General features: G+C 41.2%; 49 protein-coding genes and 1 pseudogene (1 of these 50 running past the window's edge). 11 read left to right on the plus strand and 39 right to left on the minus strand.

Annotated elements, in window-relative coordinates:
• The 3 genes from KHB02_RS15030 to KHB02_RS15040 all read right to left on the minus strand — a co-directional run.
• The coding region (locus KHB02_RS15030) for a potassium transporter TrkG (protein ID WP_338088295.1) at nt 1-450 on the minus strand (450 nt) is incomplete at its 3' end.
• 125 nt (nt 451-575) lie between these two features.
• Nucleotides 576-1,235 (minus strand): response regulator transcription factor, encoded by a 660-nt coding sequence (locus tag KHB02_RS15035; protein WP_213140199.1) that lies wholly within the window; start codon nt 1,233-1,235, stop codon nt 576-578.
• A complete protein-coding gene (locus KHB02_RS15040) occupies nt 1,216-3,369 on the minus strand; it encodes an ATP-binding protein (protein WP_213140200.1) in 2,154 nt (717 codons plus the stop codon). The genes KHB02_RS15035 and KHB02_RS15040 overlap by 20 nt, the downstream gene beginning before the upstream one ends.
• Nucleotides 3,370-3,568: 199 nt before the next feature.
• Between KHB02_RS15040 and KHB02_RS15045 the strand changes: the two genes are divergently transcribed.
• Nucleotides 3,569-4,132, plus strand: coding sequence for a hypothetical protein (locus KHB02_RS15045; protein WP_213140201.1), 564 nt, complete (start codon nt 3,569-3,571; stop codon nt 4,130-4,132).
• A 211-nt stretch (nt 4,133-4,343) separates the two neighbouring features.
• Here the strand turns inward: KHB02_RS15045 and pepF are convergent, their stop codons facing one another.
• Nucleotides 4,344-6,134 (minus strand): oligoendopeptidase F, encoded by a 1,791-nt coding sequence (pepF, locus tag KHB02_RS15050; RefSeq protein ID WP_213140202.1) that lies wholly within the window; start codon nt 6,132-6,134, stop codon nt 4,344-4,346.
• Nucleotides 6,135-6,226: 92 nt separating this feature from the next.
• On the opposite strand from pepF, the gene KHB02_RS15055 reads away from it, so the two are divergent.
• Both KHB02_RS15055 and KHB02_RS15060 read left to right on the plus strand, forming a co-directional pair.
• Nucleotides 6,227-7,147 carry an MBL fold metallo-hydrolase gene (locus KHB02_RS15055; RefSeq protein WP_213140203.1) on the plus strand — a complete coding sequence of 307 codons (921 nt, stop codon included), beginning with the start codon at nt 6,227-6,229 and terminating at the stop codon, nt 7,145-7,147.
• A gap of 339 nt (nt 7,148-7,486) precedes the next feature.
• The gene (locus KHB02_RS15060; RefSeq protein WP_213140204.1) at nt 7,487-8,305 is read left to right on the plus strand and encodes a GDSL-type esterase/lipase family protein; all 819 of its coding nucleotides are present in this window, start codon (nt 7,487-7,489) and stop codon (nt 8,303-8,305) included.
• Between the two features lie 53 nt (nt 8,306-8,358).
• On the opposite strand, the gene KHB02_RS15065 is transcribed toward KHB02_RS15060, so the two are convergent.
• The 6 genes from KHB02_RS15065 to uraD all read right to left on the minus strand — a co-directional run bounded on the left by KHB02_RS15065 (nt 8,359) and on the right by uraD (nt 12,833).
• Nucleotides 8,359-8,535 (minus strand): Fur-regulated basic protein FbpA, encoded by a 177-nt coding sequence (locus KHB02_RS15065; protein WP_213140205.1) that lies wholly within the window; start codon nt 8,533-8,535, stop codon nt 8,359-8,361.
• 255 nt (nt 8,536-8,790) lie between these two features.
• Nucleotides 8,791-10,158, minus strand: coding sequence for an MFS transporter (locus KHB02_RS15070; protein WP_241113880.1), 1,368 nt, complete (start codon nt 10,156-10,158; stop codon nt 8,791-8,793).
• Nucleotides 10,159-10,333: 175 nt separating this feature from the next.
• Nucleotides 10,334-10,855 (minus strand): thiol peroxidase, encoded by a 522-nt coding sequence (gene tpx, locus KHB02_RS15075; protein WP_213140206.1) that lies wholly within the window; start codon nt 10,853-10,855, stop codon nt 10,334-10,336.
• A gap of 43 nt (nt 10,856-10,898) precedes the next feature.
• Nucleotides 10,899-11,252, minus strand: a complete 354-nt coding sequence (gene uraH / locus KHB02_RS15080; RefSeq protein ID WP_213140207.1) for a hydroxyisourate hydrolase — start codon at nt 11,250-11,252, stop codon at nt 10,899-10,901.
• Nucleotides 11,249-12,220 (minus strand): factor-independent urate hydroxylase, encoded by a 972-nt coding sequence (gene pucL / locus KHB02_RS15085; RefSeq protein ID WP_213140208.1) that lies wholly within the window; start codon nt 12,218-12,220, stop codon nt 11,249-11,251. Before pucL ends, uraH begins: the two co-directional genes overlap by 4 nt.
• A 112-nt stretch (nt 12,221-12,332) precedes the next feature.
• Complete coding sequence (gene uraD / locus KHB02_RS15090) at nt 12,333-12,833, minus strand: 2-oxo-4-hydroxy-4-carboxy-5-ureidoimidazoline decarboxylase (protein WP_213140209.1); 501 nt, start codon at nt 12,831-12,833, stop codon at nt 12,333-12,335.
• 266 nt (nt 12,834-13,099) lie between these two features.
• Between uraD and KHB02_RS15095 the strand changes: the two genes are divergently transcribed.
• Nucleotides 13,100-13,846 carry a PucR family transcriptional regulator gene (locus tag KHB02_RS15095; protein ID WP_213140210.1) on the plus strand — a complete coding sequence of 249 codons (747 nt, stop codon included), beginning with the start codon at nt 13,100-13,102 and terminating at the stop codon, nt 13,844-13,846.
• Between the two features lie 36 nt (nt 13,847-13,882).
• On the opposite strand, the gene KHB02_RS15100 is transcribed toward KHB02_RS15095, so the two are convergent.
• The 17 genes from KHB02_RS15100 to KHB02_RS15180 all read right to left on the minus strand — a co-directional run bounded on the left by KHB02_RS15100 (nt 13,883) and on the right by KHB02_RS15180 (nt 36,175).
• Nucleotides 13,883-15,106 (minus strand): PucR family transcriptional regulator, encoded by a 1,224-nt coding sequence (locus KHB02_RS15100; protein ID WP_213140211.1) that lies wholly within the window; start codon nt 15,104-15,106, stop codon nt 13,883-13,885.
• A 29-nt stretch (nt 15,107-15,135) separates the two neighbouring features.
• The gene (locus tag KHB02_RS15105; protein ID WP_213115805.1) at nt 15,136-16,467 is read right to left on the minus strand and encodes a nucleobase:cation symporter-2 family protein; all 1,332 of its coding nucleotides are present in this window, start codon (nt 16,465-16,467) and stop codon (nt 15,136-15,138) included.
• Between the two features lie 165 nt (nt 16,468-16,632).
• On the minus strand, nt 16,633-17,994 hold the full coding sequence (locus KHB02_RS15110; protein WP_213140212.1) for an allantoinase: 1,362 nt from the start codon (nt 17,992-17,994) through the stop codon (nt 16,633-16,635).
• A 204-nt stretch (nt 17,995-18,198) separates the two neighbouring features.
• Nucleotides 18,199-19,110: a sugar phosphate isomerase/epimerase family protein gene (locus KHB02_RS15115; RefSeq protein ID WP_213140213.1), complete on the minus strand. Its 912-nt coding sequence runs from the start codon at nt 19,108-19,110 to the stop codon at nt 18,199-18,201.
• Between the two features lie 87 nt (nt 19,111-19,197).
• Nucleotides 19,198-20,928: a thiamine pyrophosphate-binding protein gene (locus KHB02_RS15120; protein ID WP_213140214.1), complete on the minus strand. Its 1,731-nt coding sequence runs from the start codon at nt 20,926-20,928 to the stop codon at nt 19,198-19,200.
• Between the two features lies 1 nt (nt 20,929).
• Nucleotides 20,930-22,381, minus strand: coding sequence for a four-carbon acid sugar kinase family protein (locus KHB02_RS15125; RefSeq protein ID WP_213140215.1), 1,452 nt, complete (start codon nt 22,379-22,381; stop codon nt 20,930-20,932).
• Between the two features lie 21 nt (nt 22,382-22,402).
• Nucleotides 22,403-23,350 (minus strand): transketolase family protein, encoded by a 948-nt coding sequence (locus KHB02_RS15130; protein WP_213140216.1) that lies wholly within the window; start codon nt 23,348-23,350, stop codon nt 22,403-22,405.
• Nucleotides 23,351-24,175 carry a transketolase gene (locus KHB02_RS15135; RefSeq protein WP_213140217.1) on the minus strand — a complete coding sequence of 275 codons (825 nt, stop codon included), beginning with the start codon at nt 24,173-24,175 and terminating at the stop codon, nt 23,351-23,353.
• A gap of 371 nt (nt 24,176-24,546) precedes the next feature.
• On the minus strand, nt 24,547-25,302 hold the full coding sequence (locus KHB02_RS15140) for an IclR family transcriptional regulator (RefSeq protein WP_213140218.1): 756 nt from the start codon (nt 25,300-25,302) through the stop codon (nt 24,547-24,549).
• Nucleotides 25,303-25,452: 150 nt separating this feature from the next.
• Complete coding sequence (locus tag KHB02_RS15145; RefSeq protein ID WP_213140219.1) at nt 25,453-26,709, minus strand: ArgE/DapE family deacylase; 1,257 nt, start codon at nt 26,707-26,709, stop codon at nt 25,453-25,455.
• A complete protein-coding gene (locus KHB02_RS15150; protein ID WP_213140220.1) occupies nt 26,706-27,977 on the minus strand; it encodes an allantoate amidohydrolase in 1,272 nt (423 codons plus the stop codon). Before KHB02_RS15150 ends, KHB02_RS15145 begins: the two co-directional genes overlap by 4 nt.
• Nucleotides 27,978-28,253: 276 nt before the next feature.
• On the minus strand, nt 28,254-28,766 hold the full coding sequence (locus tag KHB02_RS15155) for an RNA polymerase sigma factor (RefSeq protein WP_241113881.1): 513 nt from the start codon (nt 28,764-28,766) through the stop codon (nt 28,254-28,256).
• A 37-nt stretch (nt 28,767-28,803) separates the two neighbouring features.
• Complete coding sequence (locus tag KHB02_RS15160) at nt 28,804-31,032, minus strand: sensor histidine kinase (protein ID WP_213140221.1); 2,229 nt, start codon at nt 31,030-31,032, stop codon at nt 28,804-28,806.
• Nucleotides 31,010-31,702: a response regulator transcription factor gene (locus KHB02_RS15165; protein WP_213140222.1), complete on the minus strand. Its 693-nt coding sequence runs from the start codon at nt 31,700-31,702 to the stop codon at nt 31,010-31,012. The genes KHB02_RS15160 and KHB02_RS15165 overlap by 23 nt, the downstream gene beginning before the upstream one ends.
• 901 nt (nt 31,703-32,603) lie before the next feature.
• On the minus strand, nt 32,604-33,560 hold the full coding sequence (gene msrA / locus KHB02_RS15170) for a peptide-methionine (S)-S-oxide reductase MsrA (protein WP_213141251.1): 957 nt from the start codon (nt 33,558-33,560) through the stop codon (nt 32,604-32,606).
• A gap of 249 nt (nt 33,561-33,809) precedes the next feature.
• Complete coding sequence (locus KHB02_RS15175) at nt 33,810-34,784, minus strand: bile acid:sodium symporter family protein (RefSeq protein WP_213140223.1); 975 nt, start codon at nt 34,782-34,784, stop codon at nt 33,810-33,812.
• Nucleotides 34,784-36,175 (minus strand): FAD-binding oxidoreductase, encoded by a 1,392-nt coding sequence (locus tag KHB02_RS15180; RefSeq protein WP_241113888.1) that lies wholly within the window; start codon nt 36,173-36,175, stop codon nt 34,784-34,786. Before KHB02_RS15180 ends, KHB02_RS15175 begins: the two co-directional genes overlap by 1 nt.
• 190 nt (nt 36,176-36,365) lie before the next feature.
• Here KHB02_RS15180 and KHB02_RS15185 point away from each other — a divergent pair, with 190 nt between their 5' ends.
• The gene (locus KHB02_RS15185; protein WP_241113883.1) at nt 36,366-37,097 is read left to right on the plus strand and encodes a FadR/GntR family transcriptional regulator; all 732 of its coding nucleotides are present in this window, start codon (nt 36,366-36,368) and stop codon (nt 37,095-37,097) included.
• A gap of 118 nt (nt 37,098-37,215) precedes the next feature.
• On the opposite strand, the gene KHB02_RS15190 is transcribed toward KHB02_RS15185, so the two are convergent.
• The 4 genes and pseudogenes from KHB02_RS15190 to nirB form a co-directional block, all read right to left on the minus strand.
• On the minus strand, nt 37,216-38,064 hold the full coding sequence (locus KHB02_RS15190; protein WP_213140225.1) for a VOC family protein: 849 nt from the start codon (nt 38,062-38,064) through the stop codon (nt 37,216-37,218).
• A 137-nt stretch (nt 38,065-38,201) separates the two neighbouring features.
• On the minus strand, nt 38,202-38,549 hold the full coding sequence (locus KHB02_RS15195) for a YrdB family protein (RefSeq protein ID WP_213140226.1): 348 nt from the start codon (nt 38,547-38,549) through the stop codon (nt 38,202-38,204).
• A gap of 430 nt (nt 38,550-38,979) precedes the next feature.
• On the minus strand, nt 38,980-39,258 hold the full coding sequence (gene nirD, locus KHB02_RS15200) for a nitrite reductase small subunit NirD (protein WP_378581643.1): 279 nt from the start codon (nt 39,256-39,258) through the stop codon (nt 38,980-38,982).
• 34 nt (nt 39,259-39,292) lie between these two features.
• Nucleotides 39,293-40,933, minus strand: a pseudogene (nirB, locus tag KHB02_RS15205) (nitrite reductase large subunit NirB); the annotation flags it as partial.
• A gap of 329 nt (nt 40,934-41,262) precedes the next feature.
• Here nirB and KHB02_RS15210 point away from each other — a divergent pair.
• Nucleotides 41,263-42,468: a nitrate/nitrite transporter gene (locus tag KHB02_RS15210; RefSeq protein ID WP_213140227.1), complete on the plus strand. Its 1,206-nt coding sequence runs from the start codon at nt 41,263-41,265 to the stop codon at nt 42,466-42,468.
• Between the two features lie 77 nt (nt 42,469-42,545).
• On the opposite strand, the gene KHB02_RS15215 is transcribed toward KHB02_RS15210, so the two are convergent.
• From KHB02_RS15215 to KHB02_RS15230, 4 genes are all read right to left on the minus strand, one after another.
• Nucleotides 42,546-43,859: an ammonium transporter gene (locus KHB02_RS15215; protein ID WP_213140228.1), complete on the minus strand. Its 1,314-nt coding sequence runs from the start codon at nt 43,857-43,859 to the stop codon at nt 42,546-42,548.
• Nucleotides 43,860-43,864: 5 nt separating this feature from the next.
• On the minus strand, nt 43,865-44,224 hold the full coding sequence (locus KHB02_RS15220) for a P-II family nitrogen regulator (RefSeq protein ID WP_213140229.1): 360 nt from the start codon (nt 44,222-44,224) through the stop codon (nt 43,865-43,867).
• A 288-nt stretch (nt 44,225-44,512) separates the two neighbouring features.
• Entirely contained in the window at nt 44,513-46,174 is a 1,662-nt protein-coding gene (locus tag KHB02_RS15225) for an AAA family ATPase (protein WP_213140230.1), read from the minus strand.
• Nucleotides 46,175-46,309: 135 nt separating this feature from the next.
• Entirely contained in the window at nt 46,310-46,600 is a 291-nt protein-coding gene (locus tag KHB02_RS15230) for a hypothetical protein (protein WP_213115825.1), read from the minus strand.
• Between the two features lie 166 nt (nt 46,601-46,766).
• Here KHB02_RS15230 and KHB02_RS15235 point away from each other — a divergent pair, with 166 nt between their 5' ends.
• Nucleotides 46,767-47,192 carry an HIT family protein gene (locus KHB02_RS15235; RefSeq protein ID WP_213140231.1) on the plus strand — a complete coding sequence of 142 codons (426 nt, stop codon included), beginning with the start codon at nt 46,767-46,769 and terminating at the stop codon, nt 47,190-47,192.
• Between the two features lie 48 nt (nt 47,193-47,240).
• Here the strand turns inward: KHB02_RS15235 and KHB02_RS15240 are convergent, their stop codons facing one another.
• Nucleotides 47,241-49,235, minus strand: a complete 1,995-nt coding sequence (locus KHB02_RS15240) for an acetoacetate--CoA ligase (RefSeq protein WP_213140232.1) — start codon at nt 49,233-49,235, stop codon at nt 47,241-47,243.
• Nucleotides 49,236-49,470: 235 nt separating this feature from the next.
• Between KHB02_RS15240 and pdxR the strand changes: the two genes are divergently transcribed.
• Together pdxR and KHB02_RS15250 are read left to right on the plus strand one after the other, a co-directional pair.
• Nucleotides 49,471-50,907: a MocR-like pyridoxine biosynthesis transcription factor PdxR gene (gene pdxR / locus KHB02_RS15245; protein WP_213140233.1), complete on the plus strand. Its 1,437-nt coding sequence runs from the start codon at nt 49,471-49,473 to the stop codon at nt 50,905-50,907.
• A gap of 495 nt (nt 50,908-51,402) precedes the next feature.
• Nucleotides 51,403-53,070: a ribonuclease J gene (locus KHB02_RS15250; RefSeq protein ID WP_213140234.1), complete on the plus strand. Its 1,668-nt coding sequence runs from the start codon at nt 51,403-51,405 to the stop codon at nt 53,068-53,070.
• A gap of 245 nt (nt 53,071-53,315) precedes the next feature.
• On the opposite strand, the gene KHB02_RS15255 is transcribed toward KHB02_RS15250, so the two are convergent.
• Entirely contained in the window at nt 53,316-54,164 is an 849-nt protein-coding gene (locus KHB02_RS15255) for a gamma-glutamylcyclotransferase family protein (protein ID WP_241113884.1), read from the minus strand.
• 180 nt (nt 54,165-54,344) lie between these two features.
• On the opposite strand from KHB02_RS15255, the gene KHB02_RS15260 reads away from it, so the two are divergent.
• Nucleotides 54,345-54,917 carry a phosphatase PAP2 family protein gene (locus KHB02_RS15260; protein ID WP_213140236.1) on the plus strand — a complete coding sequence of 191 codons (573 nt, stop codon included), beginning with the start codon at nt 54,345-54,347 and terminating at the stop codon, nt 54,915-54,917.
• Nucleotides 54,918-54,965: 48 nt separating this feature from the next.
• Here the strand turns inward: KHB02_RS15260 and KHB02_RS15265 are convergent, their stop codons facing one another.
• Nucleotides 54,966-55,733, minus strand: a complete 768-nt coding sequence (locus tag KHB02_RS15265) for an alpha/beta fold hydrolase (protein WP_213140237.1) — start codon at nt 55,731-55,733, stop codon at nt 54,966-54,968.
• 197 nt (nt 55,734-55,930) lie between these two features.
• On the opposite strand from KHB02_RS15265, the gene KHB02_RS15270 reads away from it, so the two are divergent.
• Nucleotides 55,931-57,037, plus strand: a complete 1,107-nt coding sequence (locus KHB02_RS15270; RefSeq protein ID WP_241113885.1) for an AbrB family transcriptional regulator — start codon at nt 55,931-55,933, stop codon at nt 57,035-57,037.
• A gap of 71 nt (nt 57,038-57,108) precedes the next feature.
• On the opposite strand, the gene KHB02_RS15275 is transcribed toward KHB02_RS15270, so the two are convergent.
• A protein-coding gene (locus tag KHB02_RS15275) for a response regulator (protein ID WP_213140238.1) crosses the window boundary here: on the minus strand, nt 57,109-57,671 show its 3' portion. The gene runs 175 nt beyond the window's last position; the window shows 563 of its 738 coding nt (coding positions 176-738); its start codon lies beyond the right edge, outside the window; it ends in the stop codon at nt 57,109-57,111.

Here is a 57,671-nt window from a genome sequence, read left to right on the forward strand (position 1 = left end):
TAAAATAAGCGCCCCTGTTATCTCTACAATTAAAGTTATCATGATGATTTTGGAGACAAGTTTTACCACACCTGAAAGTGTAAATAGGTTTAGCGAATCTTGAAGTAGCAATCTTTCTTTCAAGCCAATTTTCTTTCCGAGGATGATGAACATGAATATGCCGATCGTCATAAATCCCCAACCGCCAATCTGAACTAAGAAAAGCATTACCAGCTGGCCGAAAATGGTAAAGGTTGTTCCTGTATCCACAACTGCGAGACCTGTTACGCAGACGGCAGACGTTGCCTCGAATAAGGCATCGACAAAACGGAGGCCCCTTCCCTCCTCATAAGTCGAAATGGGCAGCATTAATAAAAGTGTACCTAATAAAATAAGTACCGCAAATCCGATAACCAAAATTTGCGCAGGATGCAGCTGGATAAACTTCCCTTTTTTCTTGATTAACTCCACAAATACTCCCCTTTGTTTGGTAAGATATCAAATGTGTAAATTTTGGATAAATTTATGAATCATATCTTACTCTCGGGAGTAGGATTTGTAAACAAAAAATTTCATTTGCCGCGTGTTGTTTCCTGTCATGATTCCATTTCAGATTCTTCCCAGCTTTGCGCGGTTTTAAATATTTTCTTAGCCTCATGCCGGTCGGAGGCCTGCAATTTATTAAGGATATTCGTAACATGATTTGCTACAGTTTTCACACTTAAATGGAGCTTTGCAGCAATTTGTGCATTTGTTTTTTCCCCGACAATCAACTCCAATATTTCCTTTTCACGGGCAGTTAGGTCGGACAATATAGGATTTACCGATTCTATCTCTTCTGTTTTTGAAAAATAATGTATCATCCGTGCGGCAATGTCAGCGCTGAAAACGGCGCCGCCATTTCCGACCATGCGAATAGAATGAAGAAGTTCCATTTCTCCGGCATCCTTTAACACATACCCGCTTGCACCCATTTTCATTGCCGTAAAAACAGATTTATCATTTTTTAGCATCGTAACAATTAGAATTTTTATTTTCGGAAATTTTTCCTTTATGATTTGAGTGGCTTCAATTCCATTTAGTCCTGGCATGCGTATATCCATGACAATGACATCCGGTTGGAGTGAGGACGCCATTTCTACAGCTTCCTCTCCTGTGGCAGCTTCGCCAATCACTTCTAAGTCATCCGTTGTTTGAATCAAATTTCGAACTCCTCCGCGAAACAACGGATGGTCATCAGCTAAAACTATTCTCATCCCTCTTCACTCCTGTCGAAAAAGGCAGAACTGCCCTTACTCGTGCTCCACCCGTTTCCAAAGATTCCATTTCACATTTCCCGCCAAGCTCCAATGCTCGCTCTCTTATCGATGTTAAACCAATTCCTCCGTTTTGGGACGGCCTCAGCTTATCAGGAAACCCAACGCCATTATCCGTAACCTCAAGTTCTAGTGTGTTTTCGACAATTGTTAAACGAACTGTGCATTTGGTCGCATTCGAGTGGCGGATTACATTGACGAGTGCTTCCGTTATAATCCGGTACGCTGCAACCTCAACTGCTGCGGGCAATACAGGCAAACTTTCCGGGGCTTCCAAGTAAATTTCAATAGAACTAACTTCCGATGTGACAGACACTTCTTCCGAGGTTTTCCTGATTTCGTCCACCCTCGCCTGGATTGAACCCAGCAGTCCAAATTCATCAAGAGTCGGTGGGCGTAATCCATGGACCATCGTACGAATTTCATCCACAGTTGAACGAATTACTTGACGCAGCCCCTCCATTAACTCCAAAGCTTTCGCTGGATTTCTTTCAATATATTGCTCGGCTGCCGCGACGTTAAAAGCTAATGACATGAGCCGGGGGGCAAGGTCATCATGAAGGTTGCGGCGAATATGGAGCCGTTCCTCTTCACGGGCCAGCACCAATCTTTCCCGTGACTGCTGCAGGTCATTTGCCAGTAATTTCATACCCAAAGTCATTTTCACATTTTGAAGAACAGGACCAGCTTGGCGGAGAATAACCTCAATAAGTTTATTGTCCTCACCAGTAAATACCTCATTTAAAGACCTGCTTGATAAATGAAGTGTCCCTAGTTCTTCCCCTCCATGAATAATCGGTAATGTGTGGATATCAAACTTTACTTTTCCCGATGCTGCAGCAAGTGTCTCTTTTCCGTTTATATTAATGAATATCCCGGCGTATGGCAGGCGAAGAGCATCCCGTATTGTTCCCGTCACAACGTTTAGCATCTCTTCAGGAGCAATCGGTCTGATCAAATGATCCCCAAGCTCCTTCAGTATGGTATACGGTTCATCATGTCTTCCCTTCATCAGCCTGTTCACAAGGCGCTGCAATCTTTCTTTTATTGGCGCAAAAAGAATTGCAACAATGGCGGTTGCCACTAAGGAAATGATGAAGTTGTTATCTGTCTTAAACAAGCTGCTAAAATAGAGAACTAAAAATGAGTATAGAAGAATAATAGCCAGCGATAAAATGCCATAAACAACCGTCCGGTTCACAAGAGGGTCAATGTCCCACAGGCGATGACGAAGAATCGCAAATGCCAATGTTAATGGTATGATGGCCACAACGCCATACAGTAATGCACTTAAATAAAGATAGGATACAGGGTTTTCGCCAAAAATCGGATAGACAAAAAAACCGCTTACGATGATTGACCCCAGAAATGAAAGCGATAATCCAAAGACCACCCATTTGGTTTGCTGCCGTTCGACCTGGGTGGATATTTTTTTATATTGATAGATTTGTGAATAAATCGTCACAATAATCATGATTCCATAATAAACCAGTCTCGCCGTGCTCGACCAATTTAATAAATCAACAACCGTGCCCGGAAAAATCAAACTAATGAACTGGATGATACAAAAAGGAGTAAACAGGACAAGCTGCCAGCGGTGAATAAAACGTCCGTTTGGAAATATTAAGAAGAATAAGAATAGAGCCATTCTACCTACAGCCCCGATGATTTCCGGAAACTGGTCTACCACTTCGCGGCCATCTGATGCAAGGTATACCAATGATGTGTAGGTTGCCCCATATGTGACCAATGCCAATACTGCCAGAAGCCCCATCATATCCCGCCTGCTTTTAATAAAAATGATAATAGCTGCTGTGAAAAATAGGAAGGCAAACGCGGATTCGATAATGACAAATAGCGCCGCATACGTGTTAGAGGTTAAATGGTATTTGCTTAACGCTTCAATCGTTGTTGGGGGCGCAGGTGCCAAGGAACTGCAGGACTTGAGGATACATTCGTTTCGTAGGGTGTCATAATATCCCGCAATGGATTGAATGAAAAATACTAAGGTCAATATAGAAAAAATAATCACAAAGACTTGAAACAGGAAAAGTTTCTTATTTACTCCATTCATCCAGGAACGATCCCCACCTTTTGCACCTAAGATATAGGAAAATTATAACAAGGTGACCAACTTCTGTATAGATTTGGTTTTTCCTATTTATACCCATAAAAACTTCCCGATTGAAATGGGAATCCCCCTCCCTTCAAAACAGGAATTTCCCTTTGATACGATTAATTCGTAAACAACAATACAAAGGGAGTTGGAAAACATGACGTTAGAAAAAATTGTTAAGGTTCTTGGGTTTATTGCTTTCTTAGGGGGAATCGCTAGAATGGGGATGACGCCGTCAGGTTTGATTTGGGGGTCAGACAGCACACCTGAACTAATCTTCGCTTTTGCCGCAAGCATATTAATGGCAATCTCGTCTATGGCTTTGTTTATGTCCCAGTCACGGCAGACAGGGGTTTTTGGTTTCATCTCTGGTCTCATTCTTTCTACAGGAAACTTAATGCTGTTGGCGACATTCTATGGTTTGTTCGCTTACGGCGATTATCCGAAAGACGGCTTGTTCGTTAATCTTGCGAATAGTCTCTCCTACGGAGGGCTGTTGCTTGCCACGGTCATCCTGATGATTGTTACCTTTCGCGCAAAAGTGTTCCCTCGCTGGTACGCAATTGTGTTCTTGCTCATGCTTGTCTGTCTTGGCCTTCCGTTCCTCGGTGATTTCTTCGCCTTCTTCTGGGGATTGACATATGTACTGATGGGTTACTCCATCTTCACTGGAAAAGGAATCAACGTTGTTACTGTTAAAAAAGAGGAAATTGCCTCATAAAATTATGATTTTTTCTTTAAAGTAATATATCAGCGGATTTTTTAAAGATATCAGCGAATTATTGGCACATATCAGCGAATTTTTTATTATATCGGCGAATTTTTTATTATATCGGCGAATTTTCGAAATATATCAGCGAATAGCAAATTATTATGATTAAAAAGATAAAAGCTCCAATGCCAATCTCGGGCATGGAGCTTTTTTCATTAACCTATAAAGCTGCAAATTCACGAATCAACTTCTCAAACCGTTTTAAAGCATTGTCAATCGGTTCCGGTTTAGATAAATCTACACCAGTTTTCTTTAACAACTCGAGCGGATAATCGGAGCTGCCGCTCTTCAAAAATTCAAGGTAAGCATTGACGGCCGATTCGTCCCCGTTTAATAGCTGTTCAGCAATATGAATCGCCGAAGCAAATCCGGTAGCGTATTTGTACACATAGAAAGGTCGGTAAAAATGCGGGATCCGTGACCAGCCGTATTTCACTTCCTCATCAAACACCACTTCGTCCCCGTTATATTGCCTAAATAAAGATTCGTAGATTTCACTAAATACATTTGCGTTTAAAGGTTTTCCGCTTTCCGCATATTCATGGGTGATTTTTTCAAATTCGGCGAACATGACCTGTGTAAAGAAAGTTCCTCTAAATTGATCAATAAAGTGATTGAGTAAGTACTTCCGTACCTCTTTATTTGTTTCTTTTTCTAACAAATAATGAATCAATAGTACTTCGTTCACCGTCGAAGCTACTTCGGCTACAAAAATGCTGTAGCCTGCGGAGATTCTAGGCTGATGCTTGCTGGAATAATAGGAATGCATGGCGTGACCGAATTCGTGAATCATGGTGAACATACTATCCAAATCATCATGTTGGTTTAACAGCACAAATGGATGAACCCCGTAGACACCCAGGTTGTAAGCGCCCGAACGCTTGCCTGGCGTTTCCCGGACGTCGATGTAGCGGGCATCTTTAAAGGTTTTCAGAGTATTAACGTAATCCTCGCCCAGGGGTACCAATGCTTTTAAAATCGTTTCATACGCTTCCTCATAGGAAATTTCTAATTTCACACCAGGAACCAGAGGAACGTTCAGATCGTACTGGCGCAACGCCTCTAAGCCAAGCAGTTTTTTTCGAATAGAGCCATATTGATGCAACGGTCCAATATTGGCTTTTGTCGCCATAATCAGATTTTCATAGACCTCTTTTGAAACCATATCCCCAAACAAACCTTTTTCCAAAGCGGATGGGTAGTTCCGCAAGCGGGCCAACGTCGCATTAGTTTTAACGTTCGCAGACAAAGTCGAGGCAATCGAATTTTTCAATTGCAAATATGGCTGATAATAAGCCTTGTACGCTTCCCTCCGCTTGTCTCGATCCTCATCTTCAATTAACTTTGAGTACATGCCGCGCGTCAGTTCGACTTTCATTCCTTCATCACTCGTCACCTCGCCGAATTTGATATCGGCGTTGTTAAGCATACTGTAGGTGTGGCTTGGCGCAGAAAGGGCCTCACCTAAGTTGGATAAGATCTCTTCTTTTTCCTTGGTCAGAACATGTGCTTTATATCGGAAAGCTTCAAAAAGGTCTTGTTCAAAGTATTTTAACCGGGGTTCTTGCTCGATATATTCTCTTAATGTGCTTTCCTCTAGACTCAATAAAAATGGCATAAAAAATGATGAAGCTGCGCTTATTTTTACGGAAAGCTGCTTGGCACGGTCAACGAGCGATTGCGCCAAGGCATCGCGGGTGTCTACATCGGCCTTGAGCATGCCATACACATAGACAAGATTTAATTTACTGGAAACTTCCTCTTTTTCCGATAGATAATCATAAAGTGACTTTCCATTGTGAATCGCACCATCAAATTTTTTCAATTCGACAGTCTTTTTTTCAATCCAGAGATAATCATTTTCCCAGTCCTCAAGATTTTTATAAAGGTCCTCGAAATTCCATTTTTCTTTTTCCGGCACCTCAACCCTTGACATATAGGTAATGGTCATGTGAATCCCCCTCGCAATTGTAAGTTACTTAATTTTACCATTTAATTGAATGCTGTTATAATCAAAACAAAAAAATTTCCACGGGTGAGCCTATGAGAAAAAGATACTCGAATCTCGATGATGTAAAAAACAACAAGTCATTTAAAGATATGATGAAGTGGAACAAAGAAAGACGAAGCAAGGTAAAGGATTTATCGATTAATATTCCACAATGCCAGGATAAACAGATTGAAAAAATTAAAGAAAACCGGAGCCGAACTTCTTATACCTGGATTGGCCACTCCACCTTTTTGATTCAAATGAATGGGATTAATATATTAACCGATCCAGTTTGGGCAAAGCGGATGGGCTTTCAAAAAAGATTAACGGAGCCCGGGATTCCACTCGAGGATCTTCCTGAGATTGATGTAATCGTTATTTCTCATGGCCATTACGACCATTTGGATTTCCCAACCATCAAAAAATTAAAGGGAAACCCTCAATTTTTTGTTCCAATTGGTTTAAAGCCGCTTTTTAACCGGAAAGGGTATCAAAAGGTCAGCGAAATGGGCTGGTGGGAAAGTGCTGAAATCAGAGGCATCCAGATTCATTTTGTCCCCGCCCAGCACTGGACAAGAAGAACCCTGACAGATATGAATACGTCTCATTGGGGAGGGTTTATTTTTCAATCTCAAGAAGAAACGCTGTATTTTGTCGGGGATACAGGATATTTTGCGGGATTTAAGCAAATCGCCGAGCGTTTTGACAACATTGATACTGTGTTTATGCCAATTGGTGCTTACGAGCCGGAATGGTTCATGAAGGATTCGCATATTTCGCCGGAGGATAGTGTGAAGGCATTCTTAGAGTTGAAAGCAAAAAAATTTGTTCCTATGCAATACGGGGCCTACCGATTGGCGGATGACACTGGACCGGAAGCCCTAGAAAGGCTTTATCGTGAATGGGAAAAGCAACAACTGCCAAACGAACTGTTAATGGTAATGACGATTGGTGAAACGGTGATGGAAAAATAGGAATAAAGGATTTCAAAGATTGCCAGATATGCATCTGCCTGGGAGATTGTTGCAGTTACCGCTGAAGGGTCGGCCCCATTAGCAATATTCAGTTTAGCAGCGAGCAACTGTGCATACAATCTATTGATACCATTAGATGCATCACCTAAAAAGTTAAGGTAATTATAACGATACTTGTAATTAATAAAATAGTTGCCTCATGAATGAAGTAGAATTTCAACAGTATCACATCAAACATAGCTTATTTACGATTATTTTATCCCACGTTCATTGGAAATCATCCACTAATTTCTTCTTGGAATTTGCCTGTTATAATAGGAGAATTAAGGAGTGGTACCAATGAAACTCATTAAATACATTGTTATTTTTGTCTTAGTCATTGGCCTTGGCTTATCTGCATGGATTTATTATCCAAAATATCAAATTCACAAAATAAAAAAGCAGTCTGTTGAAGTTAGTACAAATATCCATAAAATCTCTTATCTTGATTATTTTCGAAGCATGAAAAAAGATGAAATTAATCACCTGGCAATTGGCGACTCTGTCATTCGCGGTGTAGGTGCGGGACAAAATGAAGATCTTGTAAATCAATTTTCGAACAAGCTAGGCAGCCAGATTCAGAAGAACATTCAATTTCAAAATGAAGGTATTAACGGGATTACGAGCGGCGAGTTAAGGGAGTTGGTTCTCGAAGGCCGGTTTGATGAAGAAATGAAGAAAGCCGACATCATTACCATCAATGTCGGCGGAAATGATGTACTGAGGGCTGCTAAGGGTCAGAACCTGCAAAATGTATTTCAGTCGTTTGGTGAGCTACAAACCTCTTTTACAAAAAACTTAACTGACATTGCATCAAGGATAAAATCGGTGAATCCCGGTGCCACCATTGTATTTTTGGAATTATATAATCCCTTATCACCGTCCGACAAACTGTATCCTCTTGCTGATCAATTGCTTCCGAAATGGAATCTTAAGTTATATGAGACTGCCAATCAGTATTCACCATCCCTAGTTATCGAAACCACTAAGGTAATAAACGGGGAAAGACCGGAAAATTTATCACCTGATGGTGTGCATCCTAATTCGAACGGTTATTCTGCTATATCAGAGCTAATGATTTATCAATTTAAGCATCAATATCGAATCGATTCTGTATAAAACGAAGGAGCCTTGTGGGCCCCTTTGTTTTTTATATTTTTCTAACCGGCATACTATGTACCGGTTTTTCCCATGTATTCTTTTTCAATTTCCTCGAATTCCTTTTCTAATTCACTTAATGTCCATTCATATAGATGTTTATCATTGATTTTAAAGATACCCAAGTTAATTAGCTCTTCAATGAGAAATTGTCTTTTTTCCTGAACAGTTTCGTTAAGAAGATGTTCCATTAAAAGCTCCCCCAATCTCTAAGCTAATAACAAATTTGTCACCTTCCACTGCCATTATAAAATGTCCAATTCATGGAATTTGTCGAAAAGACAGTTTTTTACCGAATTGTTATCATTTTTTAATAAACTAGTGTGATAGTCACGAATATTTTTAATGAAATTGTAAAAAATTAGGTGATTTTAAAAAATGGGTTTTTACCATGTATATGAATACAATAAAGCCGGATTAAATAAATTTAGTCCGGCTCTTTAGAATTATTCATTTTTCCGCCTTTGCAGTTCAGCCAATATGGCCGGGTATTCTTTGTCAATTCTAAAAAACAGCATAAGGATAATCTGGATAACTGCTAATGCGAGCGGTATTTGAATATTAACTGCTTTGATCATTTCAATAGCCAAAGCTGGCTGCTCGACAGCCCCGCCTACATATCCGCCAATCCCAAGCAGCCATCCGACTACTGCAAGACCAAGCCCTGTACCAAACTTCATTCCAAAGCTAGCAGCACTATTGACCAGTCCTTCTGTCCGTAAACCGGTTTTGTACTCGCCGTATTCAACGGTGTCGTTGACCATCGCCAACAGCAACCCAAGCGTTGGCATGACTCCCAAGCCCGCTAACGCTGTCCCAACTAAAAAAACAGGTAAATTACTAGGGTCCGCCCATTTTATTATTTGTCCCACAATCGCTACCAATGAACCAATTATGGCCACGTTCCTTTTCCCGAACCTGGCCACTAAAGGGCCGATGAAAAATAACCCCAAAATCATTGGTGCCGTTAACGTAAGGCCAATGATAGGAAATTTATTGATATCACCTATAACCCACTGCGCGTAGTATAGCCCTGCGCCTTGTACCAGACAGATGGTAGTGTAAAAGGTGATGCAAAAAAGCGTAATGATAATCCAGTATTTATTTCGTAAGATGGCCTTAAAGCTAGCTGAAAAGGGAATTTTGTCTTGTTGTGATGTTGAAGATTCAACTCTTTCTTTGACAAATCGGAAGGTAATGTAAAGGGCAATAATTGATAACAATCCATAGAAACCAGCAAGTCCTGTCCATCCGATGGAAGCCGTCAACGGTTGGGTAAAGGTCATGACAATTAAGGTTCCAATCATGGTGAAAATCGTAGAGTAAATGTTTGATAAGGAACGGCTATGCTGATGCTGTGTCATGACGCCGAGCAATGTTTTGTACGGGATGGAAGCAGCGGTGTATAGGAGGATGAACAAAATGTATGTGATGTAGGCATAAATGATTTTGCCTGTATGATCGAGATCAGGGACTGAAAATAACAATACAATTGAGACACCGAGTGGAACTGACATCCAAAGCAACCATGGCCTGGCTTTTCCATGTTTAGATCTCGTCATATCAACTATGGAACCCATTCCGATATCGGTAATTCCATCAAACAATCTTGCAATCAGCATCAAGGTTCCGACAATCGCACCAGCAATACCGACTACATCCGTGTAATAAAAGGTTAAAAATGAACTAATCAGTGTATTGACAGAGAAAATCCCAAAACTTCCGACTCCATATGCCCACATTTCTTTTTTTCTTGGTTTCTCTAAATCGTGCTTTTGTTCAATCCATGGCCCCTCAATAATTGTTTGCCTCAACAAAATCCCTCACTTCAAATTGGAATTGTTTAATGAAATAAGTTATCGAATGTATGCGCTTCCATGATATGAGACAAACCAGGGGATTAGACTATGCTCATAGTAAAAACTTTTTAAATGGAGACCCCCAAAAAAAGCAACGGACTAATCCATTGCTTTTTTTGGTCCCATATTATTATTTCGCCGCTGCCTTTGCCGCTTCCAAAGCAGCTTCATAATTCGGATGGTTGGTCACTTCGGAAAGATACTCGACATACGTAACAATGTTTTCAGCATTTACCACAAAAACAGCGCGGCTGTTTAAACGAAGTTCCTTTATATACGTTCCATAAGCTGTACTGAATGACATTTCAAAATGGTCAGACAAAGTCTGGACGCCGCTGATACCGGCAGCCCCGCACCATCTGCTTTGGGCAAACGGAAGATCAGCGCTGATGGTCAGTACCACAACATTGTCACCCAATTCAGACGCTGCTTCATTAAAGCGCCTCGTCTGCTGGTCGCAAACTCCCGTATCAAGTGAAGGTACCACACTGATCAGCCGGATCTTTCCATTTGAATCAGCAAGAGTAACCGGCGAGCGGTCATTTGCCAAAACCGTAAAGTCAGGTGCTTGATCACCTACTTTAATTTCTGGGCCAAGCAAGGTTACAGGATTACCCGCTAATGTTGCCGTTCGAGTCTGTTCTTGAATCATATCTTGTTCTCCCCCTTTAACACACTACACATCTGTCTATAAATCAGCTGCCACGATAAGTGCTATAGCCGCCCGGTGCCACTAACAGTGGAACATGATAATGGGAATTCGTGTCAGCAATTCCAAACCTAATCGGAACTTTATCTAAAAAAGGCGTTTCACCAACTCCCACACTTTGTTCCCGAAAGTAATCCGCTACATAAAAGACTAATTCATATTCCCCTGATTCTACCTGTCCTTCAGCAAGCAACGGGGCATCCACCCTGCCATCGCTGTTTGTAGAAACTATCTTTATAAGTGACCGCTCAGGTCCTAACCGCCAAAGTTCTATTTTTAAATTTTTTGCTGGAAGGCCCTTGGATATATCAAGGACATGTGTGGTTAATTTTCCACTCATGCTTCTACACTTTCTGTCGGAGATTCTAAGCCTTCATTTACAAGATCTTGGCGGTTAACGACAAATCCCTGGAAGCCGTATGGAGGTCGTGGTTCTGTGAACACCGCACCCTCTGAATCCGGAATCTCCACAATTGTTTCCCACGTACGGTTATTTGATAAAAATTGAACTTCAGCAAGCTGTGGGAAACGCTGTAATACACGGCAGCCGACTCGATAAATTAAATCTTGGATTGATAATGTTTCAGCTTCATGGAAGACAGATGCTGCAATATCACGGACTTGTTCAGCAGGAACATAAACAGCAGGATTATCAGAAACAGCATCCTCTTTATCATTATAGCGGTAGAAAATATCAAGATAGATATAAAGCGGACGGTCCTTAGCTTCTGGAAGAGTTGTGTATTCATCTTGGATGAAGCCATAGAAGGAGCTGCCGGTTACCTTAATTAGGTGAAGATTTTTAATGCCGCTCTCTTGCTTCACAAGCTGATTACCTTGTTCAGTCCGTGCAACTTTGACAGTTGTTGTAATTAATTCATTTCTGGAGTGACGATAAACTAACGGGCTGGCCTCCAGTCCATTTTGTCCTGCCACTTGGACTGTTTCAAAAGGAACTTCATCTGCGGTGATTTCTACGGATGTTATGTGTGGATACGTATTAAGGAAGCGATTACAAACGAATTTTAAAAATCCTTCAAAGGTTGGTCCGTGATACTGCGCTGCTTGACGAAGAATGAAATTTTTCATTGAATCTGTAGCGACGACACAGCTGTTATCAGCTTTTGTGAAAGAGTGAAGGAAGTCTCCCTCAAGGGCAATTTTGGCATTCATTCCAAAAATAACATTGTTGCGGCCGGTAAAATTCGACTCTGGAATAGTCTTGATTCCTTCTAGCGGGGTTTGGTACGTCCGGAAAACAAAAACATCACCTTTACCATAATAGCAAACTCTCTCTTGTGAACTCATTTAAATTCCTCCCTAAAATTTTATTATTTTAACCCTGAATCGCCGAAGTGCTGCTCCTGCGTTTCAAGATATAGGAACCAAAAATGATACAAACTTTAAGTCGCCAGGTCTTTTACTTGATGATAAAATCCTCTAGGCGGAAGAAGGCGATTTTAAAAATCTGGGTAAGTGCTTCCTGCAGTTCCTCTGGCGGATCGTTATTCACCCGTTCCTTCATATTGCCTCGAATCGTTTCTTTCGTTTGTCCTTTTACTGCCATGATGAAGGGGAATTGAAATTTTGATGTGTATGCGTTGTTGAGGGATAAAAATTCTTCGTGTTCTTCTTTGGTAAGCTGATTTAGGCCGGCACTTGCCTGTTCCTTGACAGAGGCATCGGCCATTTGTACCCGTGCCGCCAGATCTGGATGCGCCCTTAACAAAGCGAGCTTTTCTTCCATTGTTGATTCCTTCACCGTGTCCACCAACGCTTGGTGAAGATCAGCGACAGACTGGAATGGACGGTTCACCCAGGTCCGTTCTGCCACCCATGGTGAATGTTCAAATACCCAGCCAAGAACTTCTGTGAACGCTGGCTGATCTAAACTATTAAGCGTTTCGAGCTTCATAGTCATTTTGATTCCTTCCTTTCTTTTCTATAACGCCTTCCAAAATGGCCGGTGCAAATTACTCTCTCACCTCTTGGATTAACTTTATTTTACCTTCATTAATGGGGGAAGGTCATTAGCCATAAGTGACAAATATCACACCAATAAAGTGTGCTCTGTGCACACTGGGTTAAAAACCATCCCCAAAAACAAGTAAAATAAACGAATTGTGCACTAAGCACATCATAAGGTAAACTACTATTAAACAACCAAAAAAGGAGGGAACGACACCATTGAAGCTGTCTTTAGAAGAAGCATTAACACTTCCACCACTTCACCAATGTAAAATGATAGCTGGTACACAAGGTCTAAGCCGGACCATTATATCAGTAAATAGTTTTGATGCACCTGATGTGATGAGATGGTTAAAGACTGGGGACTTAGTTTTAACGACTGGTTATATTTTTTTTAATAATGAACAAGCATTAACTAGTTTAGTGTATGATTTGGCTGAAAGAAATTGTGCCGGATTAGGGATAAAAACAGCTCACTTTCCAAACTCCCTGCCTCAAGATATGATCCTGGCAGCAAACAGGCTTGCATTTCCCATTTTCCTAATCCCTAACGAATTATCGATTGCCGACCTAATCCAAACCGTACTGCGTGAATTACTAACACCACAAACGAAGACGGAAACCAACCTTCAAAACATAGCTGTTAATGAAAGTCCTGATTTTTCAATCTATTCCGTTCTGAAGCATATTCCTAAAGAGATTCTAAAAGACTACTATTCTGCCTTTTTATCACCATTAATTTCTCACGATCAAGAAAACCATACGGAATTATTAAATACCTTAGAAGTCTATCTTAATTGCGGTGCAAAGACAACCGAGGCCGCACAAACAATCGGCGTTCATCGAAACACCATCCACCAGCGAATCAGCAAAATAAAAGAACTCCTCGGTACGGACCTGAACAACGGTAAAACAAATTTCAAATTACAATTAGCTATAAAAATGTTTCATCTAAATAAATATTAAAAAGGGCCCGATCAATCAGGGCCCTTTACTTTAAAATTAATATTGAGTTGACCTCAACTGCGACTCTGAATAACCGAGCAGCATTCCTAGCATTCTGGCTATTCGAATCGCCAGCAATAGGCGGAATTGAACCTGACTATCTGTTAAATCCAATCCCAGCAATTCCTCAATCCGCACAATCCTAAATTTTACGGTGTTTCTGTGGACAAAAAGGCGATTGGCCGTGTCTAACAGTTTCCCGCCGCATTCCAAATAGGCTTCTAAAGTAAACAGCATATTGGATCCGTTTTCCTGATCATACTCTAAAAGAGATTCCAGCATACTATGAAAATAATTTTTCAAGGCATGTTCCGGTAATTGCTGCAGTAATCCCTCTGGTGCATAGTTCCTATATTCAAAAACGGTATCCTTTACTTCCTTTGAAAGTTTTTTCCCTAACGAAATGGCCTCCACTGCCTCCTTATAGCTTCGTCCAACCGTCCCCAGCCCGGCACAAGGTAAACCAACCCCTATCTGGACCTGGTGTTTAGGAAATTTTATATGTATTTGATTTGCCAAGAAACTGGCTGTTTTTCTCGCAAGATTCGCTAACTCATGTGACTTATTCTCCGTTACCGATACCAGCACCGCAAATCCCTGTGGAAGAGGAATACTGATTAATCTAGCATTTGCCTTCTTCTCCGCCGCACTGACTAGTTGGGGAAAAACAGAGTGAATCATCTTCTGTTCCTCACCACTTAAATATAAAAGGACAAAGTGGTTATCATGCCTTATCTTAAGCTCATCAGCAATCGAACGGACCTTCTCTTCTTCCGTTTTTTCTCCCGTCAGCAATATTTTAAAAGCTTCATCCTTATCACATGATTGCCGTTGTTCATCTTGAAGAATCTCTCTTGTAATGGATAAAAGAGAATCAGACAAGACATTTTCATAGGGGAGCTCGATCAAAGGCAGACCTAAGCGATCTGCCTCCTCAAGCATACAAGCAGGAATTTCCGTCAAATAACGTTTTACTTTAATGGCCAAGCCCGCGCAGTTACGTTTGGCCAGGTCATTGAGCAATTTTATTTGAGTCGCTTGATGATCTTTAAAGACATAACCGGTTGTCAGGAGCAAATCACCCTGTTTTAACCAAGAGGTATCTGGCTCATCCATGATACTGACAGAACGAATGTTGCGGTTTAACCCACGGATCCCTGCCACTATACGACAGCCGGGAATCAGCCTTGTCTTTAAAATATCAGATACCGTAAACGCCATTGCTCAACGCCTCCATTCAAAGAATAGTTTTAATGGGACTCCTTCGCAGCAGCCATTTCTGCATTTTCAATCCCATGACCGGCATGACTTGCCTTCGATGATGTACCATTTAAAATCATGTTCAAGACAACCAGAACAAGTGAACCCATTACAACCCCGTTTCCTAACAGTAAGCGGGCAGTACTCGGTAAATCCACGAAAGCACCAGGGACCCCTTTAATCGCTAAGCCAATTCCCACGCCTACAGCAACAATGAGTTGATTAGCTGGAGAAGCCAAATCTTCCTTCGCAATAATTTTCAGGGCCGCGGAAATCAACATCCCAAACATTGGAACCATGGCCCCTCCAAGCACAGCTGGAGGAATCATCGTTGTTAAAGCACCAACCTTTGGCACAAGCCCCAGCACAATCAGGATACCGCCAGCGGCAGTCAATACCCTTAAATTGGTTACCTTTGTCAAAAGAACAAGACCGACGTTTTGCGAGAAGGTCGAATGGTTAAAGGAATTGAGGAATCCGCTGATAAATCCTCCAAGACCTTCAGCACGCAATCCCCGTTTAATATCATCTGATTTAATGTCTCTTCCTGTGATATCACCAAGGGCGAAAAATACACCAATACTTTCAATTGCAATAATAAAGGTGATAATAGTCATCGTAATGATGGAAGAAATATCGAATGTTGGTACACCGAAATAAAATGGCTGAGGCACATTAAACCATTTTGCTTCTAAAAAGACGTTAAAATTAACCATTCCGAAAAAGCTTGCTACAATCGTACCGATTACCATCGCTAAAAGAATGGAGATAACTTTAATAAATCCTTTAAACATGGTGTTGAATAATAAAAAGCATAATAACGTAAAAAGTGCTATCAGCAAGTGCTTCGGATCACCAAACGTTTTAGAGCCTGCCCCGCCGGCAGCATTGTTCATCGCTACTGGCATCAACGAAATACCGATGATTAGAATAACCGAACCAGATACGATTGGAGGGAAAAACCTTACCAGTCTCCCTATGAACGGGGCGCACAAGGCCACGAGCAGTCCTGCTACAATAACAGCACCAAAAACTCCCGTTATCCCATGAATTTTCCCTATCGCAATGGCCGGTTCAACATTAATGAAGGAAACTGCCATAAGAGCCGGCAATTTGATTCCGATATGCTTTCCGCCCATAACCTGGAGCAATGTTGCAATACCACATGCCAATAAGTCAAATGAAATTAGATATACAAGTTGTGCCTGCGTCAGACCTAATGCACCAGCCACAATAATTGGTACTGCCACTGCGCCGCCATACATAACGGCAATATGCTGGAATCCTAATGCCAGCGTTTTCCCTGTTCCTAATCTTTCCATCTATATTCCTCCCAAATTCCAAAAAGTTTATTGGTTGTGGAGCCGCTTCTGTTCATTCATGAAGAGTTTAAGTGGTTTCGGCAAAGTAACACCTATTCTGAATATGGTTAAAATTCAGATAATTTTCTCCATACAGGGATGAATGTGTCTATATAGAAGCTAGTTCTATTGTGGGATGGTTTCAGTGTTTTCTTGTGGCAATATTTCTCCATTTCGATAAACAATGGATCCTTTTACGATGGTGATTCTATTTTTCCCCCTAAACATTTTTCCAATATAGGGAGAATGGGCATGGCGGTAAAAAAGGTCATCTGCTTTCAACGTAAAAGATTCATTTAAACTAATCAATGCCAAATCGGCATCGCTTCCCTCGGCTACTGCCCCTTTTTGCGGGTAGAGGCCAAATCGTTTCGCAGGGTTGGTGGACATGGCGGCTGCAATCTTTTGCAAGGATATGTTTCTTTTCCAATATCCTTCTTCCAATAGAACAGATAAACTAGTCTGCGCACCGCTTATTCCCCCCCATGCTGCAAACATATTGCCGTCTTTCGAACTCTTCATTTCCGGCGGGGCAGGAGAATGGTCAGAGCCAATTACGTCAATCTCACCGTTCGCAAGCGCTTTCCATAATGCCTCTACTTCTTCCGAGCTCCTTAATGGCGGTGCGCATTTTGCGATTGGTCCCAGCCTCGAGAAATCATCACTAGTAAGTGATAAATAATGTGGGCATGTTTCAACGGTTACATCAATTCCCTTTTTCTTCGCTTCTGTTATTAATTCAACGACTTTACTGCTGCTTGCGTGAACAATGTGGACCTTGCATCCGGTCAATTCAGCATAGGATAACAGCCTTCTGACAGCCTCCATTTCCGATATAATCGGACGGGATTCGCAGTAATCCAGGGCCGAAAGCTTTCCTTCTTTAATCTTACCTGCAGCTAGTAACTCCGTCATAACAGTGCTTTCTGCATGGACAGCCAAGATCGATCCAAGTCTTGCGATTTCACCCATTCCTGCCATTAGCGTGGCATCATCCGAATGATGAAATTCGTCAATTCCGCTTGGTGACATAAAGGCTTTAAATCCAATTACACCGGATTGAATCAGTTCCTCGAGCAATTGTACATTTTCCGGAACGAGGCCTCCCCAGAGCCGGAAATCTGTGACAGATTTCTTAATCGCTTGCTCCTGCTTTAATCGGAAACCGTAAGCATCAATCGTTGGAGGGTTGCTGTTCAATGGCATATCAAAATATGTTGTCACTCCTCCCGCCGCAAGACTTTTACTTCCGGTCAAGATGCCCTCCCAGTCCGTTCTTCCAGGTTCATTAAAATGGACATGAGTGTCGATTAATCCAGGAAAAATGTGAAGGCCGATCGCATCTATTTCCTCTTTAGCTTTCCCTTCTATCGGAATATCTCTTGTTATTTTAATTATTTTTCCATTCTTGATCCCAATTTCACCTGTAAAACTTGCCTCAGGACCAACAACCATTCCATTACGGATAATTAGATCATATAATAGCATAATAGACTAATACTCTTCCTCTCTAAACCAAGGTCCGCATAGTGAAAACGCTGCCATTAATATTAATTCTTTGTTAACCCATTAATTCCTCCCGTCTTTTAATATAAATTTAGAAAAGTTCTTATTAAAGAACTTTTCTATTTCATCCTCTCCCGAAAATGTATGAATACAGGAGAGGAATCATTCCTAATAAAATAGATAGATTTAGAGCCGTGCCCATGCTTGGATTAAGGTTCGTTTCGACTGCGCAATAATCGCATCGGAATCCTCATTTCCAACCGGTTTTACCTCAAATGCGACCACATTTCTAGACCCTTCCCCGATGTAACCTATTTCTAATAGCATTCTTAAATATTCCGTTAATTCCTCGACGTCATTCTCACTTCCCGGGTAGCCGAATCGCGGATGCTGGTCACCATAAGCAGGATCATTTTTATCCTTAATATAGCAATTTCCGATATGAGCGTGATTAATATAATCACGGGCAATGGTTAAGGCATCCTTTGAGGTTTCCCGCTGCATCGGAAGATGGCTCAAATCCAGCATTAAGCCAAAGCTTGGGTCTACTTTTCTTACTTCCTTCGCAATTTCAACCGCCAAATGATTTGGTCCAATTAGGCATTTTTTATCGGTTTCATCATCAAAGGTTTCTAATGAGAGTACTAGATTACCCTTCTGTCTAGCATACTGGGATAATTCAATTATCGATTCAGTAAGCAATTGGAGGGCTCTATCCACATCCTGATCTGGTTTAGGACCGCTTAAGAATCCTAATTTCGAAGCATTCAACTCATAGGCTTGATCGATCCCGGCCTTTACAAGATCAATTGCCTCCTTCCGTTTTTCCGGGTCAAACGAGTTCAAATCGCCTTTATTGCTAAGCAGGATCGGCTGGGCACCAAAACCAACGGCCATCCGCCCAGATTTCAATAGGGAAGCAACCTTTTGTCTTTCTGCAGGATCATTGACCCTTGTTACTTCAATCCCTGAAAAAAAGTCATCCGTGACGATTTTCCGAACTGTGTCTGAAATTTTCCCCTCACCCTTCATGGCTTCCGGATAGGCCATAAAATGAACAATACCAACCTGCATAAAATGTTGAAGATCTATTTTCATATGCAATACCGGAATAAATCCGGAACTTCCCCCTTCCCCAAAGGAAAAAAGAGTCCGCTGCTCTTTTTTCCTTTTTTAATAGATTGATTATTTGTTAGAATATTCAAAGCCAGTTAAACTACCGTTATTAGAGAACCCGCAAACTGCCGTTGGGTCGACAACCACTTCAATCAAGTATGGTTTGCCACTGTCCACCGCTCGCTGCAATGCTGGTTTAATGTCATCATAGTGGGTAACAAGTTCCCCGCGGACGCCCATTCCGGCAGCGGTTTTCACAAAATCAATACCGCGCTCTTCATTGTCGCAAAGTTCATTTTTGTAAATCAGGTCTGTAGAGATATCGCGCTCATCATAAAACCAATTTTGTTGCTGGCGAATCAATCCAAGTAATGAATTATTCATAACGAATACGATTACCGGAATATTATGCTTAGCGGCAGTGGCAAGATCCTGCAGGGACATTCCTAGACTTCCGTCGCCAAGAATATTGACGCTTTGACGCTCTGGGAAGGCAAGCTTCGCTGCCATAGCAGCTCCTAATCCCCAGCCCATCGTACCTGCACCGCCTGTTAATAAATAGCTGCGTGGAACATAAGTTTCAAACAATTGACAAGACCAAATTTGGCTGATTCCGCAGTCATGTGATGCAAAAGCATCACGGTCTAAGAATTCGCGAAGCTCTTTCAGAGCGCGTTCCGGACGAATCGGAAGGGTATCATAATCTTGTTTACGGGCATACTTCTTTCTTTCCTCGGTTAAATCAAGCTTCTTAATGCCTGGTTCAACAGCTGCCGCAATGCCCACATCCAAGGATTTATAAACCTCAGTTAAGCCTGCCATGAAGGATTTCACATCGGAAACGATTCCAAGCTCCGTCTGTACGGTTTTGCCAAGTTCTTTTGGATCCAGGTTAATGTGGATAATTTTTGCATCGCGCTTAAAAATATCCACTGTGCCGGTGCTGCGGTCTGCAAAACGGCCGCCTAGATTAATGATCAAATCCGAATTTAAGATGGTCATATTTCCGTATGGTGTATCTAGCATTGTTCCCATTCTTCCGGCAAACAGCGGATGATCGTTCGGGAAAGTATCCATCCCCATACCAGTTGTAACCACAGGGATTTGCAATGTTTCTGCCAGTTCCTTTAGCTCTTCCGTGGCATTTGCAAGGTTTACTCCGCCTCCGGAAATAAGAACAGGTTTTTTGGCATCCTTTAATAGGTTTAGAACTTCATAGAGTTCCTCCTTTGATGCAGAAGGCAGTACCTCTGGTTCATCCACAAACTCATCCCAATCAACTTCAAGTTCAACCTTTTGCGTATTAATCGGCAAGTCAATTAATACAGGGCCTTTTCGTCCTGTTGTTGCCGTCGTCCATGCCTCGTGAATCATTTTAGCTGCGTCTTTTCCGTCTGTTAATTGGTAAACAGCTTTACAAACCGGCTTAGCCATTTCGCAAATCGGTGCTTCTTGGAATTGCATTGTTCCGATTAAAGTTGATTTCTGCTGGCCTGTGAAAGCAATCATTGGAATCGAATCCATCCATGCGCCATATAAGCCTGTTAGGAAGTTTGTTCCTCCTGGTCCGGAAGTAGCTGCACAAACGCCAACCCTTCCAGTTGCCCGGGAATATCCGTCTGCCATAAACGCTGCCGTTTGCTCGTGACGGACAACATAAGATTTTATATTGGTTTTCTCGCGAATCGCATCATACAATGGAAGAATTGCAGCCCCCGGAACACCATAAATTTGATCAACGCCTTTTCGAACTAGATAAGCTGCAATTGCTTCAGCAGCGGTCATTTTTTGTTTTGCCATGTTAATCCCCCAGTTCACTATCTATTTTTTTAAATATTTCCGTAATCGTGTTTTTCTGACCTACATTCCCTGGAAACACAATATAAGTTGTATTTTTAATTCTCGCTTCTTCTCCTGTGAGTAAAACAGGAACCCCTGCAGCCGCCTGGCCGAGTATTTTAGCCTTCTTGATTCCTAAACCGCTTGTAGCAATATCACTGGAGGTGATCCCCCCTTTTGCCATAATAAATTTTGGTTTTACCGTTAAGGTGTGGACTAATTCTACTAGAGCTTTGGAGATGATTTGACTATACTGTAAATTCTCCTCCTTGCTTACCGCTTTGATGACAGTTCTGCTTGTATAAAGGACTGTATTGTCACCATTTTTAATGGAGGCTTCTAGTAATTGGGCGGCCCTTTGGATTTCGTCTTTTCTTTGGTTCTTTTCTAAAATCATTTCCACATTCAATTCAATTGGTCTTATATGAACCTCCGAAACTAAGTCGGAAAGCTGCTCTGTGGTCAATTTAGTATGGGAGCCGACTACCAGTAATCCGCCAAAATTCTTACCGTCAGATCCTTGAGCCATTTCCTTTGCTTCAAGAAATGGTTTATGGGAAAACCCACCTAATGACTTTACTAAGGAGGCTGCGGTCCTAAACAGGAAGTGCTTCCCTCTTTCAATAGCCTTTAACAGCGCCAGGGAAACGACATCCAAATCCTGATAATTGATGGCGTTCACAACAATTGGCACATTACCGGAAGCTTTATCTAAAATTGAAAAAACTTGATCGACACCGCCGCTGCGAATATCTTCAATGGAAATGGATAATACCTGTTCCGAAGTGAACTTTCCTTCCGATTTCTCCTGCACATAATCCGGCAGATAAGCGGTTGAGTAGCCAAATACTGCATCTTTTGCGAATTCTGTATTGTTCACTGGAACCAGATTTTGATTGACCAAAAGATAATGAGTATTATTGACTGTATATCGATTCCCTTCGAAAAAGGCTGGTATGATAAGGTGCCCATCAATGTTCCAGTCCAGCTTTTCGGTCAGTGCTTTTTCCAAAACGGAAATTTCTAATGGATAATGGCCGCGTAAAGTTGAGTCGCTCCGGCTGATGATCGTGAAGGATACATTCAATTCCTTAGACACCACCGCTAAGTTTTCAATAATTTCTGTATTGATTCTGGCGGCTTTTTCCGGCTCATAGCTTCTTGTATTCGTTAAAATATAGAGAACTTGTGTATCCTCTTCGAGGCCTTTACGAATCCAGCGTTTATCCCAATCTGTGATAACGGAAACATCATGGACTGTCTGGACTCCAGTTGGGTCATCATCTAGAACAATTAGCTTATGATTTAATTCTTTCAGCTTGGAAAAGATTGTCTTCCTTAACGGGGTGTCCCCCTGTAAGGTGGAAGAATTGCTGATTATTTCTTGAAAAATCATATCGGTTTTGGTTGTCAAGGCCGACGCCACCTCCTAGGTCTATTTGATTAATGCTGAATCGACCAGTTTTTCCGCAGTTGCAGTAATGCGTGCTGCTCTTAGTTCGAAGAAATCCAAAAGCTCATGCATTTTACCGGATACTCCGAAGCGGTCCTGTGTGCCAATCCGTTTTAATGGCACTGGGCAATGTTCGGAAAGGACCTCCGCCACAGCACTTCCTAATCCGCCGATTATTGAATGCTCTTCTATTGTTACGACCCTCTTTGTCTTAGCAGCAGAGGTCGCAATCGCTTCAACATCTATTGGTTTAATGGTGTGGATGTGCAGGACATCTGCTTGAATCCCTTTTTTGCCAAGTGCTTCGGCTGCCTTAAAAGTTTCATCAAGCATGATTCCTGTACTGATTAAAGTAACATCGTTCCCGTCACGGTATTTTATTGCTTTTCCGATTTGGAAACGGTCTTCTTTTTTCGTGACAATTGGAACAGGCAGCTTCCCAACCCGTAAGTAAACCGGACCTTCATGGTAATATGCTGCTTCTACCGCCTTTTCCATTTCCAGGGAATCAGCTGGAACAATCACCGTCATTCTTGGTAAGGACCGCATAAGCGAAATATCTTCAAGCGGCAGGTGTGTCGCTCCTTCCTGTGCAGCCGATGTTCCGGCATTATGGCCGACAATTTTCACATTATTGTTCGAGTAGCATACTGAAATCCGCATTTGGTCATAGGCACGGCCTGTTAAAAAGTTGGCGTAAGCATTGGCAAAGGGGATTTTCCCACCAATGGCCAATCCAGCTGCCGTCCCGACTAAGTCGCATTCAGATATCCCGACATTAAAGAATCGGTTTGGAAATTGATCCTTGAAAAAATTTGTCATATTGGATTTAGCACAGTCTGCATCAAGTACAACCAAATCTTCATGTTGATGTCCAAGTCTTATTAATGCTTCGCTAAAGCCTTCGCGTGGTGCTTTTTGTACTGCCATTTAAACCAACTCCTTTAGTGCCAATTCTAGTTCCTCATCATTTGGAGCTAACCCGTGCCACTTGTGGGTATTCTCCATAAATGAGATTCCTTTTCCCTTCACCGTGTGCGCCAGAATGGCCGTCGGCTTTCCTTTCACCGTCTTCGCCTGTTCGAACGCTGAATGGACGTCATCAAGGTTATGACCGTCAATTTCGATCACATGCCAGCCGAATGCTTCCCACTTGGCTTTGAAATCCTTCATGCCTTTTATGTTTTCTACGTAATCATCCAGCTGGATTTTGTTCCAGTCGATAATCGCGCAAACATTATCCAAATTAAAGTGGGCTGTTGTCATTGCTGCTTCCCAAACTTGCCCTTCCTGTGACTCGCCATCACCAATCATCACGTAGGCTCTTCTTGGCTTGCCATCAAGTTTGGCAGCCATTGCTACTCCGTTCGCTAATGACAGCCCCTGCCCTAGTGAACCAGATGATGCATCGACCCCTGGGATATGCTCACCGCATGGGTGGCCATGAAGGCGGCCGTCCACATCTCGGAAGGTCATCAGTTCTTCAACTGGGAAGAACCCTTTTTCGGCCAAAACCGAATAATAAACTGGTGTACAGTGCCCTTTGGATAAGAAGAATACATCCCTTTCCTCCCAATCAGGCTCATTTGGGTCGACATTCATATGTTCAAAAAATAAATCTGTTAATAATTCGGTTGCTGATAAAGATCCACCTGGATGCCCACTACCCGCATGATGGGTCATTTTGACAATATGACGGCGGATTGTTTTCGTTAATTCCTGTAAATATTCTTTACGGTTAGATTCAAGCTGCATTATTCCTTCCTCCTTTGTTGCTTATTATGAAACTTAGTTTCTTTTAATGTGCAAAAAAATAATTATGCCATCTTTTTTGGGCCACTCTTCCCATTAGTTGCTTATTGAGAAACGCCGTTTCTATTAATACTTAAAAAAAGAGCAATTAATTATTTTAACACATCTCAACTTAATGTTGCTTATTATGAAACCGCGTTTCCGATATGTTTTATTTAAAGAAATCATAACATCGCTTTCAAATGTTTTCAATAACCTTTTTATGAATTTTCTAATTATTCTTTCGACAAAAAAAGACATGTTTCTCGCAAAACCATTTCTTCTCACGTTTATGTAAAAAGACATGCTCGCCTGGAGTCATGTCTTTATTTCACTTATTCTCCTTTATACCCGAGTCGTCTTGAAATCGATGAACCGACTTCAATTAACTTGTCCTTTAGTTCATCCAGCCTAGCTTCCGTCATTCTCATGGAAGGACCGGAAATACTTACGGCACCAATCACATTTCCAAGATGATTAAAGATGGGCGCAGCCATACAAGTAACACCGGGTTCATTTTCTTCCCGCTCTACTCCATAGCCCTTTTTACGGATTTTTTCCAGAATATCCAATAATTCGTCTTGGTCCGTTATCGTGTTGTCTGTGTGTTTTGGCAGCCCTTTTTCCTCGATCATATCCATTACCTCTTCAGTCGGCAAATATGCCAATAAAACTTTCCCAGCACTGGTGCAATGCATAGGAACACGTCTGCCAACCTGCGAGTGCATTCGCAATGTTTCACTGCCCTCTAATTTTTCAATATAGACCGCTTCTTTTTGTGAATAAATGATTAAATGAATCACTTCATTTGATAGATCTACCAATTCTTGCAAAAATGGCTTTGCTTCTTTTCGGATATCAATGGAATCTAACAGCTTGGCGCTCAATTCCAAATATTTATAACCTAATTTATACTTCTTCGTATCTGGGTCCTGTTCAATGTAGCCGTGGGAGGCAAGGGTGGCTAAAATCCGAAATATAGAACTTTTATTTAATCCTAATTTTTCGGCCAGCTCCGTTACACCTAAACCGCCCTTCTGTGAACTGACATAGTTAACAATGGTTAAGGCTCTATCAATTGATTGTACCATGTTCCGACCCCTCTATCTTTGCTATTAATATTTATAAGGAGAATCAAATGCTGTACTTTTCATAGAATCTATTCTGTTCTCATTATATCACCATATTTTTAAACGAAGAAAGAATATTCTCAAATGAAGAATACCCTTTCAATATCCCTATTATTGTTGAGTTAATAAATCATATAAAGCTAATGTGACAATTTTGGTCGATTTTAACAGATCATCCACTTTAATATGCTCGTCAGCACGATGTCCATTAGCCTCAAGGAGTGTACGCGGACCGGCTCCAAAGAGGACGACAGGAATGCCTGCTTCATAAAAATGACGGGCATCCGTATATAATGGCACTCCGTTCACCGGCAGTTCTCCACCCATAATTGTTGTCCAGTTAGTAGAAATTGATTGTACTAAAGGAGAATCAACTGGGACCGGCCCGAAAGCGCGCGCCAGCAGAATTTGATTGATGTATGCCTCAACCCCTGCATAGTTTTCCAGTGCTTCAGCGATGACGTTACGAATTTCAAGCTCAGCAACCTGAGGATTTTCCTCTGGAATAAGCCGTCTGTCAATGCGGATGGTCGCCTCATCTGGTACCACGTTTGTATTAATGCCGCCAGAAATTAACCCTACTACGAGATTAGGAGAATCGATTCCAGGTACATTTGATTTAATTTTTGAAAAACCTTTTCTGTATTCGTATAATGCACTTAATACGCCGGTCATGGCTTCAAGGGCGTCGTGGCCATATTGCGGTTCAGCAGCATGGGCAGATTTCCCCTTCAATTTCACTTCCAAATGAAGACAGCCGTTATGGGCATTCACCAACGAATAAGTGAATCCTGGGCAAATTGCCATATCCGGGTTAATTAGTCCTTTATCAAGCAGCCATTTTGGCCCAATGTCACCGCCAGTTTCTTCATCAAAAGTGAACGCAAGAGAAATTTTTCCCTTTAGGTCAGCCTGCAGCTTTCTTAAAGCTAGAACAGCAAATGTATAGGAAGCAATGTCCGATTTTGACACAGCAACGCCGCGGCCATACATTTTTCCATCGACCACGTTACCGCCATACGGATCTTGGGTCCAGCCAAGTCCCGGTGGCACTACGTCGCCATGAGAATTTAGGGTAATTTCAGGACCTTCACCGCTTCCGAACGTGGAGTATGCGACCACATTGGATGCTCTAATCATTCCAACTGCCTTCACTTTTTCTTCTTCTACTTCATTAAGTGATACGTTTTCCAATCCAAAGCCATCGAGGCGCTTATAGATATGTTCAGCAATTGCTTGGCAATCTCCTGGGGGATTATCGGAAGGGATTGAAACAAGCTCTTGCAAAAACTTAATTAGTTCAGCCTGGTTTTCCTCAATATAATTGATTAATTGCTGCTTCTCTGCGCTTAATGTGTTTGTTTTCAATTTACTTTCTCCTTTTCCATATTTGAATTTTTAACTGTTAATTGGATCACAGTATCCAGCAAGACTTTGGCACCCATTTCAATGTCTTTTACGGCTGCGAATTCAGCAGGGTTATGGCTGATTCCTTCTTTGCAGCGGACGAATATCATACCTACCTTTGTAAGTTCTGCCATCGCCATGGCGTCATGACCTGCTCCGCTGATTAAAGAAATGGTCCTCATCCCATTTGAGAGAATAGACGATTCAATGGCAGCGATAATGTTTGCGTCACATAGTGTAGGGTCGGTTTCCATTATTTTTTCAACCTGGAAAGAGAGATTGCGTTTCTGGCAGATGGTGTTCGCGACATGAAGAATTTCGTCAATTACCCTTGATTTTCGGACTGCATCGGTATCACGAATATCAAGTGTTCCTGTCACTTCCCCTGGGATGACATTGCTTGCCCCCGGATTTACCTGAAGCTTTCCGACAGTTGCGACAATCGGCGCGTTTTCTTTAGCTAATTTTTCTATTGCTAAAATGATTTCTGCCGCTCCAGAAAGAGCATCCCTGCGAAGGTCGAGGGGCACGGTTCCCGCATGACCAGCAAAACCGGTAACTTTAAAAGAAAACCTGGAGGCACCGGCTATTCCGGTTACCACTCCACATGGAAGGCCTTCTTTTTCTAGTACGGGACCTTGTTCAATATGAAGTTCTATGTAACCAAGAACATCATTTGCATGTCTTGCGGCTGATTTGTATTGATACGGTTCTAAGCCCAATTCCTCAAGAGAACTTGCCAGGGTGATACCTGTTTCATCTGTAAGCTCTAATGTTTGTGGAGAAAAGGTTCCGGCGATGGCTTTGCTTCCAAGGAAGGTGGAGTGAAATCTGACCCCCTCTTCATCGCTAAAGCCGATGACCTCGATTGGGTGGTCCAGCCGTGTGTCATTTTCATAAAGTACCTGAACAATTTCGATTCCGGCAATAACACCTAACATCCCGTCATATTTTCCACCGTTAATAACGGTATCAAGATGGGAGCCAATCATTAACGCTGGTGCGTTTGGTTTTGCACCTTCGTAGCGGCCAATTATATTATTGAGATTGTCGACACGAACCTTCATGCCGGCATCACTCATCCATTTTTTCACCAAATCTTGGCCTCTTTGAAACTCTTTTGTAAATGATAGTCTCGTTACCCCATTTTTTGTTTCAGAGATTTCAGCTAATTCCTCCAGCCTTTGCGATATTCTTTGGCCACAAATCTGTCCTTTTTTTATCTCCAAACAAATCACCCCTTGTCTGGTCAATTTTTGTTGCTTATTACAAAACCTCGTTTCACATTGTTCGTGATTTTATTTTATCATCACAAAATTAAAATAGCAAGATTTTTCAGATAACTAATTTTATATAATAATTGTGCTTTAAATGTTAATATTATTATTCTATTTGATTCCATAATTTCCTTTTTGCTACAGATAAATGCGGTTGTTTTTTTTTGTGAGAACTATCAAACTTTTAGGCAAAAAAAAACACCGCCGTCATCGACAGCAGCATTTAATTTATGCAATTTTCGTTTCAAAAACCAATAACTTAAGTTTTTTTCTGGCCCGGTAGATCTTTGTTTTTACCGTATTAGGGTTCAATTGGAGTACATTTGCGATTTCCTCTTCTTTTAAACCTTTTGTGAACTTAAGCATCAGTAACTCCTGCTGCTCATATGGCAGCGTCCCGATTGCCTCATTGATCTCTTCAAAAAGCAAACCTGTCTCTACTTCCTGCTCCACATTCTGTTTTGTTTCTTTGCCCATAAGTTCAAGCAAATCGTGTTCAAAAGGGACAGCTTTTTTTCTTTTCTCACGTCTGATAAAATCAATGGCAGTTCTGGCTGCAATCACAGATAGCCAAGCTCCCATTTTTCCTTGCTCTTCAATCGTTCCCGCCTTATTCAACGCTTTAATGAACGTTTCTTGAACGACATCTTCAGCGTGAAACCGGTCCCTCGTAATGGAATAGCTAATCACAAACAACCGTTTATAATAGAGCGAATAAAGCTCTGTGAAATCCAGTTCCATCTCCCTTTCCCTTTCTAACGCTATTTTTTTCCTGCGTTTAATCCCCAAGCAGCAAAGTAATGATGACCTTAAATAAATCGCCGTCCGCTTCAATATCCAATTTCCCATCATGCAGGTCGATAATTGATTTGACAATGGCAAGACCGAGACCTGACCCGTCGGTATGGCGGGAAGTATCGCCGCGCTTGAAGCGTTCAAACAACTCATCGACATTATCGCTCAGTTCATATTTGGAGACATTTTTAAACGTGATGAGGGCTTGGTGTTCCACAGTTTTAATGGAAATATAGACACGTGTATTTTCAAGCGAATATTTCAGGATATTGCCAATTAAGTTATCAAAAACTCTCCACAGCTTTTGGCCGTCGACAAGGGCATAAATCGGCTGCCCTGCTTGGTTAACCCGGAATTGCAGGCTGGATGCACGAATCGTTTCATCATATTCTGCGAGGGCCTGCTGCAATAGCTGGTTGAGGTCCACTTTTGCCTTTACCAACTCAACACTGCCACTTGCCATTTTTGATACCTCAAACAGGTCATCGATCAACACCTTTAATCGCTTTGATTTTCGGTCAATTATTTCGAGGTATGCTGTTTTTTCCTCCTCCGACACATCATTTCCCTTTAATAATTCCGTATAGGTAATGATGGAGGTCAGAGGCGTCCTAAGATCATGGCTGACGTTGGTAATAAGTTCCGTTTTTAATCGTTCACTCTTGGCCTGCTCGGACTGAGAGTGCTTCACACCCTGCTTCAGGACATTAATATTGCCTGCCAATGTAGCCAAAACGGATTTCCCGGTTACATCAAGGTCCTCCCCAAGTTTTCCAGCCGCCAGCTCATTTGTTTTTTGGACAATCCGATTAAAATAACCCACTTTTTTGACCAAAAACATTCCAAGTGGAAACCCTGCGCCTGCTAACAGAAAAATATACAAGATAACAAATATAGGATTCATCGCCACCATCAACGCCGCCGCACCAATGAAAAACACCCCAGTAAGCAGAATGAACATCTGCATTCCTGTGCTTTGATCAAGAAACGCTTCGACTAAGGCCGCACGGACGCTTTTGAAAACCTTTTTGCCGCCCTGCCATGTTTTTACCGATAAACTCTTCTTCCATTCTTCTTTCACATTGGTCCAACTTTTCAGATCCACCTGTAAAAATTTACGCTGCACATGGGTGATAGCCACAAAAATGGCGGTCCCAAGCAAGGCGAATACGATTTCGCTTGCTAATATATAAAGATTGTTATAGATATTATAAAAATTTTCATTGACTAGAAAGATAAATATTATGGACAATAGGGCGGTGATCAGAAATAGGCCCACTCTAGTATCAATCGGAAGCTTGTTATAGATAGGCCGCCAGCTTTCCACTTGCGCATTTACAGCCGTCATTTTTTTTGAAAAATAAAGGCTTAACAGCAAGCCAATAATGCCTGCCAAGCAGTAACTCAGGATAATGAGCTGATTGCGTTTAAAATCCTTGTACTGCTCCATCAGAGGGGACGATGCAGAAAGCGTTTTGGCAATTCCGATTTGGCCTTCAATCGTTTTCTGTGAGTTGATGCTCAACACGTCCGCCAAGTCCTCGTATCCTCCGGGACCATAATGAAGATAAGAATCACTTGAAATGCTAAAGTTGGTTAAATAAAGCATATCTTTTTGTTTAAGCGGATTTTCATTATTTTGATTGCTATAAACTTTTCCGGTTTCTGGGTCTTTAAAATAGTAGGTTAATTCTTTTTGGTATCTTAAAAAATCATACTTGAATTGGTCTCTTTTCTTAAAATACTCATCAATTTTCGTTTCTTTTTCTTTGACCACCTTTGGCCTGACCCAGTCATCGCTGGCAAAATTGTTGCTGATGTCCTCTATTTTTGCATCTCTTTCCTTTATCAAGGCATTGGCTATCTCTTCATTTTTCGCTGCTTGAGCATCTTGAATGCGAGATTCATATTGAGCCCGGATGTTGGAAATTTGCTGATCTAAACCACCATAGCGGAACCGATGCTCATCTATATCGTCTTTCGTAACGGTAATCGCGGCTTTTGCCTCTTCAGGCGTAGTTTCGTTTAACTCAAACATGCTTAAATATCCCGCGAATTGATCAAGCTCACTGTGAAATTCCGGCGTATGGAAAAAATCGCGATTCATATATTTGGTACCCGTGGAAATTAGGGCCAGAATGCCGCTTAACGAGAAGGTTAACAGAAATGCCCAAAGATAAATCAAAATACTACTTTTCCATTTTGTAGCCAATGCCCCACACCACCTTTAAAAATCTTGGATTCTTCGGATCAATTTCAATTTTTTCACGGATTTTCCGGATGTGAACAGCCACTGTATTTTCTGCATTGTAGCCTGGTTCCTTCCACACCCGCTCGTAAATTTCATCAATGGAAAAGACCCGGCCGGCATTGGTCATTAACAATTCGACAATCTTATACTCTATCGGCGTCAGCTTGACCGGCTCCCCATGTACCGTCACTTCTTTTGCTTCTTGGTCTAGGGTAAGACCGTTTAAATCGATTACTTTTTTAATTCCGCCATATGTACCTAATGTGACATACCTGCGCAGCTGGGATTTCACGCGGGCGACAAGCTCCATCGGGTTGAACGGTTTTGTGACGTAATCGTCAGCCCCTACCTGGAGCCCCAGAATCTTATCTGTGTCCTCACTTTTCGCGCTTAAAATAATGATTGGGATATTTTGTTTTTCGCGGATTTTAAAGGTTGCGGAAATCCCATCAAGCCGAGGCATCATAACATCAAGGATAATCAGGTGAACGGTGTGTTCATTTAATATTTCGAGCGCCTCAATCCCATCCTTTGCCTTGAGGACGATGATCCCTTCATTTTTGAGGTAAATTTCGATGGCATCGCGAATTTCCTTTTCATCATCCACTACCAGCACAAAATAATTGTTCATATCTCTCGCCTTCTTTCTTGCTTCAACATGTCTATATCGTAAACAGCAAATCTTAAATTCAAGTCAGGATAAATCTTAAGAATTTCTTAAGGTTTTATGATTATTCCTTTTTAGGGAAAAACTGCAAAATCTATCATTCTTAGAATAGCAGTGTTCGTTCAAAGAATAAACCTGTTCTTTGTTGCAGACTTTGATTCAATCACCCAATAAAAAAAGCTGCCTCCATGACAGCTAATAATTAATATGCATTTGTAGAGATTTTCGTAATGACTAGGATGAAGAATTGAACTCCTCAGTCGTTATTAACACTTCATAACGACCGGAACGGCAATCCATTTACTGCTTCGGGTGTTATGCGCTTTTTTAAAGACCAGAATGGCAATTCATCTACTGGTTCATGCGTCGCTCTTTTTATTAAATATCATAATCTACCAAATTTCTTCAGCACTCCATAAACTACATAAAAAATGAGCTGTACAATAAATACCAATGAAGGAACCACGAGTTCCCATAGAAGATAATCCCATCTGAAAATTGTAAATCCTGTGAGGTCGTTTTTATAACTAATTATTGAATAAATATGGTAAAGGACATTTTGTGCAGCCATTAGCGAAAACCATATCCAAAATAGAAATCTATTAGAGCTTTTCTTTAGCAGCTTAAAAGAGACAATTAAGGAAAAGATAACAACAAAATAGATAACTACCATGAGTTCCCTATCCCCGCTATGTTTCGGGATAAAGACTGTTCCTGCAAGGACAAGCCAGACCAAATACTTCACCATAATGTCCGCCAAAATAATCAGCCAATATTTCAGAGCTTATTCCTCCAATAATTTCCTATTATTAATATAAAAATACCACAGTCAGCTTGTACTGTGGCATTAAAATTGAAATTATACCTAATCAAACAATTTCCTAAACTCGCCGTATCCTTCCTCTACTAGCTTTTCCTTTGGAACAAACCGAAGAGCTGCGGAATTTATGCAATACCTTGCTCGGTCAGGGCCGGGCCCATCATCGAATACGTGTCCTAAGTGGGAATCCGAGGTTTTCGCGCGAACCTCAATTCGCCTTAACCCGTGGGACGTGTCAAACCTCTCTTCAAGCTCGATGCGCCGTAATGGCCTTGTAAAGCTAGGCCAGCCGCAGCCTGCATCATATTTATCTGTCGAGCTAAACAGTGGTTCTCCCGAAATGATATCAACATAGATTCCATCCTCTATATAATCCCAATACTCATTTTTAAATGGCGGTTCGGTTGCGTTATTCTTTGTTACTTCGTATTGAAGCGGCGTTAATACCAACCTAAGCTCCTCGTCTCTTTTCCGCTTTTTCCAATTTTCACGAATGAATTTAGCCCGTCCTGAAGCTTCGAAATAATGATTATAGTGAAAAGGTATTTTCTTATAATAATTCTGGTGTTTATCCTCAGCCGGATAAAACGGACCTGCCGGCAGAATCTCGGTTACAATTGGCATCTGAAAACGCCCGCTCACTTCCAATTCAGCCTTCGATGCTTCCGCCAATTCCTTTTGTTTTTCGTTAAAATAAAATATTGCTGTTTTATATGCCTCTCCCCTGTCACTGAATTGTCCTCCGGCATCAGTGGGGTCGATTTGCTGCCAAAAAATCTGGAGCAATTTTTCATAAGGGAAAATGGTCGGGTCAAACGTAATCTGAACTGCTTCATAGTGTCCGGTTGAATTTGAGCGTACATCATCATAAGTGGGATTTTCCTTATGCCCGCCCGTGTAGCCAGATATGACCTCTTTAATCCCAGGCTGTTCATCAAACGGCGATACCATGCACCAAAAGCAGCCGCCCGCGAAGGTTGCCTTTTCGAGTTGTTGAGATATTTGGATCTCCCTCCTTGAGTTTATTACTATTACTAATTGTATCAAAAGGACTGACAGATTTTAATTTTACCATTTTTTACAAATGCTTTCCGAATAGGATGAAATATTTTCCCAATTAAAGCTTTTACTTTCCAAAATGAAACAATTACTTTCCAAACTAACCACTATACTTTCCACTTTTAACAAAATACTTTCCAACCGCAAAATAAACAAAGAAAAGGCACCTAAACCAAAAGGTGCCTCCCTACATTAAATAGCCTTCTTTTCCTGTTCCTGACCGCTGCTAATTTGCCCCTGATTTGCTGGTCTCTTTGACCAATACGTAGCTAGAATTGGACCTGTAATATTGTGCCAAACCGCGCCACAAACACTTGGGATAGCGGCTAAGGGTCCAAAATGGGCAGTTGCCAGTGCCACACCCAATCCAGAGTTTTGCATACCGACTTCGATTGAAATTGCCCTGCGGGTCCCCTCATCAAGCTTCAAGACAAGAGCAGTTAAATAACCAAGAAGCAAACCAAATGCGTTGTGTAGCATGACTGCAGCAAAGGTTAAAAATCCAGCGGATGCGATACTATCGGCACTTCCCGAAACAACCGCAGATACAATCAAGATAATTGCAACAACTGAAATCAACGGTAACACAGAGTTACATTTCTCTACCACTCCAGGTAGGAATTTCCGAATCACAATTCCTAAAATAATTGGAAAAATAATGACTTGAACGATTGACATAAACATCGCCATTGGATCAACAGGCATCCATTTCCCGCCTAGCAACAAGAAAATTGCTGGCGTTGCGATTGGTGCCAAAAGTGTGGAAATGGATGTCATCGTAATCGATAGTGGAACATTCCCTTTTGCAAGGTAAACCATGACGTTTGATGCCGTTCCGCCTGGGACGGATCCTAAAAGAACAAGCCCAGCAGCCAATTCAGCAGGTAAATTCATAAAATAGGCAATCAAAAACGCGGTAACCGGCATGATAATAAATTGGGCACATACCCCGATAATAACAGGGATTGGTTTGGTGATAACAAGCTTAAAATCCACTGCTTTTAAGGTTAGACCCATACCGAACATGACTACGCCCAACAAAATCGTAATATAACCTTTGAACACTAAAAATGGAGCAGGTGCAATAAATGCAATAGTAGCAATTAAAATTACCCACACAGCAAAATATTTTCCAGCAATCGAACTAATAGATTCCAATATTTTCATCAGAATAACTCCCTCTTCACTTTGATTAGTTTATTTGGATTCAAGAGGTTTTCTGGGTCCAATGCTAGTTTGATTCTTTCCATCACCTGCAGCGCTTGTCCGTGCTCCCGCTCCTGATATTTCTGTTTCCCTACTCCGACTCCATGCTCACCAGTACAAGTACCGCCTCGTTCAAGAGCATCAATCACGATGACTTCATTGAATTCTTCTGATTTTCTAATTTCTTCAGGGTTATTCATATCAATCATGATGAGAGCATGAAAATTTCCATCGCCGACATGCCCCACGATGCCTCCTGGCAAATCTAATTTATTTAAAGCTGCTCTTGCATTATCAATGGCTGCTCCCAAATCTGAAATTGGTACACAAACATCTGTTGTCATCATTTTTTTACCAGGATAACCGTGAATAAAGGCATAGGCCAAATTATGACGGGCTTCCCATAGCTGATTTAACGCAGCCTGATCGGTTTCGTATTCAATGCCTTCGCAATGATAGTCGGAGACGATTTCCTTCATAAATTCCACGTCCTGTTTTAAGCCTGCCTCATTTCCGTGAAATTCCATAAACAATGTTGGCTGTTCCTTATAATTCGTGTCGTTAAACAAGTTTACTTGTTTCATAGAGGGTTCGTCGACAAGCTCCACACGAGCAACAGGAATTCCTGCCTGTAAAATGCCAACTACCGCCGAGACGGCATCTTGGACGGACGGAAATGATGCTCGCGCTGCCATCACATATTCCGGAATACCGTAGACACGCAACGTTAACTCAGTGAAGCAGCCGAGCGTTCCTTCAGACCCGACAAACAATCCGTTTAAATGCAAGCCGGATGAAGATTTTTCCGCTAAGTTACCCGTATGTATAACTGTACCGTCTGCAAGAACAACCTCTAAATCACGGACTTGGTCGCGCATTACTCCATATCTGACTGCTGTCGTACCACTGGCATTCGTTGCTGCCATACCCCCTAAAGTTGCATCCGCTCCAGGGTCAACGGAGAAAAACAGCCCATATTTTTTGAGTTCTTTATTTAATTGGGTACGTGTAACTCCCGGCTGTACTCTCACGAGGAAATCATTTTCCCTTACTTCTAAAACCTTATTCATAAGAGAAAAATCTATCGTAATTCCGTGATCATATGGAATGACGTGACCTTCTAAGCTGGTTCCTCTTCCAAATGGCACGACCGGTACTTTGTATTGACTAGCCAGTTTCATTATCTTGATTACTTCTTCTGTCGAAGCAGGAAAAACAACTACATCCGGCATACTTGGGGTATGATACGATTCATCCTTGCCATGCTGCTCTCTAATCGTTTCATTGATGGATACTTGTTCAGCTGGTAACACACTTTTCAGCGAAGCTACCAATTCTTCGGTTGTTAACATTACTTTCACCTGATTCCTCTTAATTTCCAAACAATAGGTCATACCAATTTTTAATCACTTGGAATTGGTCCAACCTTTAATTTATTATAGTGAATAGTCTGAAAAAATCAACCATTTTGAATTATAAAATTGTAACTGTTGAAAAAATTTTTGTATGATAATATTATGATGGTTGGTGAAATTGAGAGGAATGAAAAAAGACATGCAGCTGCCAAGGAAAAAAGCATATGAAGTGGTCATTGATCAAATAAAAGAATCTTTTTTAAATGGAAAACTTCCTCCTGGAGACAAGCTGCCAACGGAGAGAGAACTTGCGAGTCTTTTTAATATCAGCCGGACATCGGTAAGAGAGGCATTGCGGAAGCTGGAGATTGAGGGATTAATTGAAATTAGACAAGGCAGCGGGACCTTCTTAAAAGCAAACCCTATACAAGATACGAAGAGTGATTTTTCCTTCTCTATCGTAAATAATAAAAAAAAATTAATATTTGAAATGCTTGAGCTACGCCGCGTTTTGGAGGTAGAATGTGCCTTTTTGGCATCACAAAGAGCCACAACCGATGACCTGGAGCAAATCCTTGATTCACTGGAATTAATGAGAAATTCCAATGATGATGTGGAACTTGGGCTTCAAGCAGATGTTAATTTCCATAAGAATATTGTCTGCGCTTCCCATAATTCCATCTTTTTACAGTTGATTCAGTCGCTTAGCGAACGTATGGAAGATACCATTCGGGCTACCCGAAAACTACGTTTGACTGATTCCGAAAGTGTAGAAGATACGTTTGATGAACATAAACAAATTTATTTAGCCATCGCCACAGGAGACTCCCTTCTAGCCAAACAGCTGATGGAAAAACATATTTCTCAGATACGAAAAGAGATGACTGAATTTTTCTTGGAGCAGAACAGAAATAGTTAAATACCTCAAATAAACCTTCCAAATCTACATGATTGGAAGGTTATTTATTACGCTTTAGAACGGTATTCGTTTTATGTTTTTTGGGGTTTACGGAAATTCAAGGTAACGGATCCTTTATCTATATTAAAACCATTCGAATCCGATTTCCAGACGGGTCACTGGTCTCTACAAATCCATCTTCTTCTCTTACAGATGCGCCCAACTCTCGAACCCGCATTACAACCTCTTCCCTCGCAGCTTCATCCGGAAAAACAAGAGTATACCAATTAAGTCCCACACTATTACTTGGTGGTGTCGGTGCGCCATCCCCCTGCCAAGTGTTGATCGCAATATGGTGGTGGTACCCTCCTGTCGACAGGAATACTGCTTGCGGATAATAACTTACAATTTCAAAACCTAAACCTTTAGTATAAAATTCCTCCGCTTTTTTCAAATCCCCAACATGAAGATGAATATGCCCCATGATCGTTTCCGCAGGCAGACCAGTCCATTCCGCATTACTTTCAGCAAGAATACCATTCCCATCCAGTTGTTCTGTGGCCATGGAAACAAGTCCGTTGTTCCAGGTCCATTCACTCGAAGGACGGTCCCGATAAACTTCTATCCCATTTCCGTCAGGATCGTTTAAATACAATGCCTCACTTACATAATGATCAGCAGCTCCTAACGGGTAACCAGTCTCAAGCAAATGGCGTAAAAACACTGATAAATCTGCACGCGTTGGCAAAAGAATTGCAAAATGATAAAGACCGGAAGTACGTTCCGCCTTCGGGATCACATCTTCAGGCTGCTCCAGTGTTAATAACGGTGTTTTTCCATCTGTTGTTAAAACCGCACTGCGGTCTGATCTTTTCAATATCCGCAAACCAATAATATTCAGATAAAAAGTAAGCGAGTAATCCAGATTTTTTACGTTTATGCTAATTTCTCCTACATAAACATTAGGTTTCTGATGGAATTTTTCCATTTTCCTCAATCCTTTTTTACTTATTTTAGGTTTTTTTCTCAAAAATTATTATCTCGATTTGAAGATATACTAATTCAAAATACAGAATGTGTAAAGTAACTATTCATTAAAAAAAGAGGAGCTATAACTCTCCTCCATTATTGTTTCCATACAATCAATAAAATTTTATTTATAATCACAATAATCCCTAGTAACCAAGCAATCTCATTTTTTCCAAGCAGAGCAAGCAATAAGACCGGCAGGCCAAACACGATTATTTCCAAGAATAAATGAAAAGGTTCAGCTAATTTAATCGGTGCTTTTGGGGACCCCAGCAATCCCCATATTACAGCCAAAACTAAAGGGCCAACAACCGCGAGAATCCATCGAACAACAAAATTGTTTCCTGTTTTATACCCCCAATAACCCACTGCATAAAGTGAACAAAGTTCTAATAAAAATCGCAACACCAGATTAAATGACTTGAGACCAACAAGCAAGCTCATTTACAAAATCCCCCGTTCATTTGGATTATTAACTTATTCAGATTACCTAAACTATTCATAATAACATTTTAACTAATTGAATTAGTTTTATCAAGAGGTTTTTATCTTACCTTGCAATAAATTTTGTTTTCAGTTAATTAAAAACATTTAGTCTTGGAAGAACTCAAACAAGAGATTTCATTTTTAAGGGGGAACGAGGATGAACTGGAAAATCCCCCTTAGTTATATATCGATAATAATATTATGTTAACTGAAAGGAAGAAAGGGACTAGGGGATTCCATGATCGGTCAAATGCTCATCCGCTATGCCATTTTAATTTGTTTTGTTAATACTATTTAAAGAGAGCTCCACCATATTTTGGCGGGGCTCTCTTGCTCCCAATTATTCTTCATCTAAAAGAAGAAATACATCTTCCCCTTCTATAATTGTTTAATAGCTTTTCACACATCCAATATCGGGCTTTTGAACTTTTCCATCATGCAAACAAATTTTCCAATCATGCATCGGACAAAAGACAAACTCACCGCTTACGATTCCTTGACTTAATACTCCCCCACGGTGTGGACAACGATTTTCAACTGCCCGAAAAATCCCATTTGATAATTTGAAAACCGCCACTTCTTTATCCCCTATTTGAACCGTTTTACCTAAGCGCTCCGGGAATTCATGAACATAGCCAAGTGGAATTTTTGATATGCTTTTATTCACAGGAATTATTCCCCCCTCCACCTATTTATCATCCTTACGACATGACCATGCTTTCAAACAGCTCTTTTCGCACTTTTTGATCCTCAGTAATTTCTTTCCAAGGGTCCCTAATGACTGATAGAGCCTCTTCCATTCTGGCGTTTAATGCTGCACGTTTTTCCTGATCATCTAACACAGCCCGGACATGGTCCAAACCAACATGCTCAATCCAGGCCAATGTTCGTTCTAAATAGTTGGCTGTTTCCCGATATTATTGCAGGTAGGCGCCCGTAATCCCCATAACTTCTTCTTCCGTTTTTACTTTGTACAATATGTCTCCCCCGCGAATGTGGGTTCCCCCATTTCCGCCGACATAAATTTCCCAGCCGCCATCTATTCCGATAAAACCAATATCTTTGAATCCCGACTCAGCGCAGCTTCTAGGACAGGCAGATACGGCCATTTTTACTTTATGAGGAGTTTGCAGCCCTTCAAATCTCTTTTCCAGCATGATTCCCAGACTGATTGAATCCTGGGTGCCGAAACGGCAAAACTGATCTCCGACACAGGTTTTTACCGTCCGAAGCGATTTTCCGTAAGCAAACCCGGACGGCATGTCCAAATCCTTCCATACTTTTGGCAGGTCTTCTTTTTTGACCCCAAGCAAGTCAATTCTCTGTCCCCCTGTTAATTTGACTAATGGAATATCATATTTATCAACTACGTCTGCAATCCTCCTTAGGTCATGTGAATTTGTCACACCTCCATACATCCGTGTAACGACTGAATATGTTCCATCTTTTTGAATATTCGCATGCATACGCTCATTCACAAAACGCGATTGTTTTTCATCTTCATAACCGGTTGGATTAACCATTCCCAAATAGTAATTTAGAGCAGGGCAGCATTTCGAGCAGCCTTCTTCCGTGATCCAACCCAGGACAAACATAACTTCTTTTATGTGGGTCAACCCTTTTGTTTTAATTTCTTCAATCACTTCATCTCTTGATAGTGATGTACAGCTGCAAATCGGTTCTTTTTGTAAAGAGACATCAGCCTCGGATCCTAAGGTAATCTGTAAAATCTCTGCTACAAGTGGTTTGCAGCCTCCGCAGGAACGGCATGCACTCGTACATTCCTTAATATCATTGACGGTCGAACAGCCTTTTTCCTGGATTGCTTCGATGATAGTACCTTTTGACACGCCATTACAGCCGCATATAATTTCTTCATTGCTCATGGCAGCAGTCAGACTGTCTCCGGAATCCTCACCATTTTGGTTTAAAATGGCCACTTTTGTTAAATCGGAAATGTCTGTTTTCTTTTGAATTATGGAAACTAAACGGTTTCCTTCGCTGCTGTTACCAAATAGAACAGCACCGACAATTTGATCGCCGGATAAGACGATTTTCTTGTAAATGTTATTTTGTTCATCAAAGACTTTGATGGCTTTTTTTTCTTTATCCTCATAAAAGTCACCGGCTGAAAAAACTTCAGCACCCGAAACCTTTAACTGGGTAAATAAAATAGAGCCTTTATACGGTTCCGTTCTTACCTCTGAGATTTGTTTGGCTAAAATTTTTCCTTGTTCGTACAAAGGTGCCACTAAACCATAGGCAATTCCGTTGTGCTCTGCACACTCGCCAACTGCATAAATATGAGGGATATTCGTTTCCATGTAGTCATTGACAACAATGTCCACTAGTGATGAAATAATCGAATATCCCACATTATTTCATAAAAATCGGATAAAGAAATTAAATGCGTTATATTTTCTAACATAAAAAATTCCATGTTAGATGACCTTACAGATTTTGAGACAAAACAAAATTGACCTATTATTCTTGAAAACAGCAAGGGGATTACGAAAAGCACTTAATGAGGAATGGAGGCATGGGGATGAAAAAAGTAATTGGTTTTTTTACGTTTACTGAATTGGTAGCTAAAGTGATTTTCTCAAAAAAACAAAATATCGGATGGTAGATTCCTTAAGACGCAGAAGACACAAGGAAGGAGTGTAATAAAATGAGATTAATAGAATTAAGGAAAAGCGGGCATGCCCCCTCGCTTCTATCATCGTTTCTATACTTTGATGTCAGTTTCATGGTTTGGGTAATATTAGGTGCTTTAGGAGTCCATATTGCAAATGACTTTAATCTATCACCTTCTGAGAAGAGATTCATCGTTGCTATCCCGATTCTTAGCGGCTCATTTTTCCGCCTTATTTTCGGGGTTTTAACAGACCGGATTGGTCCCCGAAAAACAGCCATTTTCGGAATGTGCTTCTCATTGATTCCCCTCGTGTGGGGCTGGCAATTCGGAGATACTATAGCTGAACTTTATTTGATAGGCATCTTACTTGGTGTAGCTGGGGCAAGCTTTGCTGCAGCCATTCCGATGGCGAGCCGCTGGTATCCACCGCATTTGCAGGGGCTGGCAATGGGGATTGCAGGTGCCGGAAACAGCGGTACACTCTTTGCTACATTGTTCAGCCCTCGTTTGGCTGAAGCTTATGGCTGGCATAATGTAATGGGACTGGCCTGTATCCCGCTTTTAATTGTTTTCATCGTTTATATCATTTTGGCGAAAGATCCTCCTTCCCAACCAGAATCTAAACCAATAACGGAATATTTGCGAATTTTCAAACAAAAAGACACTTTGTATTTTTCCTTGTTTTACAGCTTTACTTTCGGCGGATTCGTGGGACTATCCAGCTTTCTGGGCATCTTTTTCGTAGATCAATACCACTTATCAAAAGTTCAGGCGGGCGATTTTGTAACCCTTTGTGTAGCTGCCGGTAGTTTTTTTCGCCCAATCGGGGGTTTTATTGCGGATAAAATAGGCGGGGTTCGGCTGCTTACCTTTTTATTGATTGCAGCAGCACTCAATATGTTCGGTGTAAGCCAGCTTCCTGCCCTTTATTTGGCGATAACTTTTTTAATTATCGGCATGCTTTGCCTCGGAATGGGCAATGGCGCGGTATTCCAATTAGTTCCTCAACGGTTCTCAAAGGAAATTGGTATGATAACCGGCATTGTCGGGGCAGCTGGAGGGGTTGGCGGATTTTTTGTCCCGAATATTCTTGGTACACTCAAACAAGTAACCGGAACATACCAAATTGGTTTTATCGTTTATGCAGTCTTGGGTGTGGCTGTACTGATTGTCCTTGCCAATGCTCAGCAATCATGGCGAAAAAAATGGATTTCAAATGAAGCTTCGATAAAAATTTAATCTTTTCGTTAAGGTTGGTAACCTTTGATAAAAGAAATAAGCCAGTAATATCGGATTTCGATATACTGGCTTTTAAATTATACCGCATCCCTGGAAACTTTTTTCCCTCCGCTTGGAGCTAAGGTGATACCTGTTGACTCTTCAAAATTGTACAAGCTGGCAGGCAAATCCGCGAATCGCTCTAATTCGTTATAGGCTGGAATACCGTGAAAGGACATATCCAATCCTTCTTCTTCCTCTCGTTCCGTCGCCCGGAGTCCAACCGTTTTCTCGCATACAAAAGCCATAAACGATCCGCAGATAAGTCCCCAAATAACTACAGCTGCAGCACCCAAGAGTTGAATTTTAATAAGAGAAAAATCCCCTGAAGTGAATAACCCATGAGACTGATCAAACAATCCAACCGCGATGGTGCCGAATACACCATTAAACCCATGAACCGCCACTGCACCTACAGGGTCATCGACTTTTAAATAGTCCACTAATAACGTTGCGTATATGACAATGATACCGCTGATAATACCAATGATGATTGCACTCCATTGCGAAACAAAGGCACATCCTGCTGTTATAGCCACTAACCCAGATAATACCCCATTGATCATCATACTCGGATCCGCTTTACCAAACTTCTTCATCGTCATAAAAAGAGCCGCTGTTCCGCCGCTCGCTCCTGCAAGCATCGTATTAATGGCTATAGAAGCAAAGGCTTTATTAGAAGCATCCAAGGTGCTGCCAGTATTAAAGGCAAACCAGCCAAACCACAAAATGAACGTTCCGGCTGAAGCTAAAGGTATGTTACTTGGAGCAAATACATTCGTGCTTCCATCGGAATTGAATCTTCCTTTCCTCGGCCCCAGCCATTTCGCCATAGCAAAAGCTGCAAAGCCACCTACCGCATGAATAGCGGCCGATCCGGCAAAATCCTTCATCCCCAGTTTCGCAAGCCAGCCGTTTGCGCTCCAAATCCAATGTCCGGAAAGTGGATATACAATGATACAGATTAAGGCAGCTGTTAAAATATAGGCTTTAAAGTTCATTCGTTCGGCAACAGCACCAGAGACAATCGAAATACAGGCAACCGCAAAGCCCATTTGAAACAACACGAAGGCCGTGCTCGGCAGGTCAATGGAAAGGGTAATATTTTGCGGATGTCCAAAAAGTGTGGTTCCAAAAAATCCATTAACATCCTTCCCAAACATCACACCAAATCCAATCAGCCAGAAAGCTAAAGCACCAACCGTTAAATCCACAAAAATTTTCATGGTCACGTTTACGGCATTTTTTGTTCGAACCAGGCCAGCTTCGAGTAGACTAAATCCGCCTTCCATAAACAGCACCATTGCCGCTGCAAGGACGACCCAAACCGAATTTAAGTAGATCAGTTCCATGATACTCATCCCTCCTTTTTCTTCAAATCATCAATATCATCATCCGTTTCACCTGTCCGGATGTTATACGCCTCTAAAATCGGATAAACATAAATTTTTCCGTCCCCATCTTCTCCAGTTTGCGCAGCGCCCACAATTGTCCGAATGGTCCGTTCCACCATGTAATCGGAAAGGTTGATCTCCAATTTTACTTTTGGATGGAGGGTCACTTTGTAATTTTTCCCGCGGTATACACCTTGAGTATCTTTCTGCTTTCCTCTGCCAACCACCTGCGAAACGGTAAACCCAGTAATACCTATACTCTTTAACCCTTTTATGGTCTCAGTAAGTCTTTCAGGCCTGATAATGGCTTCAATTTTTTTCATTAAGGTGGACCGCCTTTCTCTATGTTAGCTTTTATAACATATAATGATAAATAATATAACATTCGCAAAATTACTGTCAATTAAAATATAAATATTACAGTCTTTAACCCAATTTAATAAAAAAAGGAGCATCCCCTTTTTCCTAAAAAGAAAAATGCTCCTCAATATTTCACAGCTTATTGGTTTACCTCTTTCAAGCACATTACCAATATACAAAATGTGTAAAGGATAAATTCTATAAAATAACCAGTCAATCAAAGGATTAACTGGTTTCTTTCTTTTTTTTAATTATGCCCCGACCTCTGGCATTTCCAGGCTCTGTTGGCCATTTAGTCCTTTATATATTTGTTCAATTTCATCTCCGGTTAAATCGCCCCGCTTAAGCAGTTCTTCTGCAATCGAGTGGACGAAGGCAGCATTCTCAAGAACCAGCTTTTTCACATTGTTCATTTCATCCTTTAACAGCTGGTTTATTTTTGTACGAAGAGCCCTTAGGCCATCGGCTCGCGACCCTAAGGCAAGCCAACTGAACAATTCATCTCCCATCCCAACAATACCGAGATATGCACCGGCAAGCTCTGTTGCCTGCCGCAGGTCAGATGTGACACCATTTAATTTTTTCCCGAGGAATTCTTCCTCCACCGCCCTGGCGGCAAGACAAACTTGTATTTCTGCAAGAATTTCACTGTCACTGCGGTTATATCTTTCATGGGTTGGTTTCGTTGCCGCAAGACCGAGGGCTCCGCCACGGCGAATGATAGTAACCTTCCAAACTCGTTCATGCGGTTTCAACAGGTACTGTGCCACCGCATGACCAGCCTCGTGATAAGCAACATTGCGTTTTTCATCTTCGCTCATTGAACGAAGCGGCTGTTTGAGCCCCCATTCATATGTTTCCATTGCGTTTCGGAAATCCTCATAGCTCGAAACCTGTGCCCCGCGCTGGTGAGCGATGACAATTGATTCGTTGACAATATGCTTTATTTGGGCTGGACTATAGCCGATGGTGTCTAATGCAGCACGTTCTGGAGTCAGCGACTTATCACGCTTGATTTTTTGAAGATAATAGAAGAAGACGTCGACCCGACCATCATAGTCAGGTGAATCGACCCAAAGCTTTCGGTCGAAACGGCCGGGTCTGAGCAGCGCTTGGTCAAGAACATCCGGTAGGTTTGTCGCTCCAATCGTCAAAACCGGAGGCCGTTCAGCCTTTTTACGCCTTAAGCCTAGCGTGCGCAGAAGCTTGGCAAACCAGGAGCTGTCAATATTCGGGGGATCCATTTGCAGGAGGAGCTCATTTAAAAGGCCGGCGCCGCCCATTCCCATCATCCCTCCCATCATTCCGCCGCCTCCGCCGCCTGATTGACGGCTCATTCCGATGGCATCGATTTCGTCGATGAAGATAATACAGGCGCCATATAATTTTGCAAGTTTTCTAGCTTTTTTATATAAACCCATGACTTTAAGGTTTCCTACACCGAAGAACATATTTTGAAAGCTAGGGGCAGATGCATAGGCGAATGGTACTTGTGCTTCATTCGCTATGACTTGGGCCAAGTAAGATTTTCCTGTCCCAGGGGGTCCGCAAAGCAATAATCCCCTTATAGCTTCGCCCCCCATTTCCTTAAATTCCTTCACACCTTTAAGGAGGGTGACAATACGCTTGGCATTTTCTACAATTTCAGGGTTTCCTCGATAATCATCCCAAGAGGAACCTGTTTCACCTGGCAAGATCCAATAGGTTCGCCCCCTGGCCAGAAACCAAAATAGAGCAACAAACTGAATAATCATAAACATCATGGCAAAAAACAGTTGGAAGACAAAACCTAAAATAGTTATCGCGATATTCCATGCTGCAGGTCCTCCTTTTACCAACAGCATGACTAAAAACACGAAAACCGCAACCCAGAGGATAATTTTCCGCCATTTGACCCACTGATAGTTCCTCAAGGTCTCACATCCCTTCTTAAATTTGTGGAATATTCTATGAAAAATAGGCTTCCATGTTGACAGGAAAGGTGTCAGGCATGAAGAAATATTTTCATCAAAAAAACCCTCCGCAAAGGAGGGTTTCTATAAACCAGATTATTTAAATTTCTTATAAATATCAAATAAATACTTGAGAGAAATGGCGATACCGCCAATAAAATAGAAGGTTACCAGTATCCATCCTGACGGGTCTATTGAGAGCATTGAAATGAGGATATTTAATGGGAAGATGAAGTAGAGGACATCCTTAAGATAGTCTAAAACTAATGTTGGGCTGAATGAGCCTTTCCAAAATGATTTTACAAAAGCTATCAGAAAATCAATAAGCATAAGTCCGAAAGCAGCCCACAACGTATAGAGCATCCAATCTGCAAGTGCAAAAGACATTATTCATCACCTCCTTTCCTACATAATATTCGTGTAGAATTAGCTGGTGAGAATAGTGAAAAACTTTATTATAAACAAAATAGTTTAAAATTAGACAAGATATGAGCACAATAAACGAGAAAAATTTATATTTACTATTTTAAACTAGAGAAGAGGATGAAAATGGATGGAATTAAATAAAGATTGCATGTATTGCATGGAGGATGAAAGACGAGACAATCTTATGATTGAAATAGCCAAACTTGGTGTTTCCACAGTTTTTCTCTTTAAAGAGCAAACCTATAAAGGTAGATGTAATGTAGTATATAAGGATCACGTAAAGGAACTTTTTGAACTTAGTGATCAGGAATTATCTTTATTTATGAACGATGTAAAAAAGGTAGCAGCTGCTGTTGACAGGGCTTTCCAACCTAATAAAATAAATTATGGTGCATACGGTGATACATTACATCATTTACATTTACATGTGGTTCCAAAATATGAAGGAGAAGATAATTGGGGATCAACCTTTGTAATGAATCCCGGCAAAGTTTATCTGACTGACAAAGAATATTCAGATATGATCAAGAAGATTACAGCCAATTTAGATTAATCCTGAAAACAATAATAAAGCCGCCCACCTTGTGAGCGGCCTAAAAGTTTATTTTTGTAAGCCGTTTAGACTTTTCTGAAATTCTATGAAATATTGTAAAGTATCAGGATTCGCTAATGAGCCTGTATTCACTGCCTTTTCAACAGGCGTTCCCATCAAAATTTTCTTGATCGGTACCTCCAGCTTCTTTCCGTTCAACGTTTTCGGCAGTTCCTCAACTACAAAAATTTCATTTGGAACATGCCTTGGGGAACAATCTTTACGAATAGCCTGATTAACTCGGGACCTCACATCGTCAGACAGCTCAGTTCCTTGTTTTAAAACTACGAATAAAGGCATATAGGATTGCTCGGCACTTAGCGGCAGATCGACAACTAAGCTATCAAGGACTTCAGGCACCTTTTCTAGTGCACTATATATTTCACTTGTCCCCATCCGGACACCGCCGCGATTAATCGTTGCATCCGAACGCCCGTATATGATGGCGCTGCCCCTTGAAGTGATTTTAATAAAATCACCATGGCGCCAAATGCCTGGGTACATGTCAAAATAGCTGTCGCGGTAACGCTCGCCGCTTTCATCATTCCAAAAATAAATTGGCATCGATGGCGTCGGCTCGGTAATGACGAGTTCTCCTATCTCATCGGTCAGCTCTTCGCCCTGTTCGTTAAATGCCTTTACAGCAGTACCCAGCGCCCGGCACTGCAATTCCCCAGCATGAACTGGCAGGGTTGGAGCACCGCTAACGATTGAGGTACAAATGTCCGTTCCTCCACTTGTCGAAACGAGCCAAAGGTCTTCTTTCACATGTTCATACACCCATTCAAATCCGCTGACAGGAAGAGGTGACCCCGTTGACCCGATACTTTTTAAATGGGAAAGGTCAAACTGTTCCTTCGGCTTCAGGCCTGCCTTCATGCAAGCCGTAATGAAGCCCGCACTTGTTCCGAACATGGTCATTTTCGAAGATTCGGCAAATTTCCACAATGTATCATAATTTGGATATGCTGGATTACCATCATATAATAGAATCGTTGAACCAACCAGTAAACCGCTTACAACTACATTCCACATCATCCAGCCAGTGGTGGTATACCAGAAGAAACGATCATCTTTAGAGATATTGCTTTGCAGCGCCATCATTTTAAAATGCTCTAATAAAATTCCGCCCTGGCTTTGGACAATCGCTTTTGGTTTGCCAGTAGTACCGGAGGAATATAAAATCCACAGTGGATGGTTGAATGGAACCTGTTCAAATGCTAATTCTTCCCCGGTGTAAATTTCCAGCGGATGATTCCACAAGACAGCGTTCGTTAACTGTCCGATATTTGGCTCTTCATTTATGTTTCGGATAATGATCGTTTGCTGTAGAGTTGGCAGTTCCGCTTGGATTTTTTTCACCAGTTCAAGGCGATCAAAGTCTTTTCCTCCATACCGGTAGCCATCAACGGCAAACAATACCTTCGGTTCAATTTGCTTAAAGCGGTCAATTACGCTCATGATCCCAAATTCAGGTGCACAGCTTGACCAGACGGCCCCGATGCTGGCACATGCAAGAAAGGCTGTAATCGTTTCATGAATATTGGACGCATACGCTACTACACGGTCTCCCGGCTGAACTCCAAGTGATTTAAGATATTCGGCAATGGCCGCGGTGTTCTTTTTCAATTCAGCCCAGGTTATTTTCCCCTGCGTCCAGTTTTCACTTTCGTATATAATTGCTTCTTTTTCAGGGATTTCATTCCGAAATACATGCTCTGCATAGTTTAAAGTAGCTCCAGGAAACCACTGAGCCCCTGGCATTTTTCTTACCTTTAAAACCTCTTCATATGGCGTTTTCGCCTGAATGTCAAAATAGTGCCAGACGGCAGACCAAAAGCCTTCAATCGAGGTAACTGACCACTTCCATAACTGTTCATATGTATCAAAGTGCAATCCCCGTGTTTCTTCCAGCCATATCATGAATTTTTTCAAATTGGATTCATCCTGGAATTGTTGTGAAGGCTCCCACAACAACTTTCCTTCCATTTTTTCAATCGTCATTGCCATTCCCCCAAATGTCGTGTTCGAATTGTTTTAGCTACACTTACCATATACGAGTTTAGGATAGTAATTTCCTTCTTAATTTTTCAAAAAATGAAAAAACTCTTAAAAGAAAAGCTGCCATGTTGCAGGCAGCTAAAATACGAGGCACCGACTATCGTGTCCAAAATGAAAAATGCATTGAAAAAGTATACAATTATAAATAAAACCTAGATTAAGTTGAAGGATGTAGCTAATGGATTGGAAACCTAACAGAGAATCTAAAATACCCATTTATAAACAACTTGCTTTATATATCGAGAACGGGATTGCGGATGGAACTTTTCCCCAAGATAAACCATTGCCTTCTGAAAGAGGCTTGGCGAAAGAGCTCGGAGTAAACAGAAGCACCATCATTGCGGCTTATGACGAGTTGGAATCAAATGGACTGATTGAGCGAAAAAAAGGCAGTGGAACAACCGTAAGCAAAGATATTTGGGGAATGGCTAAGAACCGTGTTCCAAGCTGGAACAGGTATATTGAGGCAGGCTCATTTCTTCCCAATTTACCTGTAACGCAAAGAATTCACAAAGAGATGGCTGAGCAAAAGTTAATTAATTTAGCCAGCGGCGAGTTATCTCAGGATTTATTTCCTTTAACGTCTCTTAGGGAAATTACTATGCACAGATCCTTTATTGGTACTTTGGGATATGACCATCCACAGGGAAATTTGATACTCAGAGAAACACTTGCTAAGCATGTTAAACAGTTCCGAGGGATCGAAACGAATCCTTCATCTATATTGGTTACTTCGGGAGCACAGCAAGCTTTGCATCTTGTGGTGCAATGCCTGTTAAAACCAGGAGACTCAGTTGCCCTTGAGAATCCTTCCTATCATTACAATCTGCCTGTATTTAAATCTGCAGGTATCAAAACCTATTATTTAAAGGTTGGCAATGATGGGATAAACCCAGACAATATAACCGATTTATATAAAAAACATCGAATTAGGATGATTTTCTTGAATCCAATTTTTCAAAATCCTACGGGAACGCTTTTATCCCTAGAACGGAGGAAAAAGATTCTTGAAATATCATCTGAATTTGGAATTCCAGTGGTGGAGGATGACCCCTATAGTTTGACGCCTTTTTCAATGAAAAAAATCCCAACTCTTAAATCATTAGACCATCATGGAAATGTTTTATATATTAGTTCTTTGACAAAAATTGTTGCCTCCGGGCTGCGGATAGGATGGATTATTGGACCGAAACAGGTCATTGAAAGGTTATCAGATGCCAAACAGCAAGTCGATTTTGGACATGCCAGTTACTCGCAATGGATTGCGAATGATTTTTTAGAATCACATGATTTTAAATCGCATATGAAAAGCTTAGTAAAGAGGTTGGAAAGCCGCAGAGATCAAATTGTTGACAGCCTGGATACGTTTTTAAAAGATCAAGTCGAATTTAAAATCCCTCAAGGCGGCATTCACTTGTGGTGCCGAATTAAAAATGAATGTGATGAAATCAATTTGTTGGAGGAATCGATAAAAAGAGGTGTAATATTTGTCCCTGGTTCAACGATGGGGACTGAAAAGGGATTCGTCCGTTTTACCTTTGCAAGGGAAAATGAGGAAATGATTAATGAAGGAATTCGAAGGTTTGCTAATGCACTTGAGAGTGTTTCAAAGTAAATAGGGCAAATAATAAGACCATCCTTCAAGATGGTCTAATCAACCCCAATATAGATTCCAAGTGAAATTAAAGCGATGCCGATAATAACAACATATATTAAAGTTAAGTTGGTGGTGTTTCTTTTTGTTGATCCACTGTAGTTTTCATCAGGTTTCCTGGTAATTAATAGCGTTGAAACTACAGAAAAAATAAGGATTAAAATTACTAAACCGATCATTATATTCATACCGCACCTCTAATTAAAAAGCTTTTGCTACCTATATAATATCGAAAACATATTGATTATTGACCATCCAATTCATCTAAAATTAGACCATCCACTTTTTTCTTAATAAAAAAGGCCGTTGTTTATACGGGCCCCTATATTATATTTACACGTTACCTCATGATTTTGGGGCGGTGAATCTTACGGAAAAATGGTGTTCACAGTTAAATTAATGAAGGATTCTCCGGGTATATTATAAATATCAGAATGTATTCGGGAGGTAGAAAAAGTGAGTAACAATACCCTATCCTTTTTTGCTTTAGGCGGCATTAATGAAATTGGCAAAAACATGTATGTGATTCAATATAATGACGATATCGTGGTGATTGATGCCGGCGGAATGTTTCCTGATGAAAGCTTGCTTGGAATTGATTTGATCATCCCAGATGTGACCTATTTGGAAGAAAACCGTGAGAAAATCCGTGCTTTGGTTGTGACTCATGGGCATGAAGACCATATTGGAGGTGTCCCTTATTTTTTAAAAAAATTAAATGTACCTATTTATGCAACACGTTTTACGCTCGGTTTGATTGAATTAAAATTGGAAGAGCACAGACTAAAACGGGATACTAAGCTTGTACCGATTGATGCTGATTCAGAGTTAGAATTTGGCGAGATTAAAGTTTCCTTTTTCAAAGTCAGCCATAGCATTCCGGATTGTCTTGGGATTGTTTTCCATACACCAGAAGGAAATGTCGTTCATACGGGGGACTTTAAATTTGATCTAACTCCGGCCAATAACCAATATTCCGATATACATAAAATGGCAGAGATTGGCCAGAAAGGCGTTTTGGCGTTAATTTCGGAAAGTACGAACGCAGAAAGAAAAGGGATCACTCCTTCTGAGCAAATGGTGGGCAGTCATATGTTGGAAGCTTTTCTTCGGGCTACGGGGAAAATTTTCGTTTCGACTTTTGCTTCCAATGTTAATCGTGTGCAGCAAGTCGTGGAAGCCTGTCTTGAGACAAATCGAAAGCTGGCCTTGCTGGGCCGAAGTATGGTGAATGTCGTTGATGTTGCCATTGAACGTGGCTATTTGCATGTACCGGAAGGAATGCTGATAGCAGCAGGCGAAATCGAAAAATTTGCCCCCGAACGAGTCGCCATCCTATGTACTGGAAGTCAGGGCGAGCCAAATGCCGCTCTCGGGCGGCTCGCAAGCGGAAGCTATCGGGATGCTTCGATTTATCCCGATGATACTGTTATTCTAGCGGCATCCCCTATTCCTGGGAACGAAAAGGATGTTTCCCGGATTATCGATAACTTGTTCCAGCGGGGAGCGCATGTTATTTACGGTTCCGGAAGCTCAACCGGTATGCATGTATCGGGCCACGGTTACCAGGAAGATCTAAAACTGATGCTTACGTTGATGAAGCCCACTTACTTTATTCCGATTCACGGCGAATACCGGATGCTTCACCATCACCGGATGCTTGCGGAATCGGTTGGAGTGGAAAAAGGAAATACCTTTATTATCCGGAATGGGGATGTTGTGGATATTCAAGACAGGGTTGCGAGGCAGACAAGATCTGTCCCTGCTGGTGATACATATGTCGACGGCGTGAGTGTAGGTGATGTGGGAGAAATTGTGCTTCGTGATCGGAGGCAACTGTCAGAAGATGGCATGCTAGTAATCGTTTTAACGTTAAGCAAACGGGACCAAAGGATTATCCAAGGACCCGACACGATTACGCGCGGATTTGTGTATGTGAAGGAATCTGAGAATTTGATGAGGGAAATTAACAGCCTTGTCAAAAAGACGGTCAATGACTTACAAGAAGAAAACATTCGGCAATGGAACGTCATCAAACAAAATATCAAGAAGGCTGTAGGACAGTATCTCTTTAAAGAAACGAAAAGAAAACCGATGATATTGCCGATTATTATTGAGATATGAATGTGTAAAAAATTGCCAGGCACCTTCTACCGAGCGCCTGGCAATTTTTGGAGTTTAGAAGTAAAAATTATGATTCTCCAGATATATTTAGAAAATCGCAGATATATTTGGAAGTTCGCAGATATATTTGGAAATTCGTAGATATAATTAAAAATTCGCAGATATCCTTAGAAAATTCGCGGATATAAATGATGATATGCAAGAATGGCGCTATTTTTAATCAAAAACCAATTTCAGATTCGCGATTAAAGCATCTTAACGTGTTCCTGCAACCTCGAAAGATAAGTTTCACTTAAAAAACCGCTCCCGCCACGGATAATTTCCTCGAGATAATGGTCAGGCGGTGCTGTTTCAGGGTCTTTCGAAACGACTATGAATGTTAGTACATCTTGGATTGTCTGGCCATGCATCTTGACATCAATTAATGCAGGCCGGTAGAGGCGAGTATGAACGCCTTCTCGCCGGTATAAATATTCGAGACATTCATATGGAATCTCGTAAACCTTCCCTTCCACAACACCTCCCTCTTCCACAATGTCTGCCCGTCCGCCGTCAGGCAGCTTTTTTGTAAACCGAAGGGTGTAACCCTTAAGCTCTGCAACCCCGGCAAATTTTTGAAAAAAATGGTCAACACCACCGAGCTTAAACCTGGCATGGTCCAAACAGCTGCCATATGCAAAATACAGTACGTTCCTGCTTTGTTTTTCAAACTGATACACCTTCCAGTCACCTAGTAGGATTGGCGTAATTAACATGCTTTCGTTGTGTTTGGCAACCGTGTAGATATAGGCTTCCGTCTTCCCATTGTCATGAAAAATGATTTGTTTTTTACGGTCGTATAAATTGTCGTGACTATGTTCCTCATATTCTTCCAATTCGTCCAGGCTGCATAGATGTTTATCTGAAACCAGGTATAATTCCCCATATACCGGATCCGATTCTGATTCTTTCACCGCCGGATAACCTAGTCCAGTGTCGAAAAGGCTTCCGTTTGCCCAAGCCTGCTCAGCTACAAGCTCTGCCCCCTGCAGCAAATGATGATATTTTTCATTCTTTCTCAATGTTCCATAAACGAAGACATAATGTTTGTTCATTTTTTTCAGCAATCCCTTTCGTTGAAATAAATTCATCCATTCTAAACTTATCTTTACTTCGGCATAAAAATCCTAGATTCCTTTTACAGTTAGAGTAATTTTTTTGGATTCCTTTCTATACATGGACTGCTGGTTTGCTGGAAATAATAGCATTTAGTTAAAGTTAAGGGGGGCATCTTAATGGATCTTAATATTTTTAGAATAATAAATAAAATGGCCGGCCGTTCTCGTTTATTGGATATGATCATGATAACCATTTCGAAAAAAGCTCGTTATGTATATGTATTATTATTAATTATCTTGTGGTTTCGCAATAAGAACTATAAAAAACACTCGCTATTAACGGGGGTATCGGTTGGAGTAACCTATATTATTACTTTCATAATAAAATTTTTCAATTATCAACCAAGGCCATTTGTGAACCATGAGGTGCATTTATTACCTCCTGTGCCAGCAAAAAAGGATTCTTCCTTTCTAAGTAAACATACAGCATTGGCTTTTGCGGCAGCTGTTTCAGTGCTTTTATATCAACGAATATTTGGAAAAATAATGTGGTATTTGGGTATATTTATCGGAATCTCACGGATTTGGATGGGGCACCATTACCCTTATGAAATTGTTAGAAGTGCTGCACTCGGAAGTATAGCTAGTTTCATGGTTCACCTTACGAAAAAGCTGTGGGATCCAATCTTATCCCGATTTATTTATTCATATAATCGTTTTTGCTCCTTTTTAAAATTCCAATTAAAATAATGTTAGCGGGAGCAGCCTTTAGGATTCCTCCCTCTTTTTCATATTTGTTTAATTATGTTTTTGAATAAACCTGCTGATTAGTTGGTTTAAGTTAGGAGCTGACTTCGTTGGTATCTGGTGCTTTTCATATATAAATTTTAATTCATTATTAGGAAGCTTTTCATTTAAAATTTTGGCATATTTATGAAACGATTTATCTTTTTTTCCATAAATCAATAAAACCGGATGATTAATGGTATGTAATTGATTGGTACAATTGTATTGCAAGCTATAATTGTAATATTGTGCGATGTTTCTTGTATCACCATTCAGGGCTTCTTGATACATAGCTTTGAATATTTTTTTATCATCGGAATTGCCCCAGGAAATCGCTAAAGCCAACAAACGTTTGGCTCCTGCTTTGGCAAGTAGCCGTGCCAGAATAATTCTTTTTTCATTATACCAATCATAAACCTCAGACATTCCGCTGATAATAATGGCTCCCAATGCCCTGTCTGGGTTTGTCAATAAAAATTCCAAAGCAATGGAACCTCCGGTGGAATATCCGCAAAGATATGCTTTTGAGATTCTCAGATAGTCCAAGAGATACCGTATGTCATCCGCAATTAACCGATAGGTAAGAGGTTGTTCCGAATAAGAGCTCTGGCCATGGCCGCGAATATCAAAACAAATGACTTTGTAATTTTTCGATAAATCATCCATCTGGTATTTGAAATTAGCGCTTGTGAGCAAGGGAGGATGGATAAAGACGATGGGAACTCCTTCCCCTTTCACGGTGTAATACAGGCTGATTCTTTCCTTTTTCATAACAGGCATCGTTAACCCCTCCTTAATTTCATATTTCAACTGGCTTTAATATTCAAATTCATTATTTAGGTTTACTCCTACATAAAGCCCTTATTCTAAAAAGAATGCTTCAAAATATTAAGGATCAATAAATCATGGTAAAATGATGATAATATGGAGTATTCAAACATAACATAATATTATTTTTACAGAATGAAGGGTTGTCGTTGGCAAAGTTTTCGAACATTAATACCAATAAATCAAATCGCTTTTTTATAACACTCTTCATTGCTCTTATCGGCGCGCTGATATTCCAATTCCTTCATACCCCCATTCCTTGGCTTTTAGGACCAATGACTGCCGTATTCATTGGCTCTAGGTTTAATCGATTTGAACTGTACTGGCCGAGATCGATTCGAGAAATTGGATTAATCATTGTGGGCTATTCGATTGGGCTGTCGTTTACCAAAACGGCTCTTTATCAAATCATGGCGAATTTGCCTTCCATGTTGTTAATGACCACTTTACTAATTTGTTTTTGTGCTGGCATTGCCTTTGTAGTAGCAAAACTGACTGACGTTGATTATCCCACTGTTCTAACCGGAAGTATCCCCGGGGGTCTATCGCAAATGATTACCTTTGCCGAAGAGATGAAGGGAATTGATATTACAACGGTGACGTTTCTTCAGGTTGCCAGATTAATGATGATTATCTTTTTTGTTCCGTTTCTAGTGTTCGGACCGCTTTTTCATAATTCAGGGAAAGTAGATTCAGGTTCCTCGTTTTTGCAAAACGCAGATCAAACTTCTGGAGGAATCCTTTCTCCGATGCTGATTTTATTCGCGGTTATTTGCGTTTTAAGTGCCATACTAGCGAAAAAAATAAAGGCACCTACGCCATTTCTGCTGGGGCCGATTTTGGGAACCGCTATTTTTACTATTGGCGGGCTGCAAGGTCCTGCACTCATCCCTTCTATTTTGGACCTCTCACAATTTATGATTGGCGGCTATATAGGACTGTTGTTGAAACCTGAAAAACTGACAAATAAAGCAAAAGTTATTACCCTTGCCATTATCAGCGGGGGACTGATGATTCTCTGCTCATTAGGATTAAGTTTGCTTTTGGTATACTTTCGGTATTTCACTCCATCCACCAGCTTCCTGAGTGTCGCCCCAGGAGGAATGGATCAAATGGGCATCCTCGCTCATGCAATAGGAGCGGACTTATCAATGGTGAGTGGCTTTCAGCTATTCCGGCTGTTTTTCATATACTTTGCCGTCCCGCCAATCCTAAGATGGATATTCAAAATCAGAAAAACCGCAAAATCCACTTAGACTTACCAACATAACAAAAAGTGTAAAACCTGAAAAGGTTTTACACTTTTTTATTTTTATAAGTGTCCGCCTCAGGTGGACATTTGTCTTTTGGTGGCGTCTGATACCAAATAGACGCGTTCAGGGCGGCCAACTGTGCCGTAGGCTAAATCGGCTTCGATTTTGTCCTCCGCGACAAGGTGTTCGAGGTAGCGGCGGGCGGTGGTGCGGCTGACGCCGATTTCTTTGGCAACGCGTTCTGCGGTGAGACCGCCCTCTGCTCGTCCGAGTACTTCCATTACCTTATCTAAGGTAAGCGGGTCGATGCCCTTTGGAAGGTAAGGCTTGTCCCCCGCTCCTGCGGCCCCCTCAACATCCTTGCGCAACAGCTGGTCGACCTGTTGCTGGGTGACGTGCGGATTATCTTGTCCCAATTGAACAAGCTTTCTATGAAACTCTTGATACCGCAGCAATGATTGCTTGAAACGCTCAAAGACAACTGGTTTAATGATGTAATCAAAGACACCTATACTAATTGCCTCTTGAACTTTATCAATCTCTTTCGTGGCCGTAATCATAATGACGTCCATTTGCTTTGCCTGCTGTTTTGTTTCCTTCAGCAAATCTAGTCCGTTCATATCCGGAAAATATACAT

Origin of the sequence: Neobacillus citreus, from assembly GCF_018343545.2 — a bacterium.
Taxonomy (GTDB): domain Bacteria; phylum Bacillota; class Bacilli; order Bacillales; family Cytobacillaceae; genus Neobacillus; species Neobacillus citreus.

Excerpts from the sequence above, each read along its gene's own strand:
- KHB02_RS15180 (WP_241113888.1), bottom strand. The coding sequence starts at position 36,175 with ATGTTAACAACCGAAGAATTGGTAGCTTCGCTGAAAAGTGTGTTACCA.
- KHB02_RS15215 (WP_213140228.1), bottom strand. The coding sequence starts at position 43,859 with ATGGAACTGATCTACTTAAATTCGGTTTGGGTCGTCCTTGCAGCGGCA.
- KHB02_RS15100 (WP_213140211.1), bottom strand. The coding sequence starts at position 15,106 with ATGGCGTTTACGGTATCTGATATTTTAAAGACAAGGCTGATTCCCGGC.
- pepF (WP_213140202.1), bottom strand. The coding sequence starts at position 6,134 with ATGACCATTACCTATATGTCAAGGGTTGAGGTGCCGGAAAAAGAAAAA.
- KHB02_RS15230 (WP_213115825.1), bottom strand. The coding sequence starts at position 46,600 with ATGTCTTTTGCACTTGCAGATTGGATGCTCTATACGTTGTGGGCTGCT.
- KHB02_RS15105 (WP_213115805.1), bottom strand. The coding sequence starts at position 16,467 with ATGGAAAGATTAGGAACAGGGAAAACGCTGGCATTAGGATTCCAGCAT.
- KHB02_RS15190 (WP_213140225.1), bottom strand. The coding sequence starts at position 38,064 with ATGGAAAAATTCCATCAGAAACCTAATGTTTATGTAGGAGAAATTAGC.
- pdxR (WP_213140233.1), top strand. The coding sequence starts at position 49,471 with ATGGATTGGAAACCTAACAGAGAATCTAAAATACCCATTTATAAACAA.
- KHB02_RS15260 (WP_213140236.1), top strand. The coding sequence starts at position 54,345 with ATGGATCTTAATATTTTTAGAATAATAAATAAAATGGCCGGCCGTTCT.
- KHB02_RS15115 (WP_213140213.1), bottom strand. The coding sequence starts at position 19,110 with ATGAAAATAGATCTTCAACATTTTATGCAGGTTGGTATTGTTCATTTT.
- KHB02_RS15045 (WP_213140201.1), top strand. The coding sequence starts at position 3,569 with ATGACGTTAGAAAAAATTGTTAAGGTTCTTGGGTTTATTGCTTTCTTA.
- KHB02_RS15165 (WP_213140222.1), bottom strand. The coding sequence starts at position 31,702 with ATGAACAATTATTTTGTGCTGGTAGTGGATGATGAAAAGGAAATTCGC.
- KHB02_RS15195 (WP_213140226.1), bottom strand. The coding sequence starts at position 38,549 with ATGAGCTTGCTTGTTGGTCTCAAGTCATTTAATCTGGTGTTGCGATTT.
- KHB02_RS15175 (WP_213140223.1), bottom strand. The coding sequence starts at position 34,784 with ATGAAAATATTGGAATCTATTAGTTCGATTGCTGGAAAATATTTTGCT.
- KHB02_RS15040 (WP_213140200.1), bottom strand. The coding sequence starts at position 3,369 with ATGAATGGAGTAAATAAGAAACTTTTCCTGTTTCAAGTCTTTGTGATT.
- KHB02_RS15055 (WP_213140203.1), top strand. The coding sequence starts at position 6,227 with ATGAGAAAAAGATACTCGAATCTCGATGATGTAAAAAACAACAAGTCA.
- pucL (WP_213140208.1), bottom strand. The coding sequence starts at position 12,220 with ATGAGTTCACAAGAGAGAGTTTGCTATTATGGTAAAGGTGATGTTTTT.
- KHB02_RS15265 (WP_213140237.1), bottom strand. The coding sequence starts at position 55,733 with ATGCCTGTTATGAAAAAGGAAAGAATCAGCCTGTATTACACCGTGAAA.
- KHB02_RS15185 (WP_241113883.1), top strand. The coding sequence starts at position 36,366 with ATGAAAAAAGACATGCAGCTGCCAAGGAAAAAAGCATATGAAGTGGTC.
- KHB02_RS15060 (WP_213140204.1), top strand. The coding sequence starts at position 7,487 with ATGAAACTCATTAAATACATTGTTATTTTTGTCTTAGTCATTGGCCTT.
- KHB02_RS15140 (WP_213140218.1), bottom strand. The coding sequence starts at position 25,302 with ATGGTACAATCAATTGATAGAGCCTTAACCATTGTTAACTATGTCAGT.
- KHB02_RS15235 (WP_213140231.1), top strand. The coding sequence starts at position 46,767 with ATGGAATTAAATAAAGATTGCATGTATTGCATGGAGGATGAAAGACGA.
- uraD (WP_213140209.1), bottom strand. The coding sequence starts at position 12,833 with ATGACTATGAAGCTCGAAACGCTTAATAGTTTAGATCAGCCAGCGTTC.
- uraH (WP_213140207.1), bottom strand. The coding sequence starts at position 11,252 with ATGAGTGGAAAATTAACCACACATGTCCTTGATATATCCAAGGGCCTT.
- tpx (WP_213140206.1), bottom strand. The coding sequence starts at position 10,855 with ATGATTCAAGAACAGACTCGAACGGCAACATTAGCGGGTAATCCTGTA.
- KHB02_RS15255 (WP_241113884.1), bottom strand. The coding sequence starts at position 54,164 with ATGAACAAACATTATGTCTTCGTTTATGGAACATTGAGAAAGAATGAA.
- KHB02_RS15130 (WP_213140216.1), bottom strand. The coding sequence starts at position 23,350 with ATGGCAGTACAAAAAGCACCACGCGAAGGCTTTAGCGAAGCATTAATA.
- KHB02_RS15035 (WP_213140199.1), bottom strand. The coding sequence starts at position 1,235 with ATGAGAATAGTTTTAGCTGATGACCATCCGTTGTTTCGCGGAGGAGTT.
- KHB02_RS15135 (WP_213140217.1), bottom strand. The coding sequence starts at position 24,175 with ATGCAGCTTGAATCTAACCGTAAAGAATATTTACAGGAATTAACGAAA.
- KHB02_RS15220 (WP_213140229.1), bottom strand. The coding sequence starts at position 44,224 with ATGAAAAAAATTGAAGCCATTATCAGGCCTGAAAGACTTACTGAGACC.
- KHB02_RS15110 (WP_213140212.1), bottom strand. The coding sequence starts at position 17,994 with ATGCTATTATATGATCTAATTATCCGTAATGGAATGGTTGTTGGTCCT.
- KHB02_RS15240 (WP_213140232.1), bottom strand. The coding sequence starts at position 49,235 with ATGACGATTGAAAAAATGGAAGGAAAGTTGTTGTGGGAGCCTTCACAA.
- KHB02_RS15120 (WP_213140214.1), bottom strand. The coding sequence starts at position 20,928 with ATGGCAAAACAAAAAATGACCGCTGCTGAAGCAATTGCAGCTTATCTA.
- KHB02_RS15155 (WP_241113881.1), bottom strand. The coding sequence starts at position 28,766 with ATGGAACTGGATTTCACAGAGCTTTATTCGCTCTATTATAAACGGTTG.
- KHB02_RS15210 (WP_213140227.1), top strand. The coding sequence starts at position 41,263 with ATGAGATTAATAGAATTAAGGAAAAGCGGGCATGCCCCCTCGCTTCTA.
- KHB02_RS15065 (WP_213140205.1), bottom strand. The coding sequence starts at position 8,535 with ATGGAACATCTTCTTAACGAAACTGTTCAGGAAAAAAGACAATTTCTC.